The sequence below is a fragment of the Tsukamurella sp. TY48 genome, from assembly GCF_019656655.1.
Taxonomy (GTDB): Bacteria; Actinomycetota; Actinomycetes; order Mycobacteriales; family Mycobacteriaceae; genus Tsukamurella; species Tsukamurella strandjordii.
Genome location: NZ_BPMV01000001.1, coordinates 679,588 through 737,059, shown reverse-complemented (window position 1 = coordinate 737,059; position 57,472 = coordinate 679,588). Strand labels below are relative to the sequence as shown.

Below are 57,472 nucleotides of genomic sequence, written 5' to 3'. Positions count from 1 at the left end.
TCACGGCCGGATGCATCACCAGCGCGCTCTCGGACTCCTGCGGATACACGTTCACCCCGCCGGTGATGATGGTGAAGTCGCGGCGGTCGGTGAGGTAGAGGTAGCCGTCGGCGTCCACGTAACCGACGTCGCCGGTGGTGGCCCAGTTCGCGTGATCGGGATGCTGTGCGGCGCGGGTCTTCTCGGGAGCGTTGTGGTACTGGAAGGGCATCTGCTCGCGTTCGAAGAAGATCGTGCCCACCTCGCCCACGGGGAGCTCGGCACCGTCGTCGTCGCAGATCCGGATCACTCCGAGCCCGGCCTTGCCCACCGATCCCGGGCGCTCCAGCGCCTCCTGTGGCGTGATGAAGGTGGCGCCCGCCGCCTCGGTGGAGGCGTAGTACTCGTGGATCACCGGTCCCCACCACTCGATCATCGAGCGCTTCACCTCCGCAGGACACGGTGCGGCGGCGTGGATCGCCACCTTGAGGCTGCTGGTGTCGTACTTCGCCCGGACCTCCGGGTCGAGCTTGAGCATGCGCACGAACATGGTGGGAACCCACTGGCTGTGCGTCACGCGGTACTTCTCGATCAACGCGAGCGCGTCGACGGCGTCGAACCGGTGCATCATGATCACGGTGCCGCCCACCGACATCGTGACACCGCAGAAGCGCAGGGGCGCAGCGTGGTACAGCGGTGCGGGGGAGAGGTACACCGTGCCGGAGTCCATACCGTAGGTGGGGGCGAAGGTCGCCGTGTAGGCATCGGGTGCCTCGTCCACCTGCCCCTCCGGGAGCGGGATCCGGATTCCCTTGGGGCGCCCGGTGGTACCCGAGGAGTAGAGCATGTCGGTGCCGCGGGGCTGATCGGTGAGCGGCGACGGATCCGCCGTTGCCAGAACCTCGTCGAGATCGGCGAAGCCCTCGATCGGTCCGCCCCAGGCGATGGCCCGGCCGGGTGCGCGCAGATCGGGCAGGTCCAGCGCCTCGGCGACGGCCCCCGCCACATCGGCACCGGCGAACACGGCCTTCGCCTCGCAGTCCGCCAGGATGTAGTTCACCTCGGCGGGTGTGAGGTGGAAGTTCACCGCCGCCACGTACATTCCGCTGCGGATCGCCGCCCAGTAGGCCACGAAGATCCGCAGGTCGTTGCCCGCCACGATCGCCACGGTGTCGCCCCGCCCGAGTCCGGCGGCGCGCAGGTGGTTCGCCAGCCGGGTCGACTGCGCATCGAGCCGGGCGTAGCTGAGGATCTCCCCGGTATCGGCGTCGATCGCCGCAGGACAGTCCGGGGTGGTCTTTGCGAATGCACCGGGATACACGAGAACCTCCGCTTACTTGTGGTGATCCCACGGTAGCGGCGCCGCGGTGGCCTGGTGTCCGAATGAGGGCGATTCGCCCGCGAGCGCCCGCGAAAGCCCCTCGGACCGGGCGCGATGCGCCGCCTCAGTCGGCCGGGCGGCCGTTCGCGGGGTCGGAGAGCCACGTGGCGTAATCGTTGAGCAGAGCCAGTAGCGGCAGTGCGTCGACGGTGCCCACCGGCTCGCCCCGGAGCGCCGCGCGCAGGCCGGACAGCCGCGCCTGCACGGTGTGCCGGTCGGTCAGCTCGTGATGGCTGTGTCCGCGCTGCTCGCCGAGCACGATCCGCCGCGGGTGTTCGGCGCGCAGCGATTCCAGCAGCCCGGCGAACTCGCCCAGCTCCAGTGCGGGCAGGTGCACCGAGAAGGCGACCACGGGTCCGGGATCGGCGTCGTCGATATCGGCCGACTCCTCCAACCAGTCGGCGTACTCCTGGCTCAGATCGTCGAGCGCCTCCTCGTCGTCGAAGGACAGCTCGCGGGATTCGATCACCGCGCGCAGCGCGGCCACCAGGCCGCGCACCGTCTCCGGGTCCGATGCGGCGGCGTACCACCGGTGCGCCTCGTGGGGGACCACAATCCGGCCCGGTCGGCCCGCGGTCAGGCCCGCCCGGACCCGCTCGAACTCCGGCGGGGTGAGGTCGGGGAATTGGACGGAGACGGTGACCACGGGGGCGACGGAATCGGACTGCACGCCCTCCATCATCCCGGCGGGCGGCCTAGGGTGGAGTCATGGCCCTCGAAGGTGAGTACGCACAGGAGAAGGCCGGCTGGGTTGCGGACCAGCTGGCGAAGATCGACGAGACGGGCACCACCGCCTCGGTGGACGTCGCGGGAATGGCCGTCGTGCTGTTCACCTACCGCGGTCCCAAGACCGGCAAGCTGTACCGGCGCCCGCTGATGCGCGTGGAGCACGACGGCGCCTACGCCGCGGTCGCTTCCAAGGGCGGCGCCCCCGACAACCCCGTCTGGTACGCGTCGCTGCTGGCGAACGACGAGGTCGAGGTGCAGGACGGCACCACGGTGGTGTCCGGGCCGGTGCGCGAGATCCACGGCGCGGAGCGCGAGGAGTGGTGGGAGCGCGCCGTCGCCGCCTACCCGCCCTACGCCGAGTACCAGGAGAAGACCGACCGTCTGATCCCGGTCCTCCTCGTGGAGCCGGGCCGCGCCTAGCCCGGTCTCGGGCCGGTCGCGGGTAGATTCTTGGTGTGAGCCCCGTTGAACCTCCCGCCCACGTCCTCGCCACCTTCGGATTGGACGGCACCGAGCCGATCGCTCTGGGGGCGGACTGGGACGGCGGCTGGCGGTGCGGCGAGGTCGTCCTCTCGCTGATCGCCGATCACGCCCGCGCCGCCTGGTCGGCGAAGGTCCGCGAGGATCTGTACGTCGACGGTATGCGGCTGGCCCGCCCGTTCCGCGCCACCGACGGCCGCTACGTGGTCTCGGGCTGGCGCGCCGACACCTTCATCGCGGGCTCGCTGGAGCCGCGGTTCGACGAGATCATCTCGATGTCGAACCGGCTGCACGAGGTCACGAAGAAGCTGGAACGGCCGCGGTTCCTCATCGCGCCGCCGGTGGCACCCTTCACCGATGTCGACTACTTCCAGTTCGCCGATCGTGCGGCCTGGGAGGAGCACCCGCTGGCGATGGCCCGCAAGCTCGGCGTGCTCGACGACGCCACGGACGACCGCGAGCGCGCCCTCGAACTGGTCAACGAGCTGGCCGAACTGCGCCGGCCCGTCGAGTCCGAACCGCAGCTGGTGCACGGCGACCTGTCGGGCGCCGTGCTCTTCGCCGGTGCCGCGGCACCGGGCCTCACCGATTTCACGCCCTACTGGCGTCCCGCCACCTGGGCCGCCGCCGTGGTCGCGGTGGACGGCCTGGCCTGGGGCGGCGCCGACGACGGCCTGCTCCTGCGCTGGAAAGACCTGCCCGAGTGGCCGCAGATGGTGTTGCGGGCGCTCATCTTCCGGCTCGCCGTGCACGCCGTGCACCCGCGGTCGGAGGCCGATGCGCTGCCCGGTCTCGAGCACATCACCGAGATCGCCCGGTGGCTGCTCTGACCGAGCCGCCCCGGCGGATCCTGGTCGCGCACGGCACCCGTTCGGCGCCCGGCGTCGCGATGATCCGCGCCCTCGCGGAGGCGGTCGCCGCCCGCACCGGCCCGCTCGACGTGGCCTTCGTCGACGTGCTCGGGCCGTCACCGTCGGACCTGTTGGCCGAGTCCGACCGGCCGACGGTGCTGATGCCCTGCTTCCTCGCCGCCGGGTACCACGTGCACACCGATGTCCCCGCGCACATCGCCGACAGCGGTCATCCCGCGGCGGTGCTCACCGCCCCGCTGGGGCCCGATCCCGCCCTCGTCGGTGCGTTGCTGCGCCGCCTGCGCGAGGCCGGCTGGCAACCCGGTGACCGGGTCGTGCTCGGCTCCACCGGTTCCTCCGATCCCCGTGCCCGCGACGATGTGCGCGCCATGGCCGCGCTCCTGGGTGATCGGATCGGGGACGACGTCCCGGCCGGCTTCCTCGCCGCCGGCAGCCCGACGGTGGCGGCCGAAGTGGCCCGCGTGCGCGAGCCCGGCCGCCGCCTGTTCCTCGCCGCGTATCAGCTGGCCGACGGCCTGTTCCACGCCCGGCTCGCCGAGGCCGGCGCCGACGGCGTCGCGGCGCCGCTCGGCCTGGCACCCGAGGTGATCGACCTGATCGTGCGCCGGTTCGCCGACGCCCGGAGCGGGTAGCCGCTCAGACCCGGTAGTCGCGCAGCGGTATCCGGTCACCGTCGGCGAGCACGCCCTCGGCGCGCAGGAGCTCCAACTGCCGGGTGGCGATGTGCGCCGCGGGCCGCCCGGACGCCGGGACCACGCGGTGCCAGGGCAGATCGGAGGCGTCGGTGCGCATCACCCAGCCCACGATCCGGGGCGAGGAGAGTCCGACCTCGTCGGCGATGTCGCCGTAGGTGCGTACCCGGCCGGGCGGGATCGACGCGATCCGCTCGCGCACCGCCTCCACCTGCTCCTCGGTGACCTTGGCCATCGCCTACCGCTCCAGGAGGGCGCGGGCGTAGCTTCCGGCCACGTCCGGGATCTCCTGCGCCACCATGTGATCCGAATCCACCGTGTGCACCTCGGCGTGCGGCATGGTGGCGAGCTGCGCCTGCGTCACGTAGTCCGCCCGGCCCGCGCGCAGCACCACCGCAGGGATGCCCGACGGTACGCCGACCGGCGTCCGCGCGAGTTCGCCCCAGAGCGCGGTGACGGCCGCGCAGCTGATGTCCCACTCCCAGCGCCCGGAATCGCGGCGCACCAGGTGCTCGGCGATCTCGGCGTCCAGGACCGCATCGGGCACCCGGGCCCACGCGCCCGCCTTCTTCTCCTGCCGCGCCTCCTCGGGGGAGGTGAAGTCGAAGTAGCGGATGGTCTGATCGGCGATGGTGGCGCACAGCTCCGGTGCGAGGCCCTGCGCCGGGTCGAGCAGGAGCACCGCGCGCACGAGGTCGGGGCGGGCGGTGGCGAGGCGGCAGGCGAGGGCGCCGCCGAGCGAGTGCCCGATCACCAGCGCGGGTGCCTCCGCGTGCACGGCGTGCCGTTCCAGCACGCTCACCAGATCCGCCACGTGCTGTTCCAGGTGCCACGGCGGCGTCCAGGGGGAGCGGCCGTGCCCGCGCAGGTCGGGGGCCAGGACCCGGGCATCCGGCAACTCGGTGTCGGCGAACCGGCGCCATCGGGCTCCGTGCCCGGTGACCCCGTGGATCGCCAGGACCGCGGGCGCGTCGGGGGAGCCGTACTGGTGCACGTTCAGCATGAGCCCATTGTGCCGCGCCGCGCCGCGCGCGGAGGTGTCGGTGGTCTGTGATGGGATCGGATGTGACGGGCGCGAAGGAGGACACATGGCGGAGGCGAGTGGTGGTGCGGCGCGCAGCCGTCGCCCGCGCCTGTCGCTGCAGTACACCGCGCCGCAGCCACCGGCCGCCCGCGAGTGGGGCGGGCCGATCGCGGAATTGGTGGCCCCCGCGGCGGGTGCCCTGCCGCTCGATGTGGGCGGCTGGGCGCCGTACCGCATCCGGGGCGGGCCGGGCACCGGGAAGACCTCCGCGCTCATCGACATCGCGGTCGCCAAGCTCACCGATCCGTTCGTCGAGCCCGAGTCGGTGCTCATCCTCACCGGCAGCAAGCGGTCGGCGGTGGCGTTGCGCCGCGAACTGTCGGCGCGGGTCCTGGCCGAGCACGGCCGCGCGGGTGTGCACGCCTCGGGGGAGCCCTTGGTGCGCACCGTGCACTCGCTGGCCTTCGCGGTGCTGCGGCTGCAGGCCGCACACACGGGTTCGCCGCCGCCGCGGCTGATCACGGGCTCGGAACAGGACGCGGTGGTGCGCGAGCTGCTGCGCGGCCACGTCGACGACGGCGGAGCCTTCTGGCCCGAGCGCCTGCGGCCGGCCCTCGTGACCGGTGGATTCGCCGGCGCCCTGCGCGATCTCTTCGCGCAGGCGGCGCAGCGCGGCGCGGGGCCCGAGGAGATCGATGCGCTCGCGGCCCGGCACCAGCGCCCGGAGTGGGCCGCCGCCGCGGCGGCGCTGCGCGAGTATCAGGAGACCACCTTGCTGCGCGGTTCGGTCGGGCTCGCCGGCCCGCAGGCGGTGGCCCCGGCGGTCGATGCCGCAGAGCTGATCGACGCCGCCGTCACCGCGCTGGCCACCGATGAGGCGCTGCTCGCGCAGCAGCGCGAACGCATCCGGTTCCTGCTGGTCGACGATGCGCAGAACCTCGATCCGCTGGCCTCCGCGCTGATCCGGCTGCTGGGCACCGGCACCGAACTCACCGTGGTGGCGGGCGATCCCGATCAGGCGATCAACTCCTTCCGCGGCGCCAGCACCCGGTTCCTGCAGTCGCTCGATGTACCGGCCGCCCGGGACATCCTGCTGGAACGCAGTTTCCGGTTCGGGGAAGAGGTGGCGGGTGCCGTGAACCGGATCTCGTCGCGGCTGCCGAACCGGTTCACCGCCGTCGCACCCGAGCGGCCGCGCCCGGGATCGGCGGCGGTCCGGTTGTTCTCCACGCCCGCGAAGGAGGCCGACGCGATCGCGGCGATGCTGCGCCGCGAGCACGTGCACGGCGGGGTGCCCTGGGAGGACATGGCGATCGTGGTGCGGTCGGTATCGGCGGCGGTCGCCCCGCTGCGCCGCGCCCTCGCCTATGCCGGGGTGCCGGTCACCGTCGCTGCCGACGACGTACCGCTCGCCCGGCAGCGGGCCGTGCACGCCCTGCTCTCAGTACTCCGCGCCGCCTGCGATCCCGATGCGCTGGACCCGGCCGAGGCGGTGGCCCTGCTCTCCGGTCCCGTGGGCGGCGGAGACCCGCTCACCCTGCGCCGCGTCCGCCGGGGTGTGCGCCGCGCGGAGCCCTCCGACGAGCGCGGGTCGGCGGAGATCCTCGGCGCGGTGATCGCTGGGACCCTGGATTTCGCGCCCTACCGCGCCGCGCTCACCGAGTTGGAGGCCGAACCGGTCGAGCGGGTGCTCGCCGCGGTGCGGGCGGCGCGCGCCGCCGCCGCGGACGGCACCGTCGAGGAGGTGCTCTGGGCGGCGTGGGCGGTCACCGGCCTGGCCGCCAAGTGGGGCGCGCTCGCGCTCCGCGGGGGCGGACTCGGCGAACAGGCCGACCGCGATCTCGATGCGGTGATGGGATTGTTCGACGCCGCAGCCGATTTCACCGATACGCTGCCCACGGCCTCGCCTGCGCGGTTCATCGAGTACATGGAACAGCTGCAGATCCCACGATCGGGGATCCGGCGTGATGCGCCCACCACCCCCGGCGTCACGCTGCTCTCGGCGCACGGCGCCGCCGGCCGCGAATGGGACGTGGTGGCCGTCGCCGGGGTGCAGGAGGGCCGGTGGCCGAACCTGCGCCGCCGCGGCGGACTGCTGGGCACGGAGGAACTGCTCGACGCGCTCGACGGGATCGATCCGGTGGCGCTGCCCACCGTCTCGCGTTCGTTGCCGCTGCTCGCGGAGGAACGCCGGCTGCTGCTGGTGGCGTGCTCGCGGGCCCGCCGCACGCTGCTCATCACCGCGGTCGACACCGCCGACGGCGACGGTGACCTGGTGCCCTCCCGCTTCCTGCAGGGCATCGCACCGTCGGGCGACGAGGACCCCGAGACCTACACCCCCGCGGTGGAATCGGAGCCCGCCGCCGCTCTCGACCTGCGCACCCTGGTGGCCACTCTCCGCGCCGCGGTGTGCGATCCGGAGCGCGACGAAGCCGAGCGCGAGCACGCGGCGCGGCAGCTCGCCCGCCTTGCGGCGGACCGGGTGCCCGGCGCCCATCCGGACACCTGGTACGGCCTCGCCGGGGCGAGTACCGACGATCCGCTGTGGCAGCCCGACGACGGCCCGGTGGCGCTTTCGCCCTCGAACGTGGAGGCGCTGTCGGCCTGTGCGCTGCGGTGGATGCTGGAGCGGTTCGGCGGCAGCGACGGCGATTCCGCGAAGCAGGCCACGGGCAACCTGGTGCACACCCTGGTGCAGGCGGTGGCCGGCCGCATCCCGAAGGATGAGGTCACCCACTCCCTCGAGAAGGTCTGGGACCGGGTCGATCTGGAGGCGGACTGGTTCGCCCGGCGGGAGCTGGTGCGCACCGAGGAGATGCTCGAATCCTTCCGCGCGTGGCTCGCGGGCAGCCGGTCCGAGCTCACCGAGGCCGGGGTCGAGGTGCCCATCGATGCGGTGATCGAGGGGGACGGCGGTGCGCCGGACGTGCAGATCCGCGGCCGCGTCGACCGGCTGGAGCGGGACGCCCTGGGCCGCACCGTGGTCGTCGACGTCAAGACCGGGCGCACGCTGCCGAGCCAGGCGGACGGCCAGGCGCACGCGCAGCTGCGCACCTACCAGGTGGCCATCGCGCACGGCGGTCTCGGCGGCGTTCCGGAGACGCCGGGCGGCGGCAAACTGCTGTACGTCGCGAAGCCGCACAACAAGACCGGCTCCACCGTGCGCGAACAGGATGCCCTGTCACCGGCGGACGTCGACGAATGGCTCGGCGTGATCCGCGAGGCGGCGCGGCGCACCCGCGGGCCCGAGTTCGCCGCCACGCTCAACGCCTCCTGCCAGCACTGCGCTGTCGCTGCGTGCTGCCCCGTGGTCGACAAGGGTCGGAGCGTGACCGATGACTGAGACTGTGCCCCGGGGCTTCCCCCACGCGCCACTGATCTCCGCGGAGGATCTCGCCCACGAACTGGGGCAGGCCTTCGCGCCCACCGAGGAGCAGCGCGCGGTGATCGAGGCGCCGCTGGGCCCGTGTCTCGTGGTGGCCGGTGCCGGCGCCGGGAAGACCGAGACGATGGCGGGCCGCGTGGTGTGGCTCATCGCCAACCGGTACGTCACCCCCGACCAGGTGCTCGGCCTCACCTTCACCCGGAAGGCCGCGCAACAGCTGATGATCCGGGTGCGCAAGCGGCTCTCCCGGCTCGGCGCGGCCCCCGCGCTGGAGCGGATCGACCCCACCGGCGAGCTTCGGGTGCTGCTGCGCACCGTCGAGCCCGAGATCAGCACCTATCACGCCTACGCCGGGCGCCTGCTGGGCGATTACGGCATGCTGCTGCCGGTCGAGCCCACGGTGCGCCTGGTCTCGGAGACGGAGCGGTGGCAGATCGCCTTCGACGTGGTCACCGGCTGGGACGAGGCGCTGGAGACCGAGAAGAATCCGGCGACCCTCACCGAGCAGGTGCTGGGGCTGTCCGGGGCGCTCGCCGACCACCTGGTGACCCCCGATGTGCTGGAGGCGAGCGACGACGAGCTCGAGCGCCTCATCGGGCTGTTGCCGCCCGGGCCGCGACAACGGGCCACCCCGAACGCGACACTGCTCAAGGCGGCCGAGGTGCAGGAGCAGCGTCGCGCGCTGATCCCGCTGGTACGGGCGGTCGCGGCGGAGATGCGGGCGCGCGAGGTGCTCGACTTCGGCGGCCAGATGGGGCTCGCGGCGCAGCTCGCGCTCGCCAATCCCGATGTGGCGGCGCTGGAGCGGGCGCGGTTCGGCGCCGTCCTGCTCGACGAGTACCAGGACACGGGCCACGCGCAACGGATGCTGTTGGCCTCACTGTTCGGCGGGGAGCAGGGCGCCGCCGCCGTCACGGCGGTGGGCGATCCGATCCAGTCGATCTACGGCTGGCGCGGCGCTTCCGCGGCGAACCTGCCGCGCTTCGCCACGGATTTCCCGCAGTCCGATGGCGCCCCCGCCCCGCGCCGCGAACTGCTCACCAGTTGGCGCAATCCCACCGGGGCGCTGAGCCTGGCGAACGCCGTGTCCGAGGACCTGCGCAGCCGCGGTGTCCCGGTGTCCGAGCTCAAGGCCCGGCCGGATGCGCCCGTGGGCGATCTGCGGATCGCCCTCCACCCCACGGTGATCGATGAGCGCGCCTGGGTGGCCGATGCGATCGCAGCGCTGTGGCGGGAACGGATCGACGCGCAGGAGCCGCCCCCCACCGTGGCGGTGCTGGTGCGGCGCAATGCCGATTCCGCGGGCTTGGCCGCGGCGCTGGGGGAGCGCGGCGTGCCCGTCGAGGTGGTGGGCCTGGGCGGCCTGCTGCACACGCCCGAGGTGCGCGATGTGGTCTCGCTGCTGCGGCTGGCGGTCGAGCCGCTCGCGGGCACGGCGGCCATGCGCCTGCTCACCGGGCCGCGCTGGCAGCTCGGCGCGGCCGACCTCCGGGCGTTGTGGAACCGGGCCCGGCGCATCGCGCACGGCACCGGCCGGGCGGCCACGGGCCTGGTCACCACGGCGGAACAGCTGGACGCGGCACTCGATGCCACGCTGCCCGCGGAGTTGTTGGACGCGGCGGGCCTCGGCGACGCCATCGCCGATCCCGGGCCGGATGCCGACTACTCGGCCGCCGGCCTTGCGAAGATCCGCTCGCTGGACCGCGAGATCCGCAATGTTCGCGAGCGATTGGGGCATCCGCTGCCGGAGATCGTGGCCGAGGCGGAGCGGGTCCTGGGCGTGAGCATCGAGACCCGGATCCGGGCCGCGCGCCAATTGGGCGGCCGGGCCACCGGCCGTGAGCATCTCGACGCCTTCGCCGATGTGGTGGTCTCCTACGCGGAACGGCCCACGGCCACCCTGCCGGGCCTGCTGTCCTTCCTCGCGGCCGCCGAGGCGGTGGAGGGCGGCCTCACCCCGGGTGATGTGGAGGTGGCCACGGATCGGGTGCAGGTGCTCACGGTGCACTCCGCGAAGGGCCTCGAGTGGGACGTGGTGGCCGTCCCGCACCTGTCGGAGGGCATCTTCCCCTCGAATCGGGCCATGCCCACGTGGCTGTCGACGCCCGCGGAGCTGCCGCCGGACCTGCGCGGCGATGTCGCGGAACCCGGTGAGTCCGATGGTGTGCCGCGGCTCGACCTCGCGGACTGCAACAACCGCAAGGACCTCGAGGACGCGCTCGATCGCCATCGTGCGTCGCTCAAGGCGATGAACATGCACGAGGATGAGCGCCTGTTCTACGTGGCGGTCACCCGTACCCAGGGCACGCTGCTGCTGTCCGGCCATTACTGGAGCGAGGACGTCAAGACGCCGAAGGCGCCCTCGCGCTTCCTCGAACGCGCCCGGGAGCACGCCCCGGAGGCGGTGGGGCAGTGGGCGCAGACACCGGTCGAGGACGCGACGAACCCGTTGGAGGCTGAGCCGGTCCAGGCACCGTGGCCGCGGGACTTCCTGGCCGCGCACCGTCCGGCCGCGGACGCCGGAGCTGCGCTGGTGCTCGCCGCGCTCGCGGAACCGGACGAGGTCGAGGCCGTAGATGCGGCGGCGGAGCACGATCCGCACGGCTGGGCGGCGGATGTCACGGCGCTGCTCGCCGAGCGCGAGCGGCAGGCGGCGCTCGATCTGGAAGTGGCTGTGCCGCGCGAGGTCTCGGTGAGTCAGCTCGTGGAGCTACGGCGCAGCCCGGAGGCTTTCGCCCGGCGGTTGCGCCGGCCGGTGCCCTTCCGGCCGAACCCGTATGCGCGGCGCGGCACCGCTTTCCACGCCTGGCTGGAGCGGCGGTACGGGGCCTCGCGATTGCTCGATCTCGATGAACTGCCCGGCGCCGCTGATGGAGACGCCGGTGCCGACGAGAACCTCGCGCTGCTGCAGCGGATGTTCGAGGCCGGCGAGTGGGCGGCGCGCACACCCGTCGATATCGAGGTGCCCTTCGAGATCGCCGCGGCAGGCACCGTGGTTCGTGGCCGGATGGATGCCGTCTTCCGCGATCCCGGTGGTGGCTTCACCGTGGTGGACTGGAAGACCGGGGTGCGGCCGTCCGAACCGGCCGACGAGCGCGCTGCGGCGGTGCAGTTGGCGGCGTACCGTCTGGCCTGGGCCCGGTTGCGGGACGTGCCGGTCGACGACGTGCGGGCCGCGTTCTTCTACGTCCGATCCGGCGAGACGGTCGCTCCTGCCGATCTGCTGGATCACGCCGGCCTGGAACTGCTCATCACGAGCGCGGGGCAGGAGTAGCAGCCGGCGGGAAAATGTTTCGCTACGGTAATCGATTGTAACCTCGGCGTGATCGCCACTTTGGTTGAATACTGACGTTGTCAGTTTGCTATTCCATCGTGATGCCCGAGAGGTAGCGGAACATGAGTGGTCTCGAAATGCGCCGTCGTCGCCCGGAGACGGCGACTCTGATCCGGCGAGTGACCGCGGCGAGCGCGGCGGCGGCCGCACTGGTCGCCACCGGTGCGTACGGCGCCGTGCACGCGGCCGTGGAGGATCTGAGCTGGGGTGACTGCCCGGCGGCGGTGACGGCGGCGAATCCCGACGGTGAGCGCGCGCGATGCACCACCATCTCGGTTCCGCTCGACTACACGAATCCCGCGGCGGGGAAGATCGATCTGCTGGTGTCCGGCTTCCTCCCCAAGAGCGGGCCCGCGACCCGGGTGATCCTCGGCAACCCCGGCGGCCCGGGCGGCGACGCGTACAACTTCTGGGGCGCCGCGGGCCGGTCCGGGAAGTGGTTGTTCGACGACAACGCGCTCATCGCGATCCAGCCGCGCGGCCTGGAATTCTCCACGCCGCTGAGTTGCTCGACCACCGCCCAGTGCGATGCGGTGATCGCCGCCAACCCGAACTACCTGCCCAACCTCACCACGGAGAACATCGCCCGGGACATGGAGGAGTTCCGCAAGGCGGCCGGGCTGGACACGGTGTCCTACTACGGCGCCTCCTGGGGGACCTCCCTGGGCGCGGCCTTCGCGAGCATGTTCCCCGGGTCCGTCGATCGCCTCATCCTCGACTCCAACATGAATCCGAAGACCATCGGCGTGGGCGGCGGCGCGCTCGGCGGTGCCGCGCAGAACGAGGCCTTCCGGGTGCGGCTGAGCCAGTACTTCGAGTGGGCCGCCGCGAACAACGACACGGTGCGGCTCGGCGCCACCCCGCTGCAGGTCTTCGAGAAGTGGAACACGGCCCGGCTCTCGGCCTCGCCCAAGGCCTATGCGGCCAACTACCTTCCGCCCGCGGCGGTCGCGGAGGACCTCCCGGAGAACCTGCGCCCCTTCGCCGCCGTCATCCTGCCCGCGTACAACACCGCGCGGTCGGTGTACGAGCGGATCGCCTACAACGTGCGGCTCACGGCCGGGCTCATCACGGGGGCGCTCACGCCGCTCGACGTGATCCAGGAGACCCGCGGACCGTCGAGCATCATGCAGAACTCCACCAGCAAGCTGTACAACCGCGCGCAGTGGACCACGCTGTCCGCGCAGGTCTACGGCATGGCGGTGCAGGGCAAGCCCGATTCCGACTATCCGGGTACCAGTGCCGCGATCGGCGCGAGCAACGGCAAGGTCACCATCTACGACCGGATGGGTCCGGCGGTGGTGGACGCGGACGCGAAGGCCGCGCAGACCGGCAAGGTGGACCTCAGCTACCTCCCCGCGGCCCTCGCGTCGGCGGGCACGTTCCTGTTCAACGCGGCGACCGGCGCCGACACCGCGTACACGCTCAGCGCGTTCATGCGGACGCTCGGCAACACCCTGGCCTTCGCCGGATCCAACCGGGCGCCCGACTACTCGGTGAAGCTCGCGACCGCCCCGCTGTTGCTGCAGAGCTACTTCGACCCGGCGACCCCGTACCCGGGTGCCGCGGCGATGCGGGATGCGGTGCGCGGCTATCTGATCTCCGTGGGCGGCGGCGATCACGGCCTGTTCCGCCGGGGCGAGGCGACGGTCGACAACGCGGTCAAGCAGTACTTGAAGGACGGCACCGTCTCAGTGACCACCGCCCCGGAGGCGAGCCTCGGCAAGGACGGGAAGTACGTGATCCCCGACGACCGGACGCCCGCGCCCACCGGTAGCCCCGCCGCCACGAAGGTTCCCGTCGCCGCGTCCGCCGGGACGCAGGCGGCGGCTGGATCGCCGGCTTCCTCGACCGCCACCACGTCTGCCGCGGCGGCCACGACGGCGGCTCCGACGACGTCCGGTGCGACGGCGTCGTCGAGTGCCACCTCGACCGCCACGTCGGGCGGGACCGCCGCGTCGAGCGGGACCGCCACCGAGACGCCGGCCGCCGGAGCCGGCGCGACGGACTCGGCCGCGTCCACGCCGACGGTCACCGAACCGGCCACTGAGAAGGCGTCCACGACCGAGAAGGCGTCCGCCGGATCGAGCGCCGCATCGGAACCCGCTGCGAGCGAGCAGAAGGCGACGTCCGCGGAGCAGGAATCGGCGTCGGCCACGAAGGACTGACCGGCGCCTGAGCGTCAGTCCTTGGCGCGGGCGATCTTCACCGCGGTCGCGATCATCGGCAACTGCAGCGGCAGCCGTCCGTAGGCGCCCAGGCGCAGCGGCAGGGGCTTATCGGACCACTGCCGCGCCATGTACACGTTGGCGGGGAAGACGGCGGTGAACAGGGCGGCCGCGGCCAGGCCGCCGAGCCGGCGCGTACGGGGCACCGCGAGGAGGCCGGCGGTGGCCAGCTCGGCGACGCCCGACAGGTGGGTCGCACGACGGGGCGTGAGCCCGAACGGGAGGTTGGGCGGCACGATCGTGTCGAAGGGCTTCGGTGCGGCGAAGTGGGCCACTCCCATCCCGGCGAGCGAGAGCGCCATCGCGCGGGCCGCCTTGTCGGTTGTGCGGGCGGGTCGGTCAGCAGTGGACACCATTGTGAGATTGTGGCAGATTCCACGTCGGTTCCGGCAGCGTGCTAAACCGGACGTGTAGTCGCAAACCGCGGTACTCAAGGATCGACGAAGGATCGCCCAGGTAGGTATGTCCGCACGCAGCTCATTCCGGCGCCGGAGCAAATCCGAGCTCACGGACCTCCCCGACCACGCACTGGTCAACGTCCTGCGCATTCCCGCAGGCGACACCAACCCGTGGCGCGCCATCTGGGCGCGTGTCCTCGTGGCCCTCGGCGCGCTCTTCCTCGCAGTGTTCATCGTCTACCTCGAACGGGACGGTTACCGCGATACCGCCGTCGAGACCGGGTACCAGGGCAAGACCCAGCTCACCTTCCTGGACTGCCTCTACTACGCCACCGTCTCGCTCTCGACCACCGGCTACGGCGACATCACGCCGATCAGCCAGTCCGCGCGCCTGATCAACGTCCTGTTGGTCACGCCGCTGCGCATCCTGTTCCTCATCGTCTTGGTCGGTACCACGCTCCAGGTGCTCACGGAGCGGTCCCGCCAGGCGTTCAAAATCCAACGTTGGAGGTCTGCTGTGCACAACCACACGATCGTCGTGGGCTACGGCACCAAGGGTCGGACCGCGGTGAGCGCGATGATCAACGACGGTATCGAGCCCGGCAAGATCGTCGTGGTCGACACCGATCAGGCGGCCCTGGAGGTCGCCGAGATCGACGGCCTGGTCACGGTCCGCGGAGACGCGACCAAGGCCGATGTGCTGCGGCTCGCCGGCGCCCCGCGGGCGGAATCGATCATCATCGGCGCGAACCGCGACGATGCCGCGGTGATGGTCACGCTGACCGCGCGCGAGCTGGCGCCCAAGGCGAAGATCGTGGCCTCGGTCCGCGAGTCCGAGAACACGCACCTGCTGCGCCAGTCCGGCGCCGACTCCGTGGTGGTCTCGTCCGAGACCGCCGGCCGACTGCTGGGCATGGCGACCACCACCCCGTCGGTCGTGGAGATGATCGAGGACCTGCTCTCGCCCGGCGACGGCTTCAACATCGCCGAGCGCGAAGTGACCCGCGTCGAGGTGGGCCGCTCGCCGCGGCACCTGCCGAACATCGTGCTCGGCGTGGTCCGCAAGGGGCACCTTTACCGCGTCGATTCCCCGGCCGTCTCCGTGGTCGAGAACGGCGACCGCCTGCTGTACGTGCGCAACGCGGACGCGAAGGTCTCGAGCTAGCGCAGCAACGCGATCAGGGGCGCGAAGGCGTCCATGTTGTTGTCGAGCACGGTCACGTAGTTGATCCCGTACTCCGCGCGCAGCGTGCGGAGCCGGTCCGCCATGTCCCGCGGCGTGCCGACGAGCAGGCTGAGGTGATCCTCCGGCCGGTCGACGCCCCGCGCCAAGTGCGGCCGCACCTGATCGAGCTGCTCATCGCCCGCACCGGGGCCGAAGAGCGCCTGGACCAGGATGTTGATCTCGACGGTGTCCGCGCGCTCGCCGAGTGCCCCGCGTAGCCGGGCGATCCGCCGCGCCGCGTCGGTCTCGGTGGCCAGGGTGAGATGACCACTGTCGTCGGTGCTCGCGCCTGTGAGGGCGACGATATCGGCGTACCGCGCCGCCACATCCAGCATCCGGTCGCCCCAGCCCGCGATCAGGAGGGGTGGGCCGCCGGGTTGGACGGTGCGTGGGCGGTGATCCGGATCGGCGAACCTTCGCCGCAGGGTTGCGGCGGTCTCGGCGACGCGGTCGACCCGCTGCCGCGCGGACGGGAATTCGATTCCGGCCTCGTCGAACTCGGCCTTGACGTATCCGGCACCCAACCCGAGTTCGATCCGCCCGTCGGTGAGCCGGTCGACGGTGGCCGCCTCTCGCGCCAGGAGGGTCGGGTTGTAGAACGGGGTGTTGAGGACGACGGTGCTGACCCGGACGCGGTCGGTCGCCTCCGCCGCGAGCACGACGGCCGGAAAGGGCGCCATCGTGCCCAGATGATCGGGGACGCCGATCACGTCGTAGCCGAGGGCCTCCGCCCTGCGGCACTGCGCGATCCACTCCGCGCGAGAGCGGACCGATCGCAGGGTGACGCCGAACCGGAAGTCCATGGCCATGCGTCCATTGAATCAGGTTGCGAACCGTGCTGTGGGGTGTCTCCGAATCGATTGACCCGGTTGAGGTTTCAAGTCAGAAACTTGTCGGTGGGTGGTCGTAGTGTGCGGGTATGGACGAGGAAGACGGAACTGATGCCGCCGTCGGCGGTGACGTCGGCGGTGATGTGGTTGCGGGCCTGGGTGCGTTGGAGCGGGCTCGTGCGCGGGTGATCTTCGATCAGTATCGGTTGATCGCGGAGTTGTTGCGGGTGCGGGTGTGTGAGCGGATCGCTGCCGGTGTCGCACAGGACAGGTGGGAGACCGGTGTCGCGGCAGAGATCGGGTTGGCGTTGCGGGTCTCCCCGCATCGCGCCGCTTCCATGGTCAACCGCGCTCGGGTGTTGGCGGCGGATCTGCCCGCCACCTCGGCGCGGTTACGCGATGGGGATGTCTCGCCGGAGGCGGTGGAGGTGATCATCTCCGGCCTCTCGCATCTGGAACCGCGACTGCGCACTGAGGCCGATACCGCCCTGTGCGGCGAGATCTTCGAGGCGAGCGGGTTGGGGTTGCGGCGGTTGCAGGACACGGTTCGGCAGGCGGCGTACCGGTTGGATGCGCGGGCCACAGTGGACCGGATCGGGCAGGCAGCGACGGACCGGCGAGTCACCATCCGTCCGGCGCCGGACTGCATGGCGCGGGTGTCGATCCTGCTGCCGGTCGCGCAGGCCGTCGGCGTGTACGCGGCACTGAAAACCACTGCGGACGCCGTCTTCGGTGCGCCAGGGGAGGCGCGGAGCCGGGCGCAAATCATGGCCGACACCGCATTCGCGCGGCTCACCGGCCGTGACGCCGCGGCCGGCCAACCGGTCACCGTGAATCTCACCATCCCCGCGGCGGTCCTCCTCGGTGACCAGCCCGGTACCGCGCACCTCGCGAACGGCGGCACACTCCCGGCGGAGATCGCCCGCCACCTCATCGGGACAGCTACCGAGCACGCCGTGGCCTGGGTCAAACGCTTGTACGTGCGGCCGGAGTCCGGGGCGGTGGTCGCGATGGATTCCCGGGCGCGGTTGTTCCCGGCGGGGTTGGCGGAGGTGATCGCCGCCCGCGACCGCTATTGCCGCACCCTGTACTGCGAGGCACCGATCGCCCACACCGACCACATCGTCGCGCACACAAAAGGCGGCCCCACGAATGTGGAGAACGGGCAGGGGCTGTGCGCGGCGTGCAACTACGCCAAAGAAGCCGCCGGCTGGACCAGCCGCACCGTCACCGACCCGACCGCGAGGCACACCGTCGAAACCCGTACGCCCACCGGGCATGTGCACCGATCCACGGCACCGCCCCAGGCGGCCTGAGATGTCAGTCGCCGGTCGCGACGGGGCGGGTCCCGTCCGCCGCGTACTGCGACCACGATCCGGGATACAGTCGCCCACCGGTGAATCCGGCATGCTCGGCGACGATCAGGTTGTGGCACGCGGTCACGCCGGAGCCGCAGTAGGCGACGTACTCGCCGTCGGGGGAGAGGCCCGCATCGGTGAATCGAGCCTGCAGCGCATCCACGGGGCGCAGCCGGCCGTCCACGAGGTGCTCACGGCAGGGCACACTCCGTGCGCCCGGGATGTGGCCGGCGCGGGCGTCGATGGGCTCCGTCTCGCCGCGGAACCGCTCGGCCGGCCGCGCGTCGATCACCGGTGCCGCACCGGTTTCCGCGAAACGCGCGGTCTCGTCGATCGAGGCGAGCCGATCGGCGGGCCACGGGCGCGGCGTGAACGCGGCGGGCTCCGGAATCACCGCCTCGGTGACCAGAGGCGCCACCGCCTCGGGCGGACCGTCGAGCAACGCGGCGGATTCGCCCAGCACGCGCAGCAACCACACCAGGCGCGCGGCCATCACTCCGCCCTCGTCGTCGTACGCCACCACGGTGGCACCGTCGCCGATCCCCGCCGCGGAGAGCCCGGCGGCGAAGACCTCGGGGACCGGCAGCGGGTGCCGCCCTTCGGCGGCAGAGGCGGGTGCGGCGAGATGGGCGTCGAGGTCCACGAAGACGGCCCCCGGCAGATGCCCGGCGTCGTAGGCCTCCCGCGTCGACCTGCCGTCCAGATAGCAGCGGGTGTCCGCCAGGATCACCCGGTCTCGGTTGTTCCGGACCCAGTCCGCGTCCACGATCGGCTCGACCATGCGCACAGCCTACGATGGTGAGCGTGGCGAAGCTCAGCTTGACCGTGCCCCCGCTCCTCTCGCGCTATCACGTGGACCGCGCCGACGAACTGCGTGCCGACGCCGCCGCGCTCGATGCGGCCTGGCCCACCGCCAAGGTGATCCGGGTCGATCCGCGCGGCCGCTTCGATCTGGACGACACCGAGCTGGTGTTCGCGCGCGGCCACGAGGTCGCGGCGCAGCGGCCGGCCGGTGCCGTGCTGCTCGGCCGGGTGGACGGTGCGCTGATCTTCGCGCTGCGCGTCGAGAAGTTCGACGGTGCCGATCTGCGGATGCGTGGACACCTGCTGTCCGCGGTCGATTCGGCGCTGCTCGCCGAGGCGCTCGGCATCCTCAATTGGCACGCGGCAGCGGGTTTCTCGCCCGTCGACGGCGCGTCGACCGCAGCGGGCAAGGCCGGCTGGGTGCGTGCGACCTCCGACGGCCGCGAGGAGTTCCCGCGCACCGATGCCGCCATGATCACTCTGGTGCACGACGGTGCCGATCAGATCCTGCTGGGCCGCCAGCACCAGTGGCCCGAGCGGCTGTTCTCGCTGTTCGCCGGTTTCGTGGAGCCGGGGGAGTCGCTGGAGCAGTGCGTGGCCCGCGAACTGCACGAGGAGATCGGCATCACGGCCGACGAGATCACCTACGTGGCCAGTCAGCCCTGGCCCTTCCCGCGGTCACTGATGCTGGGCTTCACCGCCCGCGCCGACCGCGAAGTCGAACTCGACTTCCGCGACGGCGAGATCGCCGAGGCCCGGTGGTTCAGCCGCCGCGAGGTGCGGGACGCGCTGGCAGCGGGGGACTGGAGCACCGACGCCCCCGACGCGCCCCTCCTGCTACCCAACTCGATCTCCATCGCCCGTGCCATCGTCGAGGCGTGGGCGGGAGTCGACTAGACCCCGAGCTTGCGCTTGACGTCCGCGAGCGACGGGTTGGTGGCCGTGCTGCCGTCGGCGTACTTCACGGTGGGCACCGTTTGATTGCCGCCGTTCACGCCCTGCACGAACTCCGCGGCCGAGGGATCCTCTTCGATGTTGATCTCGGTCCACTCGATGCCGTTGGCCTTCAGGCCGGTCTTGAGGCGGTTGCAGTATCCGCACCACGACGTGGTGTACATGGTCAGCTGGCTCATACCGTTACTCAACCATGCACGGTTCGCAGTTCTTCCCACGGCGTCGGAGCCCGCGGACCGCGACCTGTCGGACCCGGCTGGAATACTCGATGATGTGATCGAAGCACTGGACCCGGAGCAGCAGGAAGCGGTACTCGCACCGCGCGGACCGGTGTGCGTGCTGGCGGGTGCGGGCACGGGCAAGACGCGCACGATCACCCACCGCATCGCACACCAGGTGGAAACCGGTCACGTCGCTGCGGGCCAGGTGCTCGCCGTCACCTTCACCTCCCGCGCGGCGGGGGAGATGCGCGCCCGGCTGCGCAACCTCGGCATCGGCGGGGGCGACGGGACGCCCGGTGTCCAGGCCGTCACCTTCCACGCCGCCGCCATGCGGCAGCTGCGCTACTTCTGGCCGCGTGCCATCGGCGACACCCGCTGGGAACTGCTGGACAACAAGTTCCCCATCGTCGGCCGGGCGGCACGCGACTGCGACCTGCGCCCGGAGACGGACACGGTGCGCGATCTGCTCGCGGAGATCGACTGGGCCAAGGCCTCGCTGGTCACCCCGGAGACCTACGCGCTGGCCGTCGAACAGGCGGGCCGCACCGCGCCGCTGGCCCCGGCCACCGTCGCCGACGTGTACGCCGCCTACGAGCGCCGCAAGACCGACCAGGACGGCAACCGCCTCCTCGATTTCGACGACCTCATCCTGGTGACCGCCGCCATCCTGGAGGACAACGCCGTGGTGGCGGACGAGTTCCGCGATCGCTACCGCAGCTTCGTGGTCGACGAGTACCAGGACGTCACCCCGCTGCAGCAGCAACTCCTCAACGCCTGGCTCGGCGACCGCGACGATCTCACCGTGGTGGGAGACGCGAACCAGACCATCTACTCCTTCACCGGCGCCACCCCGAACTACCTGCTCGACTTCACCCGCCGCTTCGAGGACGCCGTGATCGTGCGGCTGCAGCGCGACTACCGCTCCACACCGCAGGTGGTCTCGCTGGCCAACAAGGTGATCGGCGCGGCGCAGGGGCGCGTGGCCGGCACCCGGCTGGAACTCATCGGCCAGCGTCCCGACGGTCCGGCACCGATCTACGCCGAGGCCGACGACGAGCCCGCCGAGGCCAAACTGGTCGCCAAGCGGATCCGCGAGCTCATGGCCTCGGGCGTCCCCGCCAGCGAGATCGCCATCCTCTACCGGATCAACGCCCAATCGGCCGTCCACGAAGCCGCGCTCACGGAGGCCGGTATCCCGTACCAGGTGCGCGGCGGCAGCGCCTTTTTCGAGCGTCCCGAGATCGGCCAGGCCGTCCGTGAGCTCACCTCCCGCGCGGGGCAGTTCGGCGGCGTCTCCGGTGCCGAACTGATGTCGATGGTCGAGGGTGCGCTCGAACCGCTCGGCCGTACCGCGGAGCCGCCCGACGGTGCCCGTGCCCTGGAGCGGTGGCAGGCGCTCAACGCGCTCGTCGACCTCACGGCCGACCTGTCCGCACAGCGTCCCGGGCTCACCCTCGCCGAACTGATCGGCGAGCTGCGTGCCCGCGCCGAGGCCAAGCACCCGCCCACCATGGAGGGGGTCACGCTCTCCTCGCTGCACGCCGCCAAGGGCCTGGAGTGGGACGCCGTCTTCCTGGTCGGCCTCACCGAGGGCTCGGTGCCGATCGCGCAGGCCATCGCGAAGGGCGATCCCGAGCCCATCGAGGAGGAACGCCGCCTGCTGTACGTGGGCGTCACCCGCGCCCGCGAGCACCTGCACCTGTCGTGGGCCCTGGCGCGCAACGAGGGCGGCCGCAAGACGCGCAAGCGCACCCGATTCCTCGACGTCGTCTCCGCGCAGGCCGATGCCGGCCGTCCACGGGTCGCGGATGCGGGACCGTCGAAGGGCAAGCGCCGCTCGTCGGACATCTGCCGGGTGTGCGGCGGCATCCTCGACACCCGCGAGGAGAAGCTGCGCTCGCGCTGCGAGGACTGCCCGTCCGACCTCAACGACGCACTGGTGGAGGCGCTCAAGATCTGGCGGACGGGGCAGGCCCGCGATCAGCAGATCCCGCCGTACACGATCTTCTCCAACGCCACCCTGTTCGCGATCGCCGAGCACCAGCCCCGCAGCCGCGCCCAGCTGGTGCGGATCAACGGCATCGGCGCCACCAAGGCGGAGAAGTACGGCGACGAGGTACTCGCCCTCGTCGCCGAACACAGTTGAGCCCGGTCGCGAAAGTCGGAAAACCGCAGGTCAAAAATAACTTGTGCTCGATCTTTCTTCGGCATACTGTGGATCTCGACCGCACGGGATGACGCGCGAGGGTACGCCTTCGCCAGTCGGAACGTGATTGACCATCGCGCGAAAGGAGGCAAACGAAATGAACAACGCAGTAATCAACGCAGACCAGTTCACCGCAGCAAAGGGTGGAGTGTTCGCTGCAACAGCGGTTCGTGACGGTGCCTCCCACACGCTGCCCGGAATGTCGCCTCGACTGTGGCGTCTCCGTGAGCAGCCGATCCGCGGCGTCGATCACGAACCGCTCCAGCGCCCCGTGTGTCACATGCGACGAGGTTAGGTCTCAGACCCACCTTCTTCACATTCACCACGGGACCCGCAGCCGCGCGGAACCCGTGGTTTCACGGTACCTGAGCAGCCCCGCATCGTCGGGGTCTTCGCCAGGCCACCGCCACACACGGTCTCCGCACTCGACCAAGAACATCCCGAGCGCCCCATCGGGCGCCGCTACCGAGGCCACCTGAACAGCAGGTGGAATGGTGACCAGAAGTGCCGACCATCCTGGATGACAGACCCGTCTGCTCCGTAGAATCGATCAATGTCAACATCACCGGCAAGGGCCGCATCCCCTGCCGCGCAGGGGATCCCGACCTGTGGTTCGCCGAGACCCCGACGGATCTCGAGCGCGCCAAGCAGCTGTGCGAGACCTGCCCCCTCCAGCGTGCCTGCCTGGCCGCCGCGCTCGAGCGCGCCGAGCCCTGGGGCGTGTGGGGTGGACAGATCTTCGATCAGGGCGTCGTGATCGCCCGCAAGCGGCCCCGCGGCCGCCCGCGCAAGAATGCGGCCTGACGGCATTGAGCCCCGACCCGAAAGGGTCGGGGCTCATTCGTTTTCGGGGCGTCAGTCCTCGGAGTCGAGCAGCGGGACCCAGTGCTCGACGATGCCCCGGTACGGGGCCTCCGCCTCCATCTGCGAGCAGATGCCCACCATGCCCAAGAGCACGCGGAAGAGCATCACGTACTCCGGCGGCAGCGACAGCTTGCGTCCGGTCTGGAACTGCTCGCTGCGCACATCGGTGGAGGTGTTCGCCACCCGCATCAGCCACTTGCGGGTGAAGTGGAAGCTCTCCGACCGCAGCGGATCCACGTACGGCGCCAGGTAGCTGCGGATCTCCTCGGGTGTGATGTCCAGCCGCGGCGGGATGAAACCCTGGCTGCGGAGCAGCGGGAACAGGGCCTCGTAGTCCTCGTCCCGCGCCAATCGCAGGATCTGGCCGACCGCCGGAGGAATGCCGCCGGGGTACTCGGCGACGGCACCGAAATCGAGGGCGATGAGGCGGCCGTCCGGCGCGATCATGAAGTTGCCCGGGTGCGGATCGCCGTGCAGCAGGCCGGTGCGGGCCGGCGCGCTCACCTCGAACTCGGTGAGCTTCGCGGCGGCATCGTCCCGCTCCTGCTGGGTGCCATGGGCGATCACATCGCGCAGCGGCCGCCCGGTGACCCACTCGCTGATGATCACCTTGGGTGCGCTCGCGATCACCTTGGGCACCAGCACGTTCGGGTCGCCGTCGAAGGCCTTGGCGAACTTGCGCTGATTGGTGGCCTCGTACCGGTAGTCGAGCTCGGCCTCGGTGCGGTCGGTCAGCTCCTGCACCAGCGATTTGATGTCGGCTCCCGGCGTGAGCGGCTTGATCACCGAGCTGAGCCGGCCCAGCGCCTTGAGGTCGGCGCGCAGCGCCTCGTCGGCGCCCGGGTACTGCACCTTCACGGCCACCTCGCGGCCGTCGCCCCACACCCCGCGGTGCACCTGCCCGATCGACGCCGAGGCCGCAGCGGTGTCGTCGAAGGACTGGAAACGGTCGCGCCAGCCGGTGCCCAACTGCTGGCTGAGCACCTTGTGCACCGTCGCCGCCGGCATCGGCGGCGCCTCGTTCTGCAGCTTGGCGAGCGCCTCCCGGTACGGCTCGGAGAACTCCGGCGGCACCGCCGCCTCCATCACACTCATCGCCTGGCCGAGCTTCATCGCGCCGCCCTTGAGCTCGCCCAGCACCGCGAACAGCTGCTCCGCGGCCTTGGCCTGCAGCTCGGCGTTCACATCGTCCTTATCGGCACCGGCCAGTCGCTTGCCCCAGCCGACCGCGGTGCGGCCGGCCATGCCCAGCGGCAGGCCGGCGAGCTTCGCGGTGCGCTTCGCGCCGCCACGGGTGATTTCGGACACCTGGCCTCCTGAGATGTCATCCGGTCGAGTCGGCCGCGGAGGCCCTGCCGCACCCGCAACTGGGGTGCATGAGCCATCGCCGGACGGCGATACCGCAGCGTTCGACCTCCAACGTACAGCCGAGAACCGCCGGACCGTCTCCTTGGACTGCGGTGTCGCCACCCGCGTCGGCGGGTGCGTCGGCGGGATCGGACGATCCGCCCACCGCGACGGCCTCCACCTGCAAGGCCGCCACCGCGGCCGTCATCCGCAGGACCTGGGGCGTCGCCCGCCCCGATCTGCCGAACAACTGACAGGCCAGCGTGGGCCAGCCGGGGTCGGCGTCGGTGCGCGTGTGGTCGAGGCAGCGCAGGCAGGCGGTGGCGCCCGGCAGCACCAACGGCCCGATCACCCCGGCACCGTCGCGCATCACCACCGGCAGATGCGGCACCCGGCCGTGCATCAGCCGGCGCACCAGCACGGGGTCGGGGGAGAGGGCGTCGGTGAGCAGCACCAGGTCCACATCGCGGCCCTCGGGCGTCCAGCTCCGGGACGTACCCGCGCTCACCTGGACGCAGTCCAGGGAGGCGACCTCGTCGAGCAGGGCGTCGGTCACCTGCCCGCGACCGTGCAGGTGCACCCGCAGGGCGGCCGAGCGTGGCTCGGGTTGCAGCAGGCCGTGCTCGCGGAGGGCTTCCAGGAGCTCGGCCACGTCACCGTCGGTCAGGCCGGCATCCGCCGCCCGCCGGTGCACCTCGACGGGTGTGCGGTAGGTCTGCATCCATCGCAGCAGCCCGGCCGTGGCATCGGGGGTGAGCCACGGTGGCGGTCGCAGCACCGGCGCGCCCGTCGCGGAGGCGCCCAGCTGCACCAGGGTGGGTGGGCGCACCACCAGCGTGAGGTGCGGATCGAGCCGCAGCCGGTTCTCCATGCCCGGACTGTGCCATGCGCACTATCGCGCACGGCCCCCGAAAAGCGACTTATCCACAGGCCTTCATACCTGCCGACCTGCGGAAACAGGCCGTCAGGCGATTCGCTGCGCGATCAGGCTAGTCCTGGTCCTTCTTGCCCTCGTCCGCGTCCCGCTGCATCTGGCGCTCCAGCGCGGCGATCGGATCGTCCAGATCCGAGGCGTCGCCGAGGAAGCGGTCGATGAACCCGGCGGGCGAGTCCAGATCAGAGGAGTCGGGCATGAGGTCCGGGTGCTCCCAGACCCCGTCGCGCTGCTCCATGGAGGTGGCCGCGAGCAGCTTCTCCCACAGCGCGGCGGCCTCCCGCACCTTGCGCGGGCGCAGTTCCAGGCCGACCAGGGTGGCGAAGGTCTGCTCCGCCGGACCGCCCGACGCGCGGCGACGACGCATCGTCTCCCGCAGGGCACCCGCACTCGGCAACCGATCGGCGATGGCGGCGTGCACCACCGTCTCGACCCAGCCCTCGATCAGCGCGAGCAGCGTCTCGAGCCGCTCCAGGGCGGCCTTCTGCTCCGGCGTGGCCTTCGGCTGCAGCGCGGAACTCTGCTGCGCCATGAGCTGTTCCAGCTGCGCCGGGTCCGACAGCGCCGAGGGGTCCAGATTGCGCGACATCTCCTCGATGCCCGACATGTCGAACTGGATACCGCGGGCGTACTGCTCGACGGTGTCGAGCACCCGGGCGCGCAGCCACGGCACGTGCGAGTACAGCCGCTGGTAGGCGGCCTCGCGGGCGGCGAGGAAGACCAGGATCTCCTGATCCTTCTGCTCCAGGTCTTTTCCGAAGGCCTCGATCGCCTCGGGCAGCAGGGCCGCGGTGTCGTCGGGGCCCAGGGGCAGGCCGATGTCGGTGCTGGTGAGCACCTCCTTCGACAGCGTGCCGAGGGCCTGGCCGAGCTGAGTGCCGAAGGACATCGAGCCGAGCTGGCTGAACATGCCCAGCATCGGCGCCGCGACCTCGCGGGCCTCCTCGGGCAGGCCGCTGAGCCATGCGCCGGAGACCTTCTCGGCCACGGGATTCACGAGCCGCTTCCAGGTGGGCAGGGTCTTCTCCTGCCAGTCCACGGGCGTCCACGCGGCCGTCTTCTGCGGACCGGCGGGCAGCACGGTGGCCTCGTCCAGCCAGAGCTGGGCGAGGTGCATGGACTCGTCGATCGCGCGACGCTGACCGTCGGAGACCGGCTCGTGCTTGCCGAGGGTCTGGCGGGCGAGCTGGGAGGCCACGGTGTAGTTCACCGGATCACCGCCGGTGGCACCGGGACCGGTCATCCCGGTCCCCATGCCGGAGATCATCTGGCCGAGCTGGCTCAGCATGTCGCCGAGCTGGCTCATGTCGAAGGGCTGATTGGCGCCGAACGGCTTGTCACGACCGTCGCCGTCGTCATCCCGCTGGGAGAAACCGAAGGGCACATCGTTCATAACCCCACGGTACTGCCCGGAGCGCCCCGCTGCCTCCGGCTCCGTCACGCTCTGCGCGAACAGCCGCGACTACTGTGTGCTGCGTGACGGAACGCAGGATCACCACGGTACTCGCAGCACTGATACCGCTGCTGGTGCTCGCGCTGCTCGGGATGTTCGTGACGGTGCCCTACGTGGCCGTGGGCCCCGGCGACACCGCCGACACCCTCGGCGACTACAGGGGCAAGCAGGTGGTCACCGTCAAGGGGCTGCCCGTGCACCGTCCGGCTGGGCAGTTGCGGTTCACCACCGTGGCGGTGACCGACGGGCTGAACCTGTACGGCGCGCTGGGCATGTGGCTCAAGGGGAATCAGCTCGCGCCGCGCGACGCCTACTACCGCCCGGGACAGTCGCGCGAGCAGATCGAGGAGGGCAACCGGGAGCAGTTCGTGGGCTCCGAGTCGTCCGCCACGGTGGCCGCGCTGCGCTATCTCAAGGTGCCCACCGCGATCGGCGTGACCGGCCTCGTCAAGGGCGGGCCGTCCGACGGCAAGCTGCGCAGCGGCGACGTGCTCCAGGCCGTCGACGGTGCGCCCGTCACCGCGCCCGACACCGTCTCGAAGGCGATCGAGGGCAAGAAGGCCGGCGACACCGTGACCCTCTCGGTGCTCCGCGCCGACGGCCCGGCCCAGATTCCGGTCGTCCTCGCCGACAAGGACGGTAAGCCGCGGTTGGGTGTTCTGGTGGGCCAGGTGCCCGCCGACCCGAAGGTGGAGGTCGGCTTCGGCGTCGATCAGGTGGGCGGCCCGTCGGCCGGCCTCATGCTGACCCTCGGGATCATCGACATGGTCGAACCGGGCGATCTCACCGGTGGGCGCGTCGTGGCCGGCACGGGCGAGATCGGGTCCGACGGTGCCGTGGGCCCGATCGGCGGGATCAGCCACAAGCTCGAGGGCGCCAAGCGCGACGGTGCCACGATCTTCCTCGTGCCCGCGCGCAACTGCGCCGAGGCGAAGACCTCCCCGCCCGCGGATCTGCAGTTGGTGAAGGTGGACAACCTCGACGGCGCGATCACCGCGCTGTCGGACGTCCGCGAGGGGCGTCCCGCCCCGTCCTGCTGATCAGTCCTCGTCGAAGGTCGCCAGTAGGCCCTGGATCAGGCCGGGCGCCAACTGATCGGCGCGCAGCAGTTCGTTCGCGGCGAAGGGGTCGTCGTCCTCGTCGTCAGGGCGCAGCGTGAGCAGCGTGATCCGGTGGCCGTCGCGCAGCACCGCGGCCACCATCCGCGCCGTGCGGCGCTCGGGATGACTCTCGGCGGCGGCCCGTCCGGCCCGGTCCGAGGCCTCCTTGTCGGCGAGGTGCGGTTCGAGCGCACCGTCGAGATCGGACTCGGCGTTCGGCGGGAGCACGATGATCTCCTGCACCAGGGCGCAGCCGACCACCTCCTCCGGCCAGGTGGTGGTGGCGAGCACGTGGTCGAGTTCGGCGCTGCCGCCGGTGGGGTCACCGGGGAGCGGTTCCTGTTCGATCACGGTGAGCGTGGCACCGTCGTCCAGCATGTCCGCCCACTCGGGCTGGCTGGTCGCGAGCAGGCTGGTGGGGACCAGGCCGAACAGTTGCGGCGGCTGGCCCCATCCCTGCGGCTCCACGAACTCGATCGCCTCCTGCGCCGCGCGCCCCAGAGCCGCCTCGCCGAATACCTGGTCCGTCTCGTCGCCCGTCACGTCCCCATGATCGCATCCTGACGCCGATGGGGCCCGGAGCCGCCCCTTCTTCAATTCCGTCAAATCCGTACAGTGGAGCCCGTGACGACTCCTCGTGCTGCGGGCATCCCCTCCTTGTCGAGGCGGGCCAAAATCCTCATCGGGATCGCGGTGGCGCTGCTGGCGCTGCTGCTGATCGGGCCCCGAGTGGTGGATGTGTACACCGGCTTCCTCTGGTTCTCCTCCCTCGGACATGCGGGCGTGCTGCGCACCGTGCTGCTCACCAGGATCGCCTTGTTCCTGGTCACGGGCCTGATCATGGCGGCCTTCACGTTCGCCGGGTTGTGGCTGGCGTACCGGGTGCGCCCCGCCTTCCTGCCCTCGTCCACCGACGACCCGGTGGTCCGCTACCGCGCGGTGGTCACCAGCAAGCTGAAGACCTTCGCGATCGTCCCGCCGCTGCTGGTGGGATTGATCAGCGGCATCTTCGGGCAGGCGTCCTGGAAGGAGGTGCTGCTGTTCTTCAACCGGCAGCCCTTCGGCAGCACGGACGCCGAGTTCGGCAAGGACATCGGCTTCTACGCCTTCACCCTGCCCTTCATCGAGTTCGTGCTCGGTTTCGTCTTCGCCGGCCTGGTGGTGATGTTCCTGGCGAACATCCTGGCGCAGTACGTTTTCGGCGGTATCCGCCTGGCCGGGCGCGACGGTTCGCTCTCGCGGGGAGCCCGTATCCAGCTGGCGTCGATCGCCGGGGTCTTCCTGCTCGCGAAGGCCGTGGCCTACTGGTTCGACCGGTACGCGCTGGTCTACTCGGAGCGGTCGAACATGTTCACCGGTGCCGGCTACACCGACATCAACGCCATGCTCCCGGCGAAGGCGATTCTCACGGGCATCGCGATCATCTGCGCCGCCGCCTTCTTCGCCGGCATCGTGATGCGCGATCTGCGGGTGCCCGCCATCGCCACGGTGCTCATGCTGTTCTCCTCGCTGGTGGTGGGTGTCGGTTGGCCGAAGGCCGTGCAGACCTTCACCGTGGGCCCCAACACCGAGCGGGAGCTGCCGTACATCGCGCGCAACCTCGAGGCCACGAAACAGGCCTACGGGCTCACCGACGCCAAGTACGAGGAGACCGACGCGAAGGTCTCCGACGAGGTGCTGCAGACCCTGACGGCGAAGGACGCGCCCTCGCTGCAGAACGTGCGCCTGCTCGATCCGAACGTGGTCTCGCGGGCCTTCTCCACGCTGAACCAGCTCAAGGAGTACTACAAGCTGCCCGATCAGCTGGCGGTGGACCGGTACGACGTGGGCGGTCGCCAGACCAACGTGCTGATGGCGCCGATCGAGCTGAATCCCGATAAGACGCCCACGGACTGGACGTCGCGGCACATGGTCTACACCCACGGCAACGGCCTCATCACCGCGCCCGCGGGCGAGGTCGATCAGGTGGTCACCGAGGGCAATCGCGATGCGGTGAACAACACCGCGGGCGGCCAGCCGGTGTTCACCCGCGACGGCGTCGGCAAGCAGCAGACCGTCAAGCAGAACCGCATCTACTACGGCGAGATCATCGGGTCGGACCCGAACTTCTACTCGATCGTCGGCAGCAAGGGCGAGCCGCGCGAGTACGACAGCGACACCGCGAAGTCCCGGTACGACGGTGACGGCGGCGTGAACGTCGGATCGTGGCTGCCGCGCCTGGCGTACGCGATCAAGTTCACCGAGCGGAACATCCTGCTGAACCCGAACATCGGCGAGGACTCCAAGATCATCTATCAGCGCGATCCGCGCGACCGGATCAAGCAGATCGCTCCCTTCCTCACGGTCGACACCAAGACCTACCCGGTGGTCGATTCGAAGTCGGGCCGCATCGTCTGGGTGGTCGACGGTTACACCACGCTGCCGAAGTACCCGTACGCGCAGCAGACCTCGCTGTCGGACGCCACGGGCTCGCGCCAGCAGGTGGCGCCGGGGCAGCCGCAGCAGCGCCGCCAGCCCGACGAGAAGGTGGGCTACATCCGGAACTCGGTGAAGGCCACCGTCGACGCCTACGACGGTTCGGTGCGCCTGTACCAGGTGGACAACGACGATCCGGTGCTCAACGCCTGGAAGAAGATCTTCCCCGGCGTGATCGAGAACGGCGACGCGGTGCCCTCGGAGATCCGCCAGCACTTCCGTTACCCGCAGGACCTGTTCGAGGTGCAGCGATTCCTGCTGCAGAAGTACCACACCAGCGATCCGAACACGTACCGCCAGCAGAACGACGTGTGGCAGGTGGCGGGCGCTCCGGCCGATACCCCGGACAAGGACGGCCTGCAGGCGCCCTACTACTCGGTGGCCGCGGCCCCGGGCGGCGGTGCCACGCAGTTCCAGCTCGCCACGCTGCTGCAGCCGCGTGATCAGCCGTACGTGGCGGCGCGTGTCTCGGTGTCCTCCGACGGCGAGGACGCCGGCCGGATCATCGTGCGGGACATGCCCCGTCGTACGCCCGGACCGAGCCAGGCGGCCGACCTGATCAAGGGTTCGCCGCCGTACACGGCCGATAACGCCAACATCAGCGCGCTCAACCCGAAGTTCGGCAATCTCCAGGCGCTGGGGCTGTCGAACGGCGGCCAGGTGTACGTGTGGCCCATGTACGCGCAGAGCAGCGAGCGGAACACTCCGCCGAAGCTGATCAAGGTGCTCACGCTGAACCCGGTCACCTCCGGTGCCGGCTACCAGCCGACGGTGGCGGCCTCGCTCACGCAGGCCGGTTTCCGCGGTGTCGAGACCGCGCTCGCCGCGGCCGCGCCGGGTGTCTCCGGTGGGCCGAACGAGGCGACGGTGCCGGGCGGCACCCCCGCTGGGCCCGGAGCGCCGCCGGTTCCCGCGATCGTCCCGGGCGGCGACACCCCGGAGATCCAGGCCGCCGTGAAGGCCGTCTCGGACGCCTGGGGCGCGGTGCTCACTGCGCAGCGCAACGGCGATCAGGTGGCCGTGGGCCAGGCGATGCAGCGGCTCGGTGATTCCGTCAAGAAGCTGCAGGACGCCGAGGCGAAGTCGCGGGGCGGCAACTGATTCCGGCTCCCGGTCCGGCGTGCGCATCGGCACGCCGGCCGGGGAGACGGGCATCACGTTCAAACGATTTGCACTTCGCGAGCAGGTTCCAGTAACGTGGTGTTCACCCAACGCGGGGTGGAGCAGCTCGGTAGCTCGCTGGGCTCATAACCCAGAGGTCGCAGGTTCAAATCCTGTCCCCGCTACTAGGTCGAAGACCCCCGGAGAAATCCGGGGGTCTTCGCGTTTCTCGGGATGCTGGGCGCCGTGGGTATCGTCGGGCGGGTGACCAGCGAACTGCAGCGGATGCTGGGTGGTGAGCTCTACCGGGACGGCGATCCGGAACTCGTGGCCATGCGGAAGGCCTGTGGGCGCCTCCTGGACCGGTTCAATGCGACGTCCGCCGATGACGACGCCGAACGCGGCCAGATCCTCCACGAGCTTCTCGGCGGCATCGGCGAGGGATCGTGGATCATGCCGCGCTTCCAATGCGACTACGGCACGAACATCACCATCGGAGCCAACAGCTTCCTGAACTACGACGCGATCCTCATGGACTGTGCACCGATCACGATCGGCGACGACGTCTCCATCGGGCCTCGCACGCAGCTGCTCACCGCGCTGCATCCGATCGACGACCACGCCGCGCGCCGCGCCCGCTGGGAGACCGCCCGGCCGATCGTGATCGGCGACAACGTGTGGTTCGGCGGGGGAGTGATCGTGTGCCCCGGCGTGCGCATCGGCCGCAACACGGTGGTCGGGGCGGGCAGTGTGGTGACCCGTGATCTGCCCGACCATGTGGCCGCCGTCGGCAACCCGTGCCGGGTGGTGCGGGAGCTCCCGCAGGAGCCCGTCAGCAGCTGATCGCGTTCCCGACGCCGGCGGTACGGACCTTCGCCTTGCCGCCGGACGCGCAGCGGATGGAGTTATCGCTGCCGCTGATCTCCACGGCCGGGGTGGCGCCCAGCGTGACGGCGTTCCCGGAGCCCACGATCTCGAGGCGGCCGGCGTCCCGGAGGGTGATGGTGTTGTCGCTGCCGCTGATCCGGACCCGCTTGCAATTCGAGGTGAGAACGAGCGCATTGTCCGAGCCGGCGACCACGAGGTCGTCGTTGTTGCACGACAGGGTGCGCGTGGTGTCACTTCCCACGATGGTGACCTCCGCCGATGCCACCGGTGCGACGGCGAGGGATCCGGCTGCGAGGGTCGCGGTGGTGAGTGCGATCAGGGCGCGAGTGCGCATGACGGTGACATCCTTCCGGGATGGGACGAAAGCCGCGGAAACGGCGAATCGGACACTACCAGCGGAGCTGGGTCCGCAGAGGGAAACTCTCCGAGTCATTGCGCAGGCTAAACACCAGGTGGGAGGGTGATTTCGTTCACGGTGAGGCGGACTGTTCCGATCCGTTCGCGCCCGCGGCAGAGTGGCCTGTCATACACGGACGAGTCCCCTCGTCCGGCGCGCATCGCGAGGAGACCAGCCCATGCCCACCCTGCTCATCGTCGCCTTCGTGGGATTGCTCGGCCAGCTCGTGGACGGCAGCCTCGGAATGGCCTTCGGCGTCACCGCCACCACCTTCCTGGTGGCCCTCACCACGCTGTCGCCCGCGGCGATCAGCGCCACGATCCATCTCGCCGAGATCGGCACCAGCGCGGTATCGGGTGCCTCGCACTGGCGGTTCGGCAATGTCGACTGGAAGGTGGTCCGCCGCATCGGTATTCCCGGCGCGGTCGGCGCCTTCGCCGGTGCCACGGTGCTGTCCAACCTCTCGACGGAGGTGGCCAAGCCGCTGATGTCGGTGATCCTGTTGCTGCTGGGGCTCTACGTGCTGCTGCGCTTCACCTTCCGCGGCATCGACACCAAGAACCTGGGCCGCCCGCTCAAGTCCCGCTTCCTCGCCCCGCTCGGGCTGTTCGGCGGCTTCGTCGACGCCACCGGTGGCGGCGGCTGGGGGCCCGTGGGCACTCCCGCGCTCCTCGCATCGGGCCGGATGGAGCCGCGCAAGGTGGTCGGCACCATCGACACCAGCGAGTTCCTCATCGCGCTCGCGGCCTCCCTCGGCTTCCTGGCGAACCTGGGTAGTGAGAGCGTCAACTTCGCTTACGCCGGAGCGATTCTCGCCGGTGGCGTGATCGCCGCACCGATCGCCGCCTGGCTCGTGCGGCACTTCCCGCCCCGCCTGCTGGGCGCCTCCGTCGGCGGCCTCATCATCCTCACGAACGCCCGCACCCTGATCGGCAAGAGCGGACTCGCGCTCGACCCGGGCGTGCAGCGCATCGTCTACGTCCTGATCGTCGCGGGCTGGATCGCCGCCTTCGCGTACTCCTTCGTGCAGTACCGCCGCGACGCGAACCTCGAGTCCGCCGATTCGATCACCGAGCTCGCCGAGCGCAATGCCGAGGATCGGCGCGCGGGTGACGAGAAGGCCACCGTCCCCGCCTGATCGTCAGCGCGTGGGCCGCGGGATCCACGTCGTGAGCGAGGTGGGTCCCTCTCCGCGGTCGAGGGCCCGCACGAACACCGCGCAGCCGAGCCCGGACAGCACCGTGGCCACGAGGAACACCGTCGGGTAGCCGAAGGCATCGCCGAGCGCCCCGGCGGCGAACCCCGCCACGCCCTGCGCGCCCACCACGGCGCACGCGAGCAGGGTGTAATCGGCACCCGCGTGCTCCTCCTCGCAGGCGTCCATCATGAGGGTGAACAGCGCGACCGTCGCGGCGCCGCCCAGGATGTGCTCGGCCAGCGAGGCGGTGATCACCAGTCCGTACCCGCCGATCCCCACCGCCGCGGCCACGTACAACAGGATCGCGAGGGTCTGCGCGACGCCGCCGAAGACGAGCGCGGGGCGCCTGCCGTACCGGAAGGCCAGCCAGCCGCCCGCGGCCGAGCCCAGCAGTGCGCCCGCGGAGCTGAGGCCGCCGTTCACGAGCGCGATCTCCTTGAGGGTGAGCCCGGCGTCCTTGAGGAAGGGCCCGGCGATCGACGAGGCCATCGCATTGCCGAACTTGTAGGCCGCCAGAAGTGCGATGAGGGCGATCACCCCGGGACGGCGCAGGCGCTCCACCCAGGCGGTGATGAGGGCTCCTCGCGCAGGCGCGGGCCCCGCTGCGGGCGCGGGATCGTCGCGCACCAGCAGCACCACGGGCACGGTGCACACCAGGATCAGGCCGCCCAGGCTCAGCAGCAGCACGCGCCACCCGGCCTCGGCGTAGACCCACAGCAGCACGCCGCCGCCCACGATCATGCCGACCCGGTACGCGCCGGTCTGGATTGCATTGCCCAGGCCGCGTTCGCGAGGGCCCAGCATCCGTACGGCCAGACCGTCGGTCGCCACGTCCTGCGTGGCCGAGAGGAGGTTGATCACGGCGATCGCCACGAACAGCCACCGCAGCGATGTGGAGAGGTCGGCGGTGGCCAGTAGGAGGGCGGTGCCGGCCGCCCCGAGTTGGGTGCCGAGCAGCCAGCGGCGGCGGGTGCCCAGCCGGTCGACCGCGGGTGCCCAGAGGAACTTCACGCCCCACGGCAGGTACAGCAGCGAGGTGATGCTGATCGCGGTGAGGGAGTAGCCCTCGTCGCGCAGCACCACGGGGACGGCCTGGGTGAAGAAGCCGAACGGGAGACCCTGCGCGAAGTACAGGCTCGTCAGCAGGATCAGAACGCCGGAACGGAGCACGCCGACGATTGTGTCAGGTCACGAAAACGCCTGTGGCGGCCGATTCACGAGGAATCGGCCGCCACAGGCGTTGGGCGAAGCTCTTAGCCGCGACGGCCGCAGCTCGGCCATGCGCCGATGCCCTGCGAACGAAGCACGTTCTCGGCCACGCGGATCTGCTCGGAACGCGAGGCGTTGTGCGGCAGGCCGGAGCCGCCGTTGGCGCGCCACGTCGACGGGCTGAACTGCAGGCCACCGTAGTAACCGTTGCCGGTGTTGGTCGACCAGTTGCCGCCGGACTCGCAGGCAGCGATGGAGTCCCAGTCAACGCTGTCGGCGTTCGCAGCACCGGCGCCGAAAGCGACGGGAGCGGCGACGATCGCGCTGGTGACGGCCATCATGCCCAGGGTCTTACGGATGTTCTTCAAGGGGTTCCTTTCGCCTTGCGCACGCCAAGACACAGCCCGATTGGGGCAGAGGTGTCGGGGAAGATATGGACCGCGCCTTCTCTGTCGGGCACGGCAGTGGGCTGACAAGACTCGGTCAACCTGCGGATCGACGTGGTGCGCCGATCTCCGCGGTCCGGCGCCGGGATTCGATCACTTCGGCGGCGGGCCCACTCACACGCGGGTTCGTGGATTCAGTTTTGTCCCGTCGAGCGGGTCGAGAGAGACAGTAGGCGCTCGGAGCGATGGCGTCACCCCGCTGCGAACCGGTCGCAGTTAGGTAACGGTCGGGTCACGATTGACTGTGATTCCCCTTAGGTCCTGGTCAGATCGAGGAAACGCAGCACACCTTCGCACATGCAATGACCTGCGCAAAGTGATGCGACTCACAGTAAAAACGTGTCGCCGGTCACAGCTTCCGGTAGGTCACGAACAGGTGAACGACGGTGCGCCGGACTGCGCGGCGGCCTCCCCTCCGCGCGCGCAGCCCGACGCAGCGTCTGCGACGTCATCCCTCCACGTCCATCAATTGGACGCACCAGCCGTCCGGACGGTTCCCTCAGGCGTGTGAATCCGCATCGGTCCGCGCCGGGACCGCCGGAGCGGGGATCCGCCGGGGTGACGGGGTTCCCGGCGCTGCCGCGCCGTACCGGCCCAGGAAATCCTCCTGGAACGCCGGGTAGCGGCCCGCAATCAGGGCGTCCCGCATCCGCGCGACCAGGCTCGTGAGGAACCAGGTGTTGTGTCGAGCGGCGATAGCGGTCGCGGCTACCGGGTCGACCCGGTAGAGGTGGTGCAGATAGGCGCGCATCGGAGTCGTGCCGGGCGCGGGCCACGCCTCCGGGGCGGGATCGAGCGGGCGGGTGTCGCCGCGGTGCTGCGGTGCGGACACCGCCAGCGGGCCCGTCGTGGTCAGGACGATGCCGTGCCGCGCGAGTTCGAGCGGTGCTGCGGAATCGACCAGGTCGACTCCGGCGTCGACCGCGGCGAACAGGTCCGCGGGGCCGCGCGCACCACTGAGGTATCGCGGCCGACTGGAATCCAGTTCGTCGATCAGGCTCGCCGGAGCGGTGCCGGCGGCACCCACGATGCGGTATCCGCCGAATCCCAGACCGCCGGAGGCGCGGTCCTCGTCGTGCCGCTGCTGCAACTCGCGAACGGCAGAGGCGTCGGCGTCCGAGCCGAGCGTGGGCCACAGCGAGGTACCGGCGCTGCGCGTCGAACTGAGCCAATTGTGTTCCGCCAGTGCGCGCCGGGCGATCGCGGCGCCCGCGGGCCCGAAGGCGATGTCGCCGCCGAGCCGGTGCGCCGCGGCGAGCGCGGCCGCGGGATCGGCGACCCCGGAGACGTCCACGAACAGCGGGACGTCCCACCGGGCGAAGCCGTGCAATCCGCCCGCCTCGTCGATCAGTTCGGCGCCGGTGGTGCGGTCGATGAGCACCCCGTCGACCGTGATCGCCTGTGCGCCCGCGGATCCGATCGATGCCGGATCGATGCCGGGAGCGGCGGCGAGTGGCGCGAGGGCGACGAACGCGGGCGTCTCGACGGTCCCGTGCGGGGTGTGCAGGGTGCCCGTGCGGGGCCCGGGGCCCGCGGTGCCGGACGAGTCGAAGCGGACCGGATCGACGACGGATCCCGCCTGCAGTCGGGTGTGCGCGGCGATCGAGCGGTAGTCCGAGCGCAGCTCCGAGAGCTCGGCGACCAATGCCCGATTGCTGGCGCGGAGCTCGTCGAGAACGGACTGGTTCCGGGAACCCTGCAGCGCCGGAGCGGGTTTGCGTGGTGCCGGTGCCGGTGCCGGTGCCGGTGCCGGTGCCGGTGCCGGGGGCGCAGCGGCGGCGACGCGTGCGGGCGCCGCGATCTCCTCGGTCTCGTGCTCCGCGACGGGCGCATCGGCATCGGCGGTGCGCAGCGCATCGCCCTCCACATCGATCCGGGGCAGGATCCGGTCCAGCCAGCGCGGCATCCACCAGGCCTTCTCGCCCAGGAGCGACATCGTGGTGGGCATGATGATCATCCGCACCAGGAAGGCGTCGAAGACGATCGCCGCGGCCATGGAGAAGCCCATGAGCTTGAGGAAGGTCTCCGTGGACAGGGTGAACCCGGCGAACACCGAGATCATGATGATCGCCGCTGCGGTGACCACGCGGGCCCCCGAGCTGTAGCCGATGCGGATCGCCTCCTGCGCTTCGGCGCCGTGGTGGTGCTCCTCGCGCATCCGACTGACGAGGAAGACCTGATAGTCCATTGCGAGCCCGAAGACGATGCCGATCAGGAAGATCGGCATGAACACCAGGATCGGGCCGCGCTCCTCGGGGCTGATCCAGCCGAGCCAGCCCTCCTGGAAGAAGCCGACCGTCACACCGAAGGTCGCCGCGATCGACAGCAGGAAGCCGAGCGAGGCGATCACCGGGATGATCACCGACCGGAAGACGATCATCAGCAGGATGATCGCCAGTCCCACCACCACGATGAGGTACAGGGGCAGCTTGGAGGTCAGTGCGTCGGAGAAGTCGGCGTTGATCGCCGCCGCACCACCGATGCCGACGTACGTCCCGGTGGCCGTGCCGATGGCGTCGGCGTGATCGCGGACCTCCGCGAGCAGGTCCGCCGTCTGCTTCGTCGACGGCCCGGAGGCCGGGACGATGATGAACTGGGAGGCGTTGCCGGTCGCGTTCGGCACGGGACCGATGATCCCGCCCGGGCCGAGGCCGTCGAGCTTGCGCACCTCGTCCGCGAAGCGCGTCTCCGCGGCCTTCCGATCGCCCTTGCCCTCATCGTCGATCACCGCGACGAGCGGGGAGGACTTGCCCGCGCCGAAGGCCTCGCTCTGAATCGACGTGGCGGCCTTGTCCGAGGGCGAGGTCACGTCCAGGCCGAGCTCGATCTTGCCGATCGGGATCGCCGCCACCGCGAGTACCGCGACGGCGCCGATGAGGAAGGGGAGCGGACGCTTGGTGAGCAGCTCGCCGATGCGCTGTCCCATCGGGCGGCGCTCGGTCTGATCCGGTGTCCACAGAAAGGGCAGTCGCGGTGTGAAGACCGCGGACTTGAACACACCGAGCAGCGCGGGCAGCACCGTGAGCGCCACCAGCACCGCCAGCGCGACGGTCACCGCGGCGCCGAGCCCCATCTGGCTGAGGAAGGACATGCCGGTGATGGACAGGCCGCACAGCGCGATGATCACCGTCGCACCGGCGAAGACCACGGCGCTGCCGGCCGTCCCCACCGCGAGGCCGGCGGCGTGCGCCCGGTCGTCGGTACGCAGCAGCTCCTGCCGATATCGCGAGATCACGAACAGTGAGTAGTCGATACCGACGGCGAGCCCGATCATCATCGACAGTCCGGTGGTCGAGGTGCCCAGCGTGAGGAAGGACGTACCGATCGCGATCACCGAGGTCGACAGCGCGATGCCGATCAGCGCGGAGACGAGCGGCATGAGCGCCGCGAGCAGCGCCGCGAAGGTGATGATCATGACGATGACCGCCACGACAATGCCGATCATTTCGGCGGGCGGTTCGGCCGGATGCTCGTTCGCCGCGCCCGCCGTTTCCACGGTGAGCCCGGCGTCGGCACCCGCCTGCTTCGCCGCGGCGACCGCGTCCTTGGATTCCTGGGAGACCGTCTTGACGCCGTCGAAGGTGAGGCGGAGCTGGGCGACCCGGCCGTCACCGCTGAGGTTCTCCGCGGCCGCCGCGCCTACGGCGGGGTTGGTGAGCGCGGCGCGCTCGGCCTCGGGGAGTTGGGGTACCTCGCGCAGCTTCGCCACGACCGTGTTGATCGCGGTGGCGTTGTGCCCCTGATCGAGGCGTTGTCCGTCCTTCGACTGGAAGACGACGGTGGCGGTGGGTGCTTGTGTCTCGGCGGTCTGCGGGAAGTTCTTCTGCAGTACCTCCTGCGCCTTCACCGCCTGGCTGCCGGGCAGGTTGAAATCGTCCTTGAAGGGTTCCGACAGTGATGATCCCGCGATCCCGATGCCCACGAGCGCGACGATCCACAGCGAGAGGACCATCCACCACTTGCGGTAGCAGAAGCTGCCGACCTTGTACAGAAACGATGCCATGCTCCCAGTGTGGCCCGCTCCGAAGCGCGGATGGGCACGCTGAAAGAGGTTGTGGACGAGCGCTATCGGAGGAGTAGACGAAGGTCGCGGCGCCCGGCAGCCGGGGTCATACGAAAGTCGTACCGCGCCCGCCGCGGAGGGGGACGGAAGGTGGGGAGTGCGTCAGTTCGTGAGGCCGGCGTCGTGCGCGAGAATCGCGAGCTGCACCCGGTTCGCGGCGTCGAGCTTGTCCAGGAGGCGGGAGACGTGCGTCTTGACGGTGGCCTCGCTCATGAACAGCTCGCGGCCGATCTGCGCATTGGACGAACCGGCGGCCACGCCGAGGAAGACCTCACGCTCCCGGTCGGTGAGCCCGGCGATGCGGTCCACGGCAGCCTTGCGGCGGTCCTCCCGCGGATCGGCGGCGAACCGGTCGATCAGCTTGCGGGTGACGCTGGGGGAGAGCATCGCCTCGCCCGAGGCGACCACCCGGACACCGTCGAGCAACTGCCGGGGTGGGGTGTCCTTGAGCATGAAGCCCGCGGCCCCGGCCTGCAGGGCGCGCATCACGTAGTCGTCGAGGTCGAAGGTGGTGAGCACGATGACCTGCGGCGGAGAGGGCTCGGCGCGCACCGCGGCTGTTGCGGTCAGCCCGTCGGTGGAGGGCATCCGGATGTCCATCAGGACCACGTCGGGGTGCAGGGCGCGCACCAGGCCGACCGCCTCGTCGCCGTCGCCGCCCTCGCCCACGATCTCCAGATCCTCCGCGGATTCGATGATCATCCGGAGGCCGGAACGCACGAGCGGGTCGTCGTCGATGATCACGATGCGGGTCACACGGCCTCCTGACAGGATCGGCCTTCATCCTGCCACGGCCGGGGAAGGCCGATCAGTCCGATTCCGGGACGGGCAGTTCGGCGTACACCCGCCAGCCGCCGTCGGGCGTACCGGAGGAGGTCATCCACCCGCCCGCGAGTTGCACCCGCTCCGAGAGGCCGATCAGGCCGGCGCCCGAACCGGGGAGCGGATGTGCGGCCCCGCCCAGGGACGGGCCGTTGGTCACCTCCACGGAGAGCACCCGCCGCACCAACCGGACAGCGACCACGGTCACGGCCGGCCCGGCGTGCTTGCGCACGTTCGTCAGGCTCTCCTGGACGATGCGATAGGCCGTGCGGCCCAGGGCGTCCGGCACCTGCCCGCCGTCGAGCTCGGTCTCCAACGCGATCTCGGTGCCGGCCACCCGGGACTGCTCCACGAGCCGCGGGAGATCGTCGATTCCGGGCTGCGGGACCAGGGGCTCGCTCTCCGAGCCGCGCAACACCCCCAGGACGCCGCGCAGGTCCTCGAGGGTCTGGTGCGCCGTGCTGCGGATTTCGGCGGCGGCGAGCTCGACCCTCGGCGCGGCGGCTCCCGCGTTCACCTCGAGCGCGCCCGCCTGCAGTGCGATCAGCGAGACCTTGTGGGCCAGAACGTCGTGCATCTCCCGCGCGATGCGCGAGCGCTCCGCCGTCCGCGCCTGCGCGGCGCGCAGCTCACGTTCCTCCTCCGCCCGGATCGCGCGCTCGCGCAGCGATTCCAGCAGGTCGCGGCGGGCGCCCACGTAGGAGCCCCAGAGCGCGAAGACCACGGTGAAGGCCGCTCCGGCCAACAGGTCTCGCGGTGCCCAGGACGCACTCGTCCACGGGTGGGGAAGGCCGATGCACGCCGTGATGAACAGCGTCGCGAAGATCAGGACCCGGTCCCGCCTGCGGACCGCGAGTGTGAACAGGCCCAGCAGGGAGGCGGCGCAGAATCCGATCGCCACCGTCAGCAGGCCGCCGAGCACGGTGACCTCCAGGGGCCACCGACGGCGCCACCACAGCGCGATCGAGCCCGCCAACCCGAGTACGAGGTACACCGCGCCCGCGAACGAGCCCCGCGTCCGCCACTCCGTCACGGCGATGGCCACGGCCACCGCGGCGGACAGCGCGACGAAACCCGCGTCTCGCAGGGCGGGGGCGGTCCACCACCGCTGCAGCCGCTGCGTCGAGACGCTCATACCCATGCCGATCACGGTACTGCGCGACCCGAGCGCGGGGCATGCCCCGAAGGTCGCGGCGGTGCGTCCGCGGCGTACGACTTTCGTCGCGTTACTTCCCGCGAGCCCTGCGGTACCGCAGCAGCGTCTCCTCGCGTTCCTGCGCATGGTCGACGATGCGGGTGGGATAGCCGTGCGCGTACCCGTCCGGATGTTTCCACGGATGCAGCGCCGCGGAGCCGTCCAGGTGGCGCAGCTCCGGCACGTAGCGGCGCACGTAATCGCCGCGCGGATCGAACTTCTCCGCCTGCGCGGTGGGGTTGAACACCCGGAAGTAGGGTGCGGCATCGGTGCCGGTGCCCGACACCCACTGCCAGCCGTGGGCGTTCGACGCCGGATCGCCGTCGATCAGCAGATCGAGGAAATGCGCTGCGCCGTGCGGCCACCAGTGGTGCAGGTCCTTGCCGAGGAAGCTCGCCACCACCATCCGCACCCGGTTGTGCATCCAGCCCTCGGCGCGCAGCTGTCGCATGCCGGCGTCGACCAGGGGGAAGCCGGTCTCGCCCCGCTGCCAGGCGGCGAAGTCGTCACCCGGGGCGTCGTACTCCAGCCCGGCGAGGGCATCGGTCAGATCGTGGCGCAGCGACCGCGGATGGTGGTGCAGGACGTCGGCGTAGAACTCGCGCCAGCACAGCTCGGAGACGAACTTCGCGGCGCCCTCGCCGCCGGTGTCCCGCAGGTCCGCGAGTAGCGTGCGCGGATGTACCGCTCCCACCTTGAGATAGGGCGACAGGCGCGACGAGGTGTCCAGATCCGGGCGGTCGCGGTCGTCGGCGTAGCGCGGCAGGTCGTCCGCGCGGAAGCGGTCCCAGGCTCGCGCCGCGGCGTCCTCACCCGCGGGTGGGAGGGGAACCGTGCAGGCGTCCACCGCTTCTCGCAGCGATCGCCGAACCGGCTCCGCGGCGCCGGCGGGCGCTCCCCAGCGCAGCGGCGTCGCGGGCCGTGCGGGTGCCGGCCACCGGTGCTCGTGCCAGGCGCGCTGGAAGGCGCCGAAGACGCGGTAGGGGCTGCCGTCGGCCTTGGTCACCCGGCCCGGAGTCACCGCGTACGGCGATCCGGTCTCCACCCAGTCGATGCCGTGCTCGGCCAGCCGGGACTGCACGGCGGCATCCCGGCGCCGCCCGAACGGGGTGGTCTCCCGGCTCACGTGCACCGCGGTGGCTCCGGCCTCCCGGGCGGCATCGAGGACCGCGTCGGCGGGGGTGCCGGTCCGCAGGTGCAGGCCGCCGTCCAGCTGTGCGTCGAGTGCGAGGACCGAGGCGGCGTACCAGGCGTCGCGCGGGCGGGCACCGTCGCCGAAGAGGGCGGGGTCGATCACGACCAGGGGGACCACCGGGCCGTCCGCGGCCGCCGCGCACAGCGCGGGATTGTCGCGCAGTCGCAGATCGCGCCGGGCCCACCAGAGCACCGTCATCGGGTCGAGTTCCGTGTGCGCATGACGGCCACGCTACCGACGACGAACGGGGCGCCGCCATCCGGCGACGCCCCGTAGGTCCTCCACCCCGGTCTACTTCAGCTGCGAGCTGTTCAGATCCAAGTGGCGGCGGGCGATGATCAACTGCTGGATCTGCTGGGTGCCCTCGAAGATGTCCAGGATCTTCGAATCGCGCGCCCACTTCTCCAGCAGGGTGCGCTCCGAGTAGCCCAGCGCCCCCGCGAGTTCCACGGCCTTGAGGGTGACATCCGATCCCACCCGGCCGGCCTTGGCCTTGGCCATCGACGCGTTCTTCGAGTTGGGGATCTTGTTATCGGCCATCCAGCCCGACTTCAGCGTCAGCTGGTAGGCGGCCTCCCAATCGGACTCCAGGCGGATGAACTCGGCGGCCGCGTGCGGGACCGTGTTCACCGGGGCGTCGTAATCGATGGTGATGCCGGCGTCCTCGAGGACGGTGCGCAGTTCCTCGAGCGACGCCCGCGCCACACCGATGGCCATGGCGGCCACCAGGGGGCGGGTGTTGTCGAAGGTCTGCATGACCCCCGCGAAACCCTTCTCGACGTTCACCTCGGGGCTGCCGAGGATGTTCTCGAAGGGGATGCGGCAGTCCTCGAACCGGATCTCCGCGGTATCGGAGGCACGGATGCCCAGCTTGTGCTCGAGGCGCGCCACGGTAACGCCCGGGTGCTCGCGCGGCACCACGAAGGACTTGATCGCCGCGCGGCCCGCGCTCTTGTCCACGGTCGCCCACACCACGATGTGGTCGGCGCGCGAGCCCGAGGTGACGAAGATCTTGGTGCCGTTGAGGACCCACTCGTCGCCGTCGCGGGTGGCGGTGGCGGTCACGGCCGCCGAGTCCGAGCCGAAGGAGGGCTCGGTGATCGCCATCGACGCCCACACCTTGCCGAAGCGCTCCAGCTGCTCGTCGGTGGCCACCGCGGCGATCGCGGCGTTACCGAGGCCCTGGTACGGGAAGGCGAGCATGAGGCCCGCATCGCCCCAGCACATCTCGATCGCGTTGATGATCGATTCCATGGTGCCGCCGTTGCGGGTGCCCAGCGGCAGTTCGGGCTCGGGCTTGGGGGCCTCGTCGCCCTCACCCTTCTTGCGGTCGCCGCTCGCCGCCGACGGTGCCTGGCCGGCGTCGGCCAGCCCGTCGTACAGCGCCGCGATGGTGTCGAGCTCCTTGGGGTACTCGTGCTCGGCGAGGTCGTACTTGCGCGAGATGGGGCGGAAGATCTCGGCCGCACCCTGGTGCGACATCTCGGCCGACGCCTTCAGCTTCTTGGGAAGTTCCAGATTGATTGCCATGATGGTTCTTTCGTCTGTCAGAAGTCGATTGGCCTAGAGGACGACGACGCCCTCGGCGATGCCCACACCGCGCAGGTCGCGGTACCAGCGCTCCACCGGATGCTCCTTGGTGAAGCCGTGGCCGCCGAGCAGCTGCACACCGTCGAGGCCGATGCGCATGCCCTTGTCGGTGGCGAACTTCCGTGCCAGCGCGGCCTCCCGGCCGAACGACAGGCCCTGCTCGGCGCGTGAGGCGCCGCGCCACACCAGTAGCTCCAGGCCGTCCACCTCGGTCGCCATATCGGCCACCGCGAAGGCGACGGCCTGACGGTGCGCGATCGGCTCACCGAAGGCCTCGCGCTCCTTGACGTACGGCGTCACGTAGTCGAGCACGGCGCGCGAGGTGCCCAGCGCCAGCGCCGACCAGCCGAGGCGGGCCAGGCGCACCACGTCGGTGTAGTTCTGCACGGCGGTGTCGAGGTCGACCTCACCCAGCAGCGCGGTCGACGGGACCTTGACGTTGTTGAGGTTCAGCCGGCCCAGTGCGGCGGCGCGCAGGCCCATGCTGGGATCGCCCTCGACGATCACGCCGTTGGTGCCCGACTCCACGATGAACAGGGCGGGCTTGCCGTCCAGCTCGGCGCCCACCACGAAGAGCTCGGCGGTGGCGGCCTGGGGGACCAGCGACTTCACGCCGGTCAGCACGTAGCCGCCCGAGGTGCGAGTGGCCTTGGTGGACAGCGCGAACGGGTCGAACAGCGCACCCGGCTCGGCGATCACCACGGAGGACTGCGGCACCTGCTCGCCCGCGTACTCCTTGAGGTAGGTCTGCTGCTGGCCGTCGGAGCCGTACTGCGCCAGCGTGACCGCCACGCCGCTCGGCGCCAGGATCGGCAGCGCGAGGCCCATATCGCCGTAGGCGAGTGCCTCCGCGACCAGGGCGTTGGTCACGGCACCGCGGTCGCTGCCGGCACCGTCGAGCTCCTCCGGCACGTTGATCATCGTGATGCCCAGCTCGGTGGCGCGCTCGAGGAGCGAATCCGGGGCGGCGGTGGCCGCATCGGCCTCGAAGGCCGCGGGGCGGATGATCTCGGCGGCGAAGTCCTTGACCGTGTCCACGATCATCTTCTGCTCATCGTCGGGCGTGAGGTCGTAGTTCGACTTCGACGAGGAGCCGAGGCGCTTGGGCTTGCCGGTGCTGGTGACCACCTGGAAGGTGCGGTTGGCGGCGCCGAGTGCCTTGAAGCCGGTCTTGGTGCCCTCGTAGGCGACGCGGTTCACGAGGCCCTGGAGGCCGCGGTTCTGCACGAACGGGGTCTGGACCACGGCCATCAGGGCGCGGATCAGCTGTCCGGTCGGGTTCCGCCGGATCGGGTTCTTCCCGACGGCGCTGGTGTCCCGGGGGTCGGTTGACGTGCTCATCTCCACCATCTTGTCGTCGTGGCGACCTCGCTGCGCGGAGAGATTCCGGGCCCGTCGATCGCCAACTTACTCTTGAGTCAGGAGCGACCTTACTCCGCAGTAAGATCGGTGCCAAGAGGTGGGACGAAATGTGTCTCGTTGTGTCAGGGGGTGAGACGCGCGAGCACCTGGGGATGCAGCGCGGGGTTGGCCGCGACGGCGGACCCCGCGTGCGGCCCGGGCGTACCGTCGGTGCCCGTGAACAGGCCGCCGGCCTCGCGCACCAGGATCTCCACCGCGGCCAGATCCCACAGGGAGACTTCGGGTTCCACGGCGACGTCCACCGATCCTTCGGCCACCAGGCAGTAGCTCCAGAAGTCGCCGTAGCCCCGCAGCCGCCAGGCATCATCGGCCAGGGCCAGGAAACGGTCGCGCCCGGCGCGGTCCGCGAAATACGACAGGTCGGAGAAGGAGATGCTCGCGTCCGCGATCTCCCGGACCGCCGAGACCGAGATCCGCACCGGCTCGCCACCGTCGAACTGGACGAACGCACCCGAGCCGGCCGAGGCGAACCAGCGGCGGCGCAGCGCGGGCGCCGAGACCACGCCCACTGTGGGCACGCCGTCCTCCAACAGCGCGATGAGCGTGGACCACACCGGGACCGCACGCACGAAGTTCTTGGTGCCGTCGATGGGATCGAGCACCCACTGCCGCCCGGAGAAGACGGGCTCGCCGCCGAACTCCTCGCCGAGTACCGCATCGCCGGGGCGCTCGGCGGCCAGACGCTCGCGGATCAGGGTCTCGGTGGCGAGATCGGCATCGGAGACCGGGGTCAGGTCCGGCTTGGCGTCCACCTTCAGGTCCAGCGCGCCGAACCGCGCCATGGTCAGCTCGTCCGCGGCATCGGCGAGGCTCAGGGCCAGCTGGAGGTCGGGATTCGGGTTCGACGGTGCGCTCGACATAGCTGCACGGTAATCGAGCCCGCGGCCCCGGTTCGTCGCACGCCCCACAGCAGTGCCCACCGTCGGTAATCTGGACATCATGGAGTTCATCTGGATCGCGTTCCTGGCCGTGGTGGTCGCCGCGCTGATCATCGGTTGGCAGCGCTCGAAGAAGACGGCGGTGGGCACCGCCCCCGCCGGCCCGGGCCTCGAGGACGGCGTCCTCACCCTCAGCGGCGTCAGCCCGCGGCCCCTGGAGGCGGATCAGAAGGGACAGGCCTTCGTCACCGTGTCCGGCAGCATCGCCGGCCCCACCACCGCACCCACTGCCGTGTACCGGCAACTCGTGGTGGACTTCTCGCAGCGCTGGCCCGAGGTGGGTGACCAGTGGCCCGTCTACTACAAGGTGGGCAAGGTCGACAGCTCCTGGCAGCTCGGCAGCCTTACCCCGCCGCCGGACTCCGCCGGGCCGCCCGAGCAGTATCCTGGATAACTGTGCAACCTGACGTGATCGCAGACATCGAGAGCCTCGAGACCACCCTCCAGACGGTGGAGAAGGTGATCGACCTCGACGAGCTGCGCCGCCGCGTCGACGAGCTGGAGCACAAGGCCTCGGATCCGGAGCTGTGGAACGACCAGGCCAATGCCCAGCAGGTCACCAGCCAGCTCTCGCACGCCCAGTCCGAGCTGCGCCGGGTCACCGACCTGCGGCAGCGGCTCGACGATCTGCCGGTGCTCTACGAGCTCGCCGAGGCCGAGGAGGGCGACGACCTGGCCGCCGCCCTGGAGGACGCCGACGCCGATCGCGCGAAGCTGCGCACCGAGATCGAGGCGATGGAAGTCAAGACCATGCTCTCGGGCGAGTACGACAGCCGCGACGCGCTGATCAACATCCGCTCCGGCGCCGGCGGTGTGGACGCCGCGGACTGGGCCGAGATGCTCATGCGCATGTACATCCGCTGGGCCGAGAAGCACGGCTACGGCGTGGAGGTCTACGACACCAGCTACGCCGAGGAGGCGGGCCTGAAGTCCGCGACCTTCGCCGTGAAGACCGACTACGCCTACGGCACCCTCTCCGTGGAGATGGGCACCCACCGCCTCGTGCGGATCAGCCCGTTCGACAACCAGGGCCGCCGCCAGACCTCCTTCGCCGAGGTCGAGGTGCTGCCCGTGGTGGAGACCACCGACCACATCGACGTCGACGAGAACGAGGTGCGCGTGGACGTGTACCGCTCGTCCGGCCCGGGCGGCCAGTCGGTCAACACCACCGACTCCGCGGTCCGCCTCACGCACATCCCGACCGGCATCGTGGTCACCTGTCAGAACGAGAAGAGCCAGCTGCAGAACAAGGTCTCCGCCATGAAGGTGCTGCAGGCCAAGCTGCTGGAGCGCAAGCGCCAGGAGGAGCGGGCCCAGATGGACGCGCTCAAGACCAACGAGGGCGCGTCGTGGGGCAACCAGATGCGCTCCTACGTGCTGCATCCGTACCAGATGGTCAAGGACCTGCGGACGAACTACGAGGTCAACAACCCGTCGGCCGTGCTCGACGGTGACCTGGACGGCTTCATCGAGGCCGGCATCCGCTGGCGGATGCGCGGCGATGACGAGTAGCACGCTCGCACTCTCGTTCACCTCGTTCGATACGACGGGGTGGCGACTGCTGATGTTCGAGCGGGTGCTGCCGATCGCCCTCTGGTCGATCGCCGCCGTCCTGGCCAACCGGTTCGTCAATTGGGCCTCCGCGCGCGTCACCCGCCGGATCGACGCCGAGTTCAAGAACAGCGATTCGCTGGTGCGCTCGGAGTCCGCGAAGCACCAGCACGCCGTGATCCAGGTGATCAGCTGGGTGGCCATCGCCGCGATCTACCTGTTCGCCGGCTACCAGATCATCGTGGCGCTGGGCGTCCCGATCACCGCGCTGGTCGCACCCGCCACCGTGATCGGTGCGGCGCTGGGCTTCGGCGCGCAGCGCGTAGTGCAGGACCTACTGGCCGGGTTCTTCCTGATCACCGAGCGGCAGTACGGCTTCGGCGACGTCGTCGCGCTCACGCTGACCGGAGGCTCGACGGCGGAGGGCACCGTCGAGGACGTCACCCTGCGCGTCACCAAGCTCCGCAACACCGACGGCGAGGTGATCACCGTCCCGAACGGGCAGGTGGTCAAGGCCACCAACCTGTCGAAGGACTGGGCCCGCGCCGTCGTCGACATCCCGCTGCCCACCACCGTGGACATCGGCAAGGTGAACGCGCTCCTGCACACCGTGGGGGAGCGGGCGTACCAGGACCCGTACATGTCCACGCTGCTGCTCGACGAGCCCAGCGTGATGGGCGTCGAATCGATCGACCTCGACCAGGTGAACATGCGGATGGTGGCGCGTACCCTCCCGGGTAAGCAGTTCGAGGTGGGCCGCAACCTGCGCGAACGCATCGTGCGCAGCCTCGCCACCGCCGGCATCTCGGTCGATCCGCGCACCGACACCGTCGACCCGCGCACCGAGACCGCCCAGAGTGACGACAAGGCGGCCACATGACCGACGACAAGCCCGTCTCCCCACCCCTCTGGGATCGACTGCCGAAGTACATCCGCGGCACCCGCATCCGCACCAGCACCGCGATCCTGGTCGTGCTGTTCGTGGTGCTGATGGCCTGGTACCAGGACCTGCGGCAGCAGTTCGTGCCGCAGGAGGAGCGCAGGTACGGCCCCACCGCCGGACCGACGGAGACGACGCCGCCCGCGGCCAATCAGCCCTGGGTGTCCGGTACCACCACGCTCACCCGGCCGCCCAGTTCGACGACCATGCCGTCCACGACGCCCTCGGGATCGTCCGGCGCACCGTCGTCCGGGCCGTCCGTATCGGGCAGCGCTGCGCCCCGCCCCGGGCAGCCGACGGCGAGCGGACAGGTCCCGTCGGGCACCACGACGGTGACCATCCCGAGCCCGACCGCCCCCACGGTGCCGCAGCCGGGAGGGCCGGAAACCGGCACTACATCGCCCGGCGGCGCACCGACAACGACAGTTGCACCGGGTTAGGCCGGGGCGTCAGTACACTGGGCGACCGTGATCACGCTCCAGAACGTCACGATGAAATACAAGGCGTCGGCCCGGCCTGCGCTGAACGACCTGTCGCTGAGCATCGGCAAGGGTGAGTTCGCCTTTCTGATCGGTCCCTCGGGATCGGGCAAATCGACGTTCTTCCGGCTGCTCCTCAAGGAGGACAAGCCCACCAGCGGCGATGTCTACGTGGGCGACTTCCACGTCAACAAGCTGTCCGGGCGGAAGGTGCCGCAGCTGCGGCAGTCGCTGGGCTGCGTCTTCCAGGACTTCCGGCTGCTGCAGCAGAAGTCCGTGGCGGAGAACGTGGCCTTCGCTCTCGAGGTGATCGGCAAGCCGAGCAACGTGATCGACCGCACCGTGCCGCAGGTCCTCGATTACGTGGGGCTGGGCGGCAAGGCCAACCGGATGCCCAACGAGCTCTCCGGCGGCGAGAAGCAGCGCGTCGCGATCGCCCGCGCGATCGCCAACCGGCCGCTGCTGCTGCTGGCCGATGAGCCCACCGGCAACCTCGATCCCGACACCTCCGCCGAGATCGTGGACGTGCTCGACCGCATCAACCGGTCCGGGACCACCGTGGTCATGGCCACGCACGACCGGCACATCGTGGACTCGATGCGCCGCCGCGTGATCGAGTTCCGCATGGGCGACATCGTGCGCGACGACGCCACCGGTGTGTACGGCCTCGGCCGCTGACCGCCCGCTGATCGAGACGAATCCGAAGGACTGATTACCGTGCGTGCCAGCTTCATCACCAGCGAGGTCGCCACCGGCCTGCGCCGGAACGTGAGCATGACCATCGCCATGATCCTCACCACCGCCATCTCGCTCGGCATGTTCGGCGGCGGCCTGCTCGTGGTGCGAATGGCCGACAAGAGCCAGGACATCTTCCTGCAGCGCGTCGAGATCCAGGTGTTCGTCGACGACAAGGTCGCGGCCGACGATCCGAACTGCCAGAAGGCGGTGTGCCAGGCGATCGAGACCACGCTCAAACAGCAGGCGGGCGTCGACTCCGTGGACTTCATCTCCCAGGAGCAGGCGCTGAACACGGCGAAGACGAAGACCTTCGCCGAGCAGCCCGATCTCGCCGAACTGGTGCGCCCCGGCGTGCTCCCCGCCTCGTTCAAGGTGCGGGTGAACGACGACTCCAAGTTCGCGTCCGTGATCGACGTGGCCAAGGCGCAGCCCGGCGTGACCGATGTGCAGGATCAGCGCAAGCTGGTCGAACGCGTCTTCTCGGTGCTCAACGGCGCCCGCAACGCGGCCTTCTTCATCGCGCTGATCCAGGCCGTCGCCGCGGTGCTGCTGATCGCGAACATGGTGCAGGTGGCGGCGTACACCCGCCGAACCGAGGTGTCGATCATGCGGTTGGTGGGCGCGAGCCGCTGGTACACGCAGCTGCCCTTCCTGCTGGAGGCGATGTTCGCCGCGGTGATCGGCGCCGTGCTCGCCATCGGCGGCCTGTTCGCCGGGAAGACCTTCTTCTTCGACCGGGCGCTGCGCGAGTTCTACGGGGTCAACATCCTGGCCCGGATCACCAACACCGACGTGTGGCTGGTGTCGCCGTGGCTCATCCTGACCGGTGCCGTGGGTGCCGGCCTCACCGCGTACCTCACGCTCCGCTTCTACGTCCGCGAATAGCCGCGCGCGAAACTCGCTTTCCCGCCGTTATCGGCCGCCCGTAGAATGGACTGGTTGTCCGCTGTGGGACACGTCCGTGTGAGATCGAAAGGAAAGACGAGATGGCGAAGGAGAAGGGGCGCTCGGTGATCGCGAGCAACCGCAAGGCGCGCCACAACTACGCCATCCTCGACACCTTCGAGGCGGGTGTGGTGCTGGTGGGCACCGAGGTGAAGGCGCTCCGAGAGGGTAAGGCCTCGCTGGTCGACGCGTACGCCACCATCGACGACGGCGAGGTGTGGTTGCGCGGGCTGCACATCCCGGAGTACGGCAACGGCTCGTGGACCAACCACACCCCGCGCCGTACTCGCAAGCTGCTGATGCACCGTCGCGAGATCGATTCGCTCACCGGCAAGATCCGCGAGGGCAACCAGACCCTGGTGCCGCTGTCGATGTACTTCAACGACGGTCGCGTGAAGGTGGAGCTGGCGCTGGCCAAGGGTAAGCAGGACTACGACAAGCGACACGACATCGCCCGCCGCACCGCCGAGCGTGAGCTGGTGCGTGAGCTGGGCCGCCGCGTCAAGGGCATGCGCGGATAAATATTCAGCGTCCGCCGTTGGGCGTGGCGCGTTGCTCCGGCCCCCGGACCGGCGTTCACTTGAATCAGAGTTACTGATGTGACTCCTGTGACTCGGGTGGAGGTGTCCGATGAGCGTTGAGAACAAGGCCAAGATGAAGTCGTGGGCGCGACGCGCCGGGACGGTGCTGCTCACCGTGCTGGCCAACATGAGCGCCTCGTCGACGGGGACGAGAGTGCGCCTGACCTAGGCCGCCCGGTGTTCGCCGGCGGGAAAACCGGTGGACGGGCGGCCCCCGGGGTGGGGTACTCTGGAGTCTCCACCCCGTAAGGGATGGGCTTCTGCTGAGGCAGACGATAAGGGGCCGATCGGTTTCGACTTCGTTTGTTGACGCGGGGGAAGCGTGCCGGTGCAGGCTGGAGACCACCGTAAGCGTCGCGGCAACCAATTAAGCGCCGATTCCAATCAGCGCGACTTCGCTCTTGCTGCCTAAGTAGCAAAGCGAGTCTGTCAGCCCGGGTTCGCCCTCGGCCCGGTTCCTGGCATCAGCTAGAGGGATTCACCTCACGGTGCGGTCGCGGCATCGTGAGGGACATCAAACAGCGACTGGGATCGTCATCCTGGCTTGTTCGCGAGACTAGGAGATCCGAGTAGAGACACAGCGGACTGCGCACGGAGAAGCCCCGTAGAAATGACGGAGGACCCGGGTTCAATTCCCGGCGGCTCCACGGAAAGTGCCCCCGGCCATCAGGCCGGGGGCACTTCTCTTTCTCCGGTGATTACTCGCAGGCCACACCATCTCCGTCGCGATCGAGCTTCGAGCTGTAGCCGGGCTGCCCCTTGAGCAGTGGCGCCTTGCCGGCCTTGCGGACCTCAGTGCAGTTCTTGTAGCTCGGATCCGCCGAGGCGACGGTGATCGGAGCGGCGATGCCGGCGACGGCGATCGCGGCGACGACGGCGGTGAGGACGCGGGTGGGGGAGATGGACATGGGGACTCCTACAGACCGGGGGATCGACGGCGCCCGGACGGCCCATTTCCTGACGCGTACACCTGTTTATGCCTTTGCGGGTGCACCATGAATCTCGGGTGATGCTAATGAGATTCGCGCACGAGACGGTCGTATCAGAATGTGCGATCCTGGACCTCTGGTGGACCCAGGGTTCGCGGTGAGTCGACGTCGTCGATGTCGATGACCATGGCCGCCTTCGTCCGGCGCGATCCCGGAATTCGACCGCTCCGGGCAACCCGACAAGTTAGAACAAGTTCTACAAAATGTGTTTCTGAAACCGCCACCTCGGTTACCGTGCGAACGCATGAAGCTTCGTTCACTTCGTCGCAGCGCATCCGCCGCCGTCGCGGCCATCGCGCTCCTGGTCGCCGCGACTCCGGCGCAGGCCGCACCGCTGCCGGAGAACTTCAATTTCTTCGGCGGCATCCCGTTCGAGCTGACCAATCCGAACGGCTCGCTCCCCGGAACCAACGACTACGCCTGCAAACCCACTGCGCGACACCCCAACCCCGTCGTCCTGGTGCACGGCACGGGTGGTGGCTCGCAGACCAACTGGGGCGCCTACGCCCCGCTGTTGAAGAACAACGGCTACTGCGTCTTCAGCTTCACCTACGGGGCGCTCCCCGGCGCCCCGTGGCCGGCGAATCAGATCGGCGGCACCAGGCCGTTGGCGGCGAGCGCCGAACAGCTCAAGTCGGTCGTGGAACGTGTTCTGCAATCGACCGGTGCGAGCAAGGTCGACCTGATCGGCCACTCGCAGGGCACGCTGATGCCGTCGTACTTCGTGAAGTACCTCGGCGGCGCCGCGAAGGTGGGACGGTACGTCTCCCTCGCCCCGCTGTGGCGCGGAACGAGTGCGGACGTGGGGCGCGCGGTCTCAGCGTTCGTGCGCGGGCTGAACGTGCGCGACCCGTACGTCCCGGTCTTCGAATCGATCGGCGACATGCTGCCGGGATCGCGTTTCCTCGACAAGATCTGGACCGGCGGAACGCCTTACGCCGCCGGCATCGAGTACACCAACATCTCCACCCGCTACGACGAACTCGTGCTCCCGTACACCAGTGGACAGCTTCAGGGTCCTGCCGGAACCAGGGTCACCAACATCGTCGTCCAGGACACGTGCGGGCAGGACTTCTCCGACCACCTCGCGATCGCCGGTTCCCGCCGCGCCGCCTACTTCGTACTCAACGCCCTCGACCCGCAGCACCCGCGGGCGGTGCCGTGCTACGTGGTGCCGCCGTTCTTCGGCGCGTGATCATCGGCCTTCGCGACCGGTGCGGGGGCGGCGGCGGGAGTGGGCGTTCCGGCCGGTGCGGACACCGTCGGCACGTCTGACGCGGCCTGATCGGCCGACCGGTACGCCTCGCCGTGCGGCTCATCGCAGTGATCCTCGTCGCCGACGTGATCCACCTGCAGGGTCGCGTGCTCGATGTCGTAATCGTCGTGCAGTCGCTTGGCCACCGTCGCCCGGACCGCGTGGCAGTCCGCTCCCGGCGTCACCAGGATGTGTGCCGACATCGCGGCCTGGCCGGAGGTGATCTCCCAGATGTGCAGGTCGTGGACCTCTTCCACCGACGGGACGGAGGCGATGTCGGCGCCCACGGCCGAGGGATCGACGCCCTCCGGCGCCGCCTCGAGGAAGATGCGCCCGGAGGCCTTCACCAATCCCCAGCCCGCCTTGAACATGAGCGCGGCCACGACCAGCGCGGCGATCGCGTCGGCCTGGCCCCAGCCGGTGGCCCAGATGATGGCGCCCGCGATCGCCGTGGCGATGAAGGCGTAGAGGTCGTTGAGGATGTGCTGGTACGCACCCTCCACGTTGAGGCTCTCCCGGTTCGCGCGGCGGATGCACATCGTGGCCGCGATGTTCACCGCGCAGCCGGCGAGCGCGGTGAAGAACACCAGCTTGCCGTCCACGTTCGGCGGATCGATGATGCGGGAGATGCCCTCGTAGACGAAGTACACCGCCAGGAGCAGCAGCGTGATGCCGTTGGCCTGCGCCGAGAGGATCTCGGCCCGCTTGAGGCCGTAGGTGTAGCCGCCCTGGGCGGGCTTGGCCGCGATCTTGATCGCGAACAGTGCCAGGACGATCGCCGCAGCGTCGGTGAGCATGTGCGCGGCGTCGGTGATCAGCGCCAGCGAGCTGGCCATGATGCCGATCGTCACCTCGATCGCCATGAAGGCGACGATGAGTGCCAGCGCCAGGCTCAGCCAGCGCTTATCCGCGTCCGCCGAGACTCCATGATCGTGCCCAGCGTGTGAGTGTCCGTCCGCGCCCATGTCACGCCCCCTTCCGGTCCGAGCGGAAGGTTACATCCAAACATGCGCATATATCAATAGAGCGCGGACGGAGCAGTGGCCGATCTCTCAGTCGAGCGCGGCGAGCGCGTCGATCTCGACGAGCATGACCTCGTGCGGCAGGTCGACGAAGACGGTGGTGCGGCAGGGGAGGGCCACGCCCTCCGGCACGTTCTCGGCGATGAAGGCGCCGTACACCTCGTTCATCGCCGCGAAATCGTCGCGGGTGGTGAGGTACACGCGGAACATCATGACGTCGGCGATGGAGGCTCCGCCGGCCTCGAGGATGGCCTTGACGTTCTGCAGTGTGCGCAGCGTCTGTGCCTTCACGTCGCCCTCGGCGATGTACTGGTTGGTGGCCGGGTCCATCGGTCCCTGGCCCGACACCTGCAGCAGGTTGCCGCGGCGCACGCCCTGGCTGAAGAAGTGTGCGGGGGCCGGTGCGTCGGTGGTCGAGACGGCGGTGGCGGGCATGGTTCTCCTCATTCGTTGTCGAGTGATTCGGTTTCCCCGGGGGTGTCCGGGAGGTTCAGCGCGGGCGGTACCCGCAGTCCGCCGAGATCGCGGCGCAGGTCTCGCGCAGCGGTCCCAGCAGGTCCAATAGCTCGTCGAAGGGCAGCACCACGTCGGGAACCGAGACGGACACGGCCGCCACGGTCGCGCCGGTGGCATCCCGGATCGGCGCCCCGATGCAGTTGATCGACGGCTCGTTCTCCTCGCGGTCGGTGGCCCAGTCCTGGGCGCGGACGACGGCGATCTCGTCGAGATACGCCTCCGGCGTGACGATGGTGTTCGGGGTGCGGCGGGTGTAATCCATGGTGGCCACGATCGGCTTCAGCTCCGCGTCGGGGAGCGAGGCGAGCAGGAGTTTGCCCACCGCACTCGAATTCAGGTTGGCCTCCATGCCCACCCGTGAGTACATCCGGATGAGGTCGCGCGATTCGAGCTTGTCGATGTACACCACGGCATCGCCCTCCCGCGCCGCCAAGTGCGTGGTGCGCCCGTACTCGCGGTTGAAGGCGATCAGGTGCGGGGCTGCGATGGTGCGGATGCTCCGCTGCTCGGAAGCTCGTGCGGCCAAATCGAAGACGCGGGATCCGAGGTGGTAGCGGTGGGAGTCGTCGTGGTACGCGAAGCGCGCGTCGACCAGCGGACGCAGCAGCCGCAGTACGGTGGTCTTGTGCACGCCGAGGCGATCGGCGAGCTCGTCGAGTGACGCGGGTCCCTCGCCGAGCAGGGTGAGGATGTCGAGCGCGCGGGTCAGGCTCTGGCTCATACGGTCTCGCTTCCCCGGGGTGGCGCGAACGTGTGTTCGCCCACCCAGACGCCGTCGGATCCCACATGGGCTCCGGCCCAGACGTCGTCGTCGCAGTCGAGGAGGGCCCGCAGGGCATCGGGAGGGAGTACCGCGAAATCCGCACGTACCGTGAGGGTCGCGGCCGCACCCGCGTGTCCGCGGCGCAGACAGGTGCGCAGGTCCTCATCGTGTGCGAGGCCGTGTAGGAATCCGGCCGCGAAAGAGTCTCCCGCGCCGACCGGCTCGATCACGTCCACCGATAGGGCGGGAACCGTGGTCTGCGTGCCGTCCCGGGCGATCGCCACGGCGCGCTCGGCCCCGTCCTTGACCACGACGGTGCGCGGTTCCGGCAGGAGCGCGCGCACCCGTGCGGGATCGCCCGTGCCGAGGACCCGCTCGGCCTCGTCCGATCCGACGAGCACCACATCGGCGCACCGGGCCAGGTCGATCACGATCGCGGGATCGCCGTCGGGCCACAGCTGTTCGCGCCAGTTCACGTCGAAGGTCACGGTTCCGGTGATGCCGGTGCGGGTACGCAGCAGGTCTGCGGTGAGCGCGGCGCAGCTCGGCGAGAGCGCGGGCGTGATGCCGGAGGTGTGCACGAGCGTGGCGCGGCGCAGCACGTCCGCCACCTCCGGCCGGGTGAGGAAATCCGGCGACATCGCCGCAGCGGCGGAACCCGCGCGCCGGTAGGTGCTCACGGTGGCCGGCTCGCCGGATGCGTCGATTCCCTCGGTCTTGGCGTAGCGGCCGGTGAACCCGGAGGCGTCCGTCTCCACGGCGTCGACGAGCACGCCGTGGGTGCGCAGGTGGTCAACGATGCGGCGGCCCTCGGCGTCGCCGCCGACGCGACTGATGAAGGCGGCGGCGGTGCCCAGCGTCGCGAGCCCGGTGGCGACGTTGGCCTCGGCGCCGCCCGCGTGCATCGGCGGTGCCGGCGCGTCCAGGTCGCCCGCGGCGACGAGTGCCAGCGCTTC

At 70.2% G+C, this 57,472-nt stretch carries 50 protein-coding genes, 1 tRNA gene and 1 other RNA gene (2 of these 52 running past the window's edge); 25 read left to right on the top strand and 27 right to left on the bottom strand.

Annotation, left to right across the window (positions count from 1 at the left end):
- Positions 1-1,300: the 5' portion of an acyl-CoA synthetase gene (locus TTY48_RS03590; RefSeq protein WP_220656201.1), read on the bottom strand. The gene continues 227 nt to the left of window position 1, outside the view; only the first 1,300 of its 1,527 coding nucleotides appear in the window; the start codon lies at positions 1,298-1,300; its stop codon lies beyond the left edge, outside the window.
- 124 nt (positions 1,301-1,424) lie between these two features.
- Positions 1,425-2,030, bottom strand: a complete 606-nt coding sequence (locus tag TTY48_RS03585) for a hypothetical protein (protein ID WP_220656200.1) — start codon at positions 2,028-2,030, stop codon at positions 1,425-1,427.
- A 38-nt stretch (positions 2,031-2,068) separates the two neighbouring features.
- Here TTY48_RS03585 and TTY48_RS03580 point away from each other — a divergent pair, with 38 nt between their 5' ends.
- Genes TTY48_RS03580 through TTY48_RS03570 form a run of 3 tightly spaced genes read left to right on the top strand, consistent with a single transcriptional unit; the run spans position 2,069 to position 4,073 of the window.
- Entirely contained in the window at positions 2,069-2,509 is a 441-nt protein-coding gene (locus TTY48_RS03580; protein ID WP_220656199.1) for a nitroreductase family deazaflavin-dependent oxidoreductase, read from the top strand.
- A gap of 35 nt (positions 2,510-2,544) precedes the next feature.
- A complete protein-coding gene (locus TTY48_RS03575; RefSeq protein WP_220656198.1) occupies positions 2,545-3,399 on the top strand; it encodes a TIGR02569 family protein in 855 nt (284 codons plus the stop codon).
- Positions 3,387-4,073: a sirohydrochlorin chelatase gene (locus TTY48_RS03570; protein ID WP_220656197.1), complete on the top strand. Its 687-nt coding sequence runs from the start codon at positions 3,387-3,389 to the stop codon at positions 4,071-4,073. The genes TTY48_RS03575 and TTY48_RS03570 overlap by 13 nt, the downstream gene beginning before the upstream one ends.
- 4 nt (positions 4,074-4,077) lie before the next feature.
- On the opposite strand, the gene TTY48_RS03565 is transcribed toward TTY48_RS03570, so the two are convergent.
- Entirely contained in the window at positions 4,078-4,368 is a 291-nt protein-coding gene (locus TTY48_RS03565) for an MGMT family protein (protein ID WP_220656196.1), read from the bottom strand.
- 3 nt (positions 4,369-4,371) lie between these two features.
- Positions 4,372-5,136, bottom strand: coding sequence for an alpha/beta fold hydrolase (locus tag TTY48_RS03560; RefSeq protein ID WP_220656195.1), 765 nt, complete (start codon positions 5,134-5,136; stop codon positions 4,372-4,374).
- 85 nt (positions 5,137-5,221) lie between these two features.
- Here TTY48_RS03560 and TTY48_RS03555 point away from each other — a divergent pair, with 85 nt between their 5' ends.
- From TTY48_RS03555 to TTY48_RS03545, 3 genes are all read left to right on the top strand, one after another.
- Entirely contained in the window at positions 5,222-8,500 is a 3,279-nt protein-coding gene (locus tag TTY48_RS03555) for an ATP-dependent DNA helicase (RefSeq protein WP_220656194.1), read from the top strand.
- The gene (locus TTY48_RS03550) at positions 8,493-11,816 is read left to right on the top strand and encodes an ATP-dependent DNA helicase (RefSeq protein ID WP_220656193.1); all 3,324 of its coding nucleotides are present in this window, start codon (positions 8,493-8,495) and stop codon (positions 11,814-11,816) included. The genes TTY48_RS03555 and TTY48_RS03550 overlap by 8 nt, the downstream gene beginning before the upstream one ends.
- 122 nt (positions 11,817-11,938) lie before the next feature.
- On the top strand, positions 11,939-14,044 hold the full coding sequence (locus TTY48_RS03545; protein ID WP_220656192.1) for an alpha/beta fold hydrolase: 2,106 nt from the start codon (positions 11,939-11,941) through the stop codon (positions 14,042-14,044).
- A gap of 14 nt (positions 14,045-14,058) precedes the next feature.
- On the opposite strand, the gene TTY48_RS03540 is transcribed toward TTY48_RS03545, so the two are convergent.
- Complete coding sequence (locus TTY48_RS03540) at positions 14,059-14,460, bottom strand: hypothetical protein (RefSeq protein ID WP_220656191.1); 402 nt, start codon at positions 14,458-14,460, stop codon at positions 14,059-14,061.
- A 106-nt stretch (positions 14,461-14,566) separates the two neighbouring features.
- Here TTY48_RS03540 and TTY48_RS03535 point away from each other — a divergent pair, with 106 nt between their 5' ends.
- Entirely contained in the window at positions 14,567-15,667 is a 1,101-nt protein-coding gene (locus TTY48_RS03535; protein ID WP_220656190.1) for a TrkA family potassium uptake protein, read from the top strand.
- Here TTY48_RS03535 and TTY48_RS03530 read toward each other — a convergent pair.
- Positions 15,664-16,536: a TIGR03621 family F420-dependent LLM class oxidoreductase gene (locus tag TTY48_RS03530; protein WP_220656189.1), complete on the bottom strand. Its 873-nt coding sequence runs from the start codon at positions 16,534-16,536 to the stop codon at positions 15,664-15,666. The genes TTY48_RS03535 and TTY48_RS03530 overlap by 4 nt on opposite strands.
- A 110-nt stretch (positions 16,537-16,646) precedes the next feature.
- On the opposite strand from TTY48_RS03530, the gene TTY48_RS03525 reads away from it, so the two are divergent.
- Positions 16,647-17,873, top strand: coding sequence for an HNH endonuclease signature motif containing protein (locus TTY48_RS03525; protein WP_220656188.1), 1,227 nt, complete (start codon positions 16,647-16,649; stop codon positions 17,871-17,873).
- Positions 17,874-17,877: 4 nt separating this feature from the next.
- On the opposite strand, the gene TTY48_RS03520 is transcribed toward TTY48_RS03525, so the two are convergent.
- Positions 17,878-18,696: a sulfurtransferase gene (locus TTY48_RS03520; RefSeq protein ID WP_220656187.1), complete on the bottom strand. Its 819-nt coding sequence runs from the start codon at positions 18,694-18,696 to the stop codon at positions 17,878-17,880.
- 14 nt (positions 18,697-18,710) lie between these two features.
- Here TTY48_RS03520 and nudC point away from each other — a divergent pair, with 14 nt between their 5' ends.
- Positions 18,711-19,616 carry an NAD(+) diphosphatase gene (gene nudC, locus TTY48_RS03515; RefSeq protein WP_220656186.1) on the top strand — a complete coding sequence of 302 codons (906 nt, stop codon included), beginning with the start codon at positions 18,711-18,713 and terminating at the stop codon, positions 19,614-19,616.
- Here the strand turns inward: nudC and TTY48_RS03510 are convergent.
- Positions 19,613-19,852 (bottom strand): mycoredoxin, encoded by a 240-nt coding sequence (locus tag TTY48_RS03510; RefSeq protein WP_220656185.1) that lies wholly within the window; start codon positions 19,850-19,852, stop codon positions 19,613-19,615. The genes nudC and TTY48_RS03510 overlap by 4 nt on opposite strands.
- Before the next feature lie 94 nt (positions 19,853-19,946).
- Here TTY48_RS03510 and TTY48_RS03505 point away from each other — a divergent pair, with 94 nt between their 5' ends.
- Together TTY48_RS03505 and TTY48_RS03500 are read left to right on the top strand one after the other, a co-directional pair.
- Entirely contained in the window at positions 19,947-22,040 is a 2,094-nt protein-coding gene (locus tag TTY48_RS03505) for an ATP-dependent DNA helicase UvrD2 (protein WP_220656184.1), read from the top strand.
- Between the two features lie 609 nt (positions 22,041-22,649).
- Entirely contained in the window at positions 22,650-22,904 is a 255-nt protein-coding gene (locus TTY48_RS03500; RefSeq protein WP_220658431.1) for a WhiB family transcriptional regulator, read from the top strand.
- 51 nt (positions 22,905-22,955) lie between these two features.
- Here the strand turns inward: TTY48_RS03500 and TTY48_RS03495 are convergent, their stop codons facing one another.
- The 3 genes from TTY48_RS03495 to TTY48_RS03485 form a co-directional block, all read right to left on the bottom strand.
- Positions 22,956-24,272 carry an AarF/ABC1/UbiB kinase family protein gene (locus TTY48_RS03495; protein ID WP_220656183.1) on the bottom strand — a complete coding sequence of 439 codons (1,317 nt, stop codon included), beginning with the start codon at positions 24,270-24,272 and terminating at the stop codon, positions 22,956-22,958.
- 16 nt (positions 24,273-24,288) lie between these two features.
- The gene (locus TTY48_RS03490) at positions 24,289-25,182 is read right to left on the bottom strand and encodes a hypothetical protein (protein ID WP_220656182.1); all 894 of its coding nucleotides are present in this window, start codon (positions 25,180-25,182) and stop codon (positions 24,289-24,291) included.
- 118 nt (positions 25,183-25,300) lie between these two features.
- The gene (locus TTY48_RS03485; RefSeq protein WP_220656181.1) at positions 25,301-26,638 is read right to left on the bottom strand and encodes a zinc-dependent metalloprotease; all 1,338 of its coding nucleotides are present in this window, start codon (positions 26,636-26,638) and stop codon (positions 25,301-25,303) included.
- Positions 26,639-26,721: 83 nt separating this feature from the next.
- Between TTY48_RS03485 and TTY48_RS03480 the strand changes: the two genes are divergently transcribed.
- Positions 26,722-27,738 carry a PDZ domain-containing protein gene (locus TTY48_RS03480; RefSeq protein ID WP_255585483.1) on the top strand — a complete coding sequence of 339 codons (1,017 nt, stop codon included), beginning with the start codon at positions 26,722-26,724 and terminating at the stop codon, positions 27,736-27,738.
- Here the strand turns inward: TTY48_RS03480 and TTY48_RS03475 are convergent, their stop codons facing one another.
- A complete protein-coding gene (locus TTY48_RS03475) occupies positions 27,739-28,341 on the bottom strand; it encodes a PPA1309 family protein (RefSeq protein WP_220656180.1) in 603 nt (200 codons plus the stop codon). It lies immediately after the preceding gene.
- Positions 28,342-28,422: 81 nt separating this feature from the next.
- On the opposite strand from TTY48_RS03475, the gene TTY48_RS03470 reads away from it, so the two are divergent.
- The 3 genes from TTY48_RS03470 to TTY48_RS03460 all read left to right on the top strand — a co-directional run bounded on the left by TTY48_RS03470 (position 28,423) and on the right by TTY48_RS03460 (position 32,217).
- Positions 28,423-31,374 (top strand): UPF0182 family protein, encoded by a 2,952-nt coding sequence (locus tag TTY48_RS03470; RefSeq protein ID WP_220656179.1) that lies wholly within the window; start codon positions 28,423-28,425, stop codon positions 31,372-31,374.
- A 111-nt stretch (positions 31,375-31,485) separates the two neighbouring features.
- Positions 31,486-31,559, top strand: a tRNA-Met gene (locus TTY48_RS03465).
- Between the two features lie 100 nt (positions 31,560-31,659).
- Positions 31,660-32,217 (top strand): sugar O-acetyltransferase, encoded by a 558-nt coding sequence (locus TTY48_RS03460; protein WP_220658429.1) that lies wholly within the window; start codon positions 31,660-31,662, stop codon positions 32,215-32,217.
- Here TTY48_RS03460 and TTY48_RS03455 read toward each other — a convergent pair.
- On the bottom strand, positions 32,207-32,596 hold the full coding sequence (locus tag TTY48_RS03455) for a DUF3060 domain-containing protein (protein ID WP_220656178.1): 390 nt from the start codon (positions 32,594-32,596) through the stop codon (positions 32,207-32,209). The two genes, TTY48_RS03460 and TTY48_RS03455, sit on opposite strands and share 11 nt — an antisense overlap.
- A 241-nt stretch (positions 32,597-32,837) precedes the next feature.
- On the opposite strand from TTY48_RS03455, the gene TTY48_RS03450 reads away from it, so the two are divergent.
- Positions 32,838-33,797, top strand: a complete 960-nt coding sequence (locus tag TTY48_RS03450) for a sulfite exporter TauE/SafE family protein (protein WP_220656177.1) — start codon at positions 32,838-32,840, stop codon at positions 33,795-33,797.
- 3 nt (positions 33,798-33,800) lie between these two features.
- On the opposite strand, the gene TTY48_RS03445 is transcribed toward TTY48_RS03450, so the two are convergent.
- The 9 genes from TTY48_RS03445 to hisN all read right to left on the bottom strand — a co-directional run bounded on the left by TTY48_RS03445 (position 33,801) and on the right by hisN (position 46,659).
- The gene (locus TTY48_RS03445; RefSeq protein ID WP_220658428.1) at positions 33,801-35,036 is read right to left on the bottom strand and encodes an MFS transporter; all 1,236 of its coding nucleotides are present in this window, start codon (positions 35,034-35,036) and stop codon (positions 33,801-33,803) included.
- 74 nt (positions 35,037-35,110) lie between these two features.
- Positions 35,111-35,434, bottom strand: a complete 324-nt coding sequence (locus TTY48_RS03440) for a transglycosylase family protein (protein WP_220656176.1) — start codon at positions 35,432-35,434, stop codon at positions 35,111-35,113.
- A 577-nt stretch (positions 35,435-36,011) separates the two neighbouring features.
- Entirely contained in the window at positions 36,012-39,515 is a 3,504-nt protein-coding gene (locus TTY48_RS03435) for a tRNA-guanine transglycosylase (protein WP_220656175.1), read from the bottom strand.
- A 162-nt stretch (positions 39,516-39,677) separates the two neighbouring features.
- Positions 39,678-40,331, bottom strand: a complete 654-nt coding sequence (locus TTY48_RS03430) for a response regulator transcription factor (RefSeq protein WP_220656174.1) — start codon at positions 40,329-40,331, stop codon at positions 39,678-39,680.
- 52 nt (positions 40,332-40,383) lie between these two features.
- Positions 40,384-41,538, bottom strand: coding sequence for a sensor histidine kinase (locus TTY48_RS03425; protein ID WP_220656173.1), 1,155 nt, complete (start codon positions 41,536-41,538; stop codon positions 40,384-40,386).
- Between the two features lie 85 nt (positions 41,539-41,623).
- Complete coding sequence (locus TTY48_RS03420; protein ID WP_220656172.1) at positions 41,624-42,985, bottom strand: deoxyribodipyrimidine photo-lyase; 1,362 nt, start codon at positions 42,983-42,985, stop codon at positions 41,624-41,626.
- A gap of 93 nt (positions 42,986-43,078) precedes the next feature.
- Positions 43,079-44,317, bottom strand: a complete 1,239-nt coding sequence (locus TTY48_RS03415; RefSeq protein WP_220656171.1) for an acyl-CoA dehydrogenase family protein — start codon at positions 44,315-44,317, stop codon at positions 43,079-43,081.
- A gap of 33 nt (positions 44,318-44,350) precedes the next feature.
- Entirely contained in the window at positions 44,351-45,727 is a 1,377-nt protein-coding gene (locus TTY48_RS03410) for an acyl-CoA dehydrogenase family protein (RefSeq protein WP_220656170.1), read from the bottom strand.
- Positions 45,728-45,861: 134 nt separating this feature from the next.
- On the bottom strand, positions 45,862-46,659 hold the full coding sequence (hisN, locus tag TTY48_RS03405; RefSeq protein WP_220656169.1) for a histidinol-phosphatase: 798 nt from the start codon (positions 46,657-46,659) through the stop codon (positions 45,862-45,864).
- A gap of 79 nt (positions 46,660-46,738) precedes the next feature.
- On the opposite strand from hisN, the gene TTY48_RS03400 reads away from it, so the two are divergent.
- The 8 genes from TTY48_RS03400 to ssrA all read left to right on the top strand — a co-directional run bounded on the left by TTY48_RS03400 (position 46,739) and on the right by ssrA (position 52,621).
- On the top strand, positions 46,739-47,131 hold the full coding sequence (locus TTY48_RS03400; protein WP_220656168.1) for a hypothetical protein: 393 nt from the start codon (positions 46,739-46,741) through the stop codon (positions 47,129-47,131).
- A 2-nt stretch (positions 47,132-47,133) separates the two neighbouring features.
- The gene (gene prfB / locus TTY48_RS03395; RefSeq protein ID WP_220656167.1) at positions 47,134-48,249 is read left to right on the top strand and encodes a peptide chain release factor 2; all 1,116 of its coding nucleotides are present in this window, start codon (positions 47,134-47,136) and stop codon (positions 48,247-48,249) included.
- Positions 48,239-49,168: a mechanosensitive ion channel family protein gene (locus TTY48_RS03390; RefSeq protein WP_220656166.1), complete on the top strand. Its 930-nt coding sequence runs from the start codon at positions 48,239-48,241 to the stop codon at positions 49,166-49,168. The genes prfB and TTY48_RS03390 overlap by 11 nt, the downstream gene beginning before the upstream one ends.
- Positions 49,165-49,668, top strand: a complete 504-nt coding sequence (locus TTY48_RS03385) for a hypothetical protein (RefSeq protein WP_220656165.1) — start codon at positions 49,165-49,167, stop codon at positions 49,666-49,668. Before TTY48_RS03390 ends, TTY48_RS03385 begins: the two co-directional genes overlap by 4 nt.
- Positions 49,669-49,695: 27 nt before the next feature.
- Entirely contained in the window at positions 49,696-50,385 is a 690-nt protein-coding gene (gene ftsE / locus TTY48_RS03380) for a cell division ATP-binding protein FtsE (RefSeq protein WP_220656164.1), read from the top strand.
- A 39-nt stretch (positions 50,386-50,424) separates the two neighbouring features.
- Positions 50,425-51,330 carry a permease-like cell division protein FtsX gene (gene ftsX / locus TTY48_RS03375; RefSeq protein WP_220656163.1) on the top strand — a complete coding sequence of 302 codons (906 nt, stop codon included), beginning with the start codon at positions 50,425-50,427 and terminating at the stop codon, positions 51,328-51,330.
- 101 nt (positions 51,331-51,431) lie between these two features.
- Positions 51,432-51,911, top strand: coding sequence for an SsrA-binding protein SmpB (gene smpB / locus TTY48_RS03370; protein ID WP_220656162.1), 480 nt, complete (start codon positions 51,432-51,434; stop codon positions 51,909-51,911).
- Positions 51,912-52,250: 339 nt separating this feature from the next.
- Positions 52,251-52,621, top strand: a transfer-messenger RNA (tmRNA) gene (gene ssrA / locus TTY48_RS03365).
- Positions 52,622-52,669: 48 nt separating this feature from the next.
- Here ssrA and TTY48_RS03360 read toward each other — a convergent pair.
- On the bottom strand, positions 52,670-52,879 hold the full coding sequence (locus tag TTY48_RS03360) for an excalibur calcium-binding domain-containing protein (RefSeq protein ID WP_220656161.1): 210 nt from the start codon (positions 52,877-52,879) through the stop codon (positions 52,670-52,672).
- A gap of 325 nt (positions 52,880-53,204) precedes the next feature.
- Between TTY48_RS03360 and TTY48_RS03355 the strand changes: the two genes are divergently transcribed.
- Complete coding sequence (locus tag TTY48_RS03355) at positions 53,205-54,155, top strand: alpha/beta fold hydrolase (RefSeq protein WP_220656160.1); 951 nt, start codon at positions 53,205-53,207, stop codon at positions 54,153-54,155.
- Here TTY48_RS03355 and TTY48_RS03350 read toward each other — a convergent pair.
- The 4 genes from TTY48_RS03350 to TTY48_RS03335 form a co-directional block, all read right to left on the bottom strand.
- Complete coding sequence (locus TTY48_RS03350) at positions 54,125-55,180, bottom strand: cation diffusion facilitator family transporter (RefSeq protein ID WP_255585480.1); 1,056 nt, start codon at positions 55,178-55,180, stop codon at positions 54,125-54,127. The two genes, TTY48_RS03355 and TTY48_RS03350, sit on opposite strands and share 31 nt — an antisense overlap.
- An 87-nt stretch (positions 55,181-55,267) precedes the next feature.
- Positions 55,268-55,672 carry a RidA family protein gene (locus TTY48_RS03345; RefSeq protein ID WP_220656159.1) on the bottom strand — a complete coding sequence of 135 codons (405 nt, stop codon included), beginning with the start codon at positions 55,670-55,672 and terminating at the stop codon, positions 55,268-55,270.
- Positions 55,673-55,727: 55 nt separating this feature from the next.
- Positions 55,728-56,474 (bottom strand): IclR family transcriptional regulator, encoded by a 747-nt coding sequence (locus TTY48_RS03340; RefSeq protein ID WP_220656158.1) that lies wholly within the window; start codon positions 56,472-56,474, stop codon positions 55,728-55,730.
- Positions 56,471-57,472: the 3' portion of a sugar kinase gene (locus TTY48_RS03335; protein ID WP_255585479.1), read on the bottom strand. Its footprint extends 30 nt past the window's final position; 1,002 of the gene's 1,032 nt are visible here — the last part of the coding sequence; its start codon lies beyond the right edge, outside the window — the gene reads right to left on this strand; it ends in the stop codon at positions 56,471-56,473. The genes TTY48_RS03340 and TTY48_RS03335 overlap by 4 nt, the downstream gene beginning before the upstream one ends.

Coding starts and splice junctions, on each gene's coding strand:
- TTY48_RS03580 (WP_220656199.1), top strand. CDS start 2,069: ATGGCCCTCGAAGGTGAGTACGCACAGGAGAAGGCCGGCTGGGTTGCG.
- TTY48_RS03565 (WP_220656196.1), bottom strand. CDS start 4,368: ATGGCCAAGGTCACCGAGGAGCAGGTGGAGGCGGTGCGCGAGCGGATC.
- TTY48_RS03560 (WP_220656195.1), bottom strand. CDS start 5,136: ATGCTGAACGTGCACCAGTACGGCTCCCCCGACGCGCCCGCGGTCCTG.
- TTY48_RS03555 (WP_220656194.1), top strand. CDS start 5,222: ATGGCGGAGGCGAGTGGTGGTGCGGCGCGCAGCCGTCGCCCGCGCCTG.
- TTY48_RS03550 (WP_220656193.1), top strand. CDS start 8,493: ATGACTGAGACTGTGCCCCGGGGCTTCCCCCACGCGCCACTGATCTCC.
- TTY48_RS03545 (WP_220656192.1), top strand. CDS start 11,939: ATGAGTGGTCTCGAAATGCGCCGTCGTCGCCCGGAGACGGCGACTCTG.
- TTY48_RS03540 (WP_220656191.1), bottom strand. CDS start 14,460: ATGGTGTCCACTGCTGACCGACCCGCCCGCACAACCGACAAGGCGGCC.
- TTY48_RS03535 (WP_220656190.1), top strand. CDS start 14,567: ATGTCCGCACGCAGCTCATTCCGGCGCCGGAGCAAATCCGAGCTCACG.
- TTY48_RS03530 (WP_220656189.1), bottom strand. CDS start 16,536: ATGGCCATGGACTTCCGGTTCGGCGTCACCCTGCGATCGGTCCGCTCT.
- TTY48_RS03525 (WP_220656188.1), top strand. CDS start 16,647: ATGGACGAGGAAGACGGAACTGATGCCGCCGTCGGCGGTGACGTCGGC.
- TTY48_RS03520 (WP_220656187.1), bottom strand. CDS start 18,696: ATGGTCGAGCCGATCGTGGACGCGGACTGGGTCCGGAACAACCGAGAC.
- nudC (WP_220656186.1), top strand. CDS start 18,711: ATGGTGAGCGTGGCGAAGCTCAGCTTGACCGTGCCCCCGCTCCTCTCG.
- TTY48_RS03510 (WP_220656185.1), bottom strand. CDS start 19,852: ATGAGCCAGCTGACCATGTACACCACGTCGTGGTGCGGATACTGCAAC.
- TTY48_RS03490 (WP_220656182.1), bottom strand. CDS start 25,182: ATGGAGAACCGGCTGCGGCTCGATCCGCACCTCACGCTGGTGGTGCGC.
- TTY48_RS03485 (WP_220656181.1), bottom strand. CDS start 26,638: ATGAACGATGTGCCCTTCGGTTTCTCCCAGCGGGATGACGACGGCGAC.
- TTY48_RS03460 (WP_220658429.1), top strand. CDS start 31,660: ATGCTGGGTGGTGAGCTCTACCGGGACGGCGATCCGGAACTCGTGGCC.
- TTY48_RS03455 (WP_220656178.1), bottom strand. CDS start 32,596: ATGCGCACTCGCGCCCTGATCGCACTCACCACCGCGACCCTCGCAGCC.
- TTY48_RS03450 (WP_220656177.1), top strand. CDS start 32,838: ATGCCCACCCTGCTCATCGTCGCCTTCGTGGGATTGCTCGGCCAGCTC.
- TTY48_RS03435 (WP_220656175.1), bottom strand. CDS start 39,515: ATGGCATCGTTTCTGTACAAGGTCGGCAGCTTCTGCTACCGCAAGTGG.
- TTY48_RS03425 (WP_220656173.1), bottom strand. CDS start 41,538: ATGGGTATGAGCGTCTCGACGCAGCGGCTGCAGCGGTGGTGGACCGCC.
- TTY48_RS03420 (WP_220656172.1), bottom strand. CDS start 42,985: ATGACGGTGCTCTGGTGGGCCCGGCGCGATCTGCGACTGCGCGACAAT.
- TTY48_RS03415 (WP_220656171.1), bottom strand. CDS start 44,317: ATGGCAATCAATCTGGAACTTCCCAAGAAGCTGAAGGCGTCGGCCGAG.
- TTY48_RS03410 (WP_220656170.1), bottom strand. CDS start 45,727: ATGGTGGAGATGAGCACGTCAACCGACCCCCGGGACACCAGCGCCGTC.
- hisN (WP_220656169.1), bottom strand. CDS start 46,659: ATGTCGAGCGCACCGTCGAACCCGAATCCCGACCTCCAGCTGGCCCTG.
- TTY48_RS03400 (WP_220656168.1), top strand. CDS start 46,739: ATGGAGTTCATCTGGATCGCGTTCCTGGCCGTGGTGGTCGCCGCGCTG.
- TTY48_RS03390 (WP_220656166.1), top strand. CDS start 48,239: ATGACGAGTAGCACGCTCGCACTCTCGTTCACCTCGTTCGATACGACG.
- TTY48_RS03385 (WP_220656165.1), top strand. CDS start 49,165: ATGACCGACGACAAGCCCGTCTCCCCACCCCTCTGGGATCGACTGCCG.
- smpB (WP_220656162.1), top strand. CDS start 51,432: ATGGCGAAGGAGAAGGGGCGCTCGGTGATCGCGAGCAACCGCAAGGCG.
- TTY48_RS03360 (WP_220656161.1), bottom strand. CDS start 52,879: ATGTCCATCTCCCCCACCCGCGTCCTCACCGCCGTCGTCGCCGCGATC.
- TTY48_RS03355 (WP_220656160.1), top strand. CDS start 53,205: ATGAAGCTTCGTTCACTTCGTCGCAGCGCATCCGCCGCCGTCGCGGCC.
- TTY48_RS03350 (WP_255585480.1), bottom strand. CDS start 55,180: ATGGGCGCGGACGGACACTCACACGCTGGGCACGATCATGGAGTCTCG.
- TTY48_RS03345 (WP_220656159.1), bottom strand. CDS start 55,672: ATGCCCGCCACCGCCGTCTCGACCACCGACGCACCGGCCCCCGCACAC.
- TTY48_RS03340 (WP_220656158.1), bottom strand. CDS start 56,474: ATGAGCCAGAGCCTGACCCGCGCGCTCGACATCCTCACCCTGCTCGGC.